This is a genomic window from Piscibacillus salipiscarius (assembly GCF_042685285.1).
GTDB lineage: Bacteria > Bacillota > Bacilli > Bacillales > Alkalibacillaceae > Piscibacillus > Piscibacillus salipiscarius.
Genome location: NZ_JBHUMZ010000023.1, coordinates 57,672 through 115,342 on the forward strand (window position 1 = coordinate 57,672; position 57,671 = coordinate 115,342).

A 57,671-nucleotide genomic window follows, 5' to 3' on the forward strand; every position below is an offset into this window, starting at 1 on the left:
TCTAATAGGCCTCTGTTAGCAGCTTGAAACTCACCATCATATCTATATGCTCTAGGGTCGGATGGTGATCCATATTTAGTTATATTCGCGTAATCAATGGATCCAATTAAATCAGAGGTATCTTGCGTATAAGGGTCTGCTGGGAAAAACGTCCCAATTCCTTTCCGCCCTGATTTAGATATGTAGAATCGTTCAACGGGTACTGCTTTCCAATCCTTCCATTCGTCATTAAGACGCATTAAGTTATAAGGAGATAGCGTTCCACAAACCGTCATTGGTAACTGTTCTCTCACGTCATCTGGTAAGGCTAATAGAGGGTCTTCTTGCATTGGACACCCGCTTATTTGATATATAGCGCCTTCTTCAGTTTGCGTATATGTTTCTAATGCTCTTTTTAAAAAACGAACGATGCTTGATTTTCCGCTTCCGGGTGGTCCGACTAAAATAAGCATACGTTTTTGAATATCATATCCTAAACTTGCCGGGCGCAAGTACTGCTCATTAATTTGATTGATCAGCTCTTCGTTAACATCATTGGGAATGTGATTGCTCTGAATGGCATACTGAACAGCATGGTATAATAACTCATGAGCTCTTTTAGGCCTAAAAGTTCCTTTTAAAATAAGATGAACATACTCTTCTAAAGACAAGTTGTATTCCATCAATGAACACCTCCTGTCTTATATGTATTCAATTAATATTCGAGTTTGAGCTAATTTTAATTTGAACAGATTTTGACAATAGTTCACAATCAGAAATTTTTTGGTTATAATAAAATTAATGATGTTGAATAGAGGTGGATCTTCATGAAACTAGCAGTTATTTTAGGAGTTTGTATTACATTTATTGTATCGATCTTCACAGCTGGTTACGATGCAAAACCAGGACAACCTAAAAAATAATATTAAAAAGGAGCTTGGCGGCGAGTCCAAGCTCCTTTTTCTTTTATAATACACATTTAAAGATAATTGCTAACTTCCTAACAACATTTTCGGTCACCTTACCAATAATTAATAAAAAAGGCTACTCCAATAGGAATAACCTTTAATCTAACTTCGGAAAACCTTGCTGTCTTAATGCCTCATATACAATAATGGCTGCTGTATTAGATAAATTTAATGATCTAACTTGATCTGTCATATGAACTCTAAGGCATCGATCTTCTAAACCTTCGAGTAATGACGTTGGAATCCCGTCTGTTTCGCGTCCAAATACAAAGAATATATCTTCTTCTGGATTACTATAGTCATAGTCTGTGTAGTATTTAGTTCCAAAGTTTTCGATATAGTAAAAGCTAGCCTTCGGGTACTTTTCATATAATTCATCTAAAGAATCGTAATATAAAATATTCACATCATGCCAGTAATCTAAGCCTGCTCGGCGCAACATTTTATCTTCTGTTGAAAAGCCTAAAGGACGAATTAGATGTAATGTTGAACCAGTTGCTAACACGGTTCTTGCAATGTTCCCTGTATTAGCTGGAATCTCTGGTTGATATAAAACGACATGTATTCCCATGATGACACCTCTTTAATTCGTTAATAACCGAGATGTATTATAGCATATTTTAACTCGTTTGGTGTAACCAATGTTCGGATGCTGTTTCGTGATGTAGTAGAAAGCGCTTATGATCAAGCCCACTTGCATAACCTGTTAACGATCCATCACTGCCTATAACTCTGTGGCATGGAATCGCAATTGAAATTGGATTCTTATTGATCGCTCCACCAACAGCACGTAATGCTTTTATATTCCCAATAGATTTTGCGATATCCTTATATGTCCACTGCTCGCCATAGGGAATCTCTTCTAACGTCTTCCATACTTGTTTTTGAAACTCAGTTCCTAATAAAGTTGTCTCAAATGAAAATTGATTTAGGTTCCCATTAAAATAACGAAGAAATTCATCTATTGCCTGACTGTATGCACCATCTACAAATTCCGGTTCTGCAATGTCGTGCTTTTGACGCCACTTCTCGATCCATTCATCTCGGGCATTTAACTCACCCATTTTCACAAAATAAATGGACTCTCCGTCGCCTCCAATAATAATATTGCCAACTGGTGAATCAAACGTCGTCATTTTTAAAGGTTTCATCAACATCGTCCCCTTATACTTTTTCCTTGAAAAAATCTAACCCTTTTTCCATCTCAAATAAAACATCATCATCAGTTTCTTTAGACATTGCTTCTTCAATCATTTCGCATGCGTCTGATCGTCCGATTTTCCCTATAGCCCAAGCCGCAGTACCCCGAATGACAGGTCTTGGGTCATTATGCATGAGGTCTTCTAATGTCTCAATTGATGTTTCATCTTTATAATGTGCTAAGGCAACGATAGCGTTACGTTGAATCGGTTTCTTGCCTCTCCAAGAACCTGACATGTTCCCGAAATTCTCCTTAAATTCCCGGTTTGAAATTTTAAGAAGTGGAATGAGTTTTGGTTTAGCTAACTCAGGGTCTGGTTCCATCTCAGGATGTAGATGATAATCCATGCCTTTATTCTTTGGACAAACTAGCTGACACGTGTCACATCCGTAAATGCGATTACCTAACTTTTCGCGAAACTCATCTGGTAGAAAGTTTTTCGTTAACGTCTGGTAAGCTACGCAGCGCTGGGCATTAAGCTGACCGCCTTCAATGAGAGCGCCTGTCGGACAAGAATCCACACAGATATTACAATCCCCGCACCCTTCTTCAATTGGTTCGTCTGGTTCAAACGGAATATTGGTGATCAATTCACCAAGATAGACCCATGAGCCATATTCTTCTGTAATGAGGTTGCAGTTTTTTCCAACAAAACCGATTCCTGCTCGCTCAGCCACAGCCCGGTCAGATAACTCACCTGTATCAACCATGGCTTTATAAGCGGCTCCATCTAGCTTTTCTTGTAAAAACTCACCTAACAGGTTAAGCTTTTCTCTTAAAACATCATGATAGTCTTTTCCCCAAGAAGCTCGTGCGAAAATCCCTCGGCGCTCACCTTTTCGACTTTTCGGAGCATTTTTCATACGAGATGGATAGGCTAAAGCAATTGAAATAATTGATTGAGCCTTTGGCATTAGCTGTGTTGGAGTCGTGCGTTCTTCAATGCTGCCCTTTTCAAAACCGGACTGGAAACTCAAAGACTGTTGTACAATTAAACGCTGCTTTAGTGTGTCAAACGTATCTGTAGTTGTAAAACCGATCTTTTGAACACCGATTTCCTCACTATATTTAATTAAATCTTTTTTTAATTGCTTAATATCCACGCACGACCCTCCTTTTTATAAAAAATTACGTCGAATTTGAAGCGAAATTAATTTAAGACTAACTTGATGTGGACAAATGATTCATTAATGCGATCTTTTTATTCGAAATGCGGACAATTAAGTCGCTGATACGAACATTTATGGACAATATACGCACAATTAAATCGCCTATGCGAACACAACTAAGCGAAATACGGACAGTGTAGCCGGAAATGTGAACACTTTAATACGATATGCGGACAAATAATCCGTAGATAAGGACTCTTCTAAGCAAAATACGGACACAAGGTCCGCCGATACGAACAATTCTACACGGAATACGGACACTTCACCCGATAATTAGTCTATTTTAATTTTCCTCAAGCGATTAATAGCAGCCGCGATTTCAAATCGTCTCGGCTCTGCTAAATCGCCTGGGTGCTGTTCTTGATTTTTTTGTGTAAAACTTAGGCCTTTCTGCTGCATTTCTTTTTCAAAGTGATCCAACCATTCAGTTAGAGTTAGATCCTCTTTAAATGGTGCATGCATCGCCATATATTTTAACATATTTGCAACCATTCTTGTTTGGGAATCATCGACAATTTGTTCAACTAATGATAGGTCAATAGCATCGCGTCCGATCATGACGGTGTGACGACTCTTTGCTTGAACTTTAGCTTTTTTACCTAATTTGTTTTTAATTGAATTAGTCACGACCGTTCGATTTGTCCAAGAACCGAATTCATTTAATGCATTCGGCCACTCAACTGGATGATTTTTGGCAATTTCACGTGCTTCATTGGTTACATTAACTGGCACATAACGGTCCATCATGATGACATTGTCAGCAATATCAAAATAATCACCTGAACCACCCATAACCAGTACCGTTGAAACATCTAATTCATCACGCAATTGTTTAACCTTTTGAACAAACGGGGTAATCGGTTCTTTATCCTTCACCACCAGTTGTTGCATGCGTTCATCACGTATCATGAAGTTTGTCGCACTTGTATCCTCATCGATTAGAAGAGTCGATGCCCCAGCTTCGAGAGCCTCCATGACGTTCGCAGCTTGCGATGTACTTCCGCTTGCGTTTTCTGTTGTAAATGTACTTGTATCAGAACTGTTTGGTAAATCATTAATAAATGGTGAAATATTGACTTTACTAATGCTCCGGCCATCCTCAGCGCGAACTTTAACTGCACTAGGATCTGTTAAAACATATTCTCTTCCATCACCGGCAATATGCTCATATACCCCTTGTTCAAGTGCTTCAAGCAATGTACTTTTACCATGAAATCCGCCACCAACAATTAATGTAATGCCTTTCTTAATGGCCATTCCCGCTAATGGTTGATCACGATACGGAATTTCAAATGACACTTCATTCTCTTTTGGACTTTGGAAAGGTACTGCATCATTTAAAGGCTTTGTACTAACGCCACTTTTTCTTGGTAAAATAGCTCCATTTGCAATAAACGCAATCCAATTCTCTTCCTTCATTTTTTCTCGAATGGCATCATGTTGGTCGGCCAACTGCATCGAGTTTGTTAGATCCTCTGGTTTTAGATCAAAAATAGAATGCTGCAGGATAGAAGGAATAGCTTTAAAGAAAAGCTTTTCCGCCTCTTTTCCATTAATTCTGCGACCATTTGCCGGCAGCCCAACTGATAAACAGATTGTCACGTCATCTTCAGTAAGCTTAACGGCAGAACGTTTTAAAATTGCCTGGTCAGGACCATCTATTGCGACCATGCCACTTTTGCCGCTTCCTTTAACGTGCGTATTCTCTTTAAAAACTGCTTGCTGCACCCTGCGTGCCATATAATCTTCAATATAAGTGTTACGTCTTTCTGTCTCTAACCAGGATTGGTCAATTTCTTGATATTTTCGTGGAATCGTTAAACGAATTTTTGAAGGAGCTGCAAACGGGTCTCCTTGAACATAATCAATGTGTAAATGGTAATTAGAAAAATAATAACTGCCTTGTAGACTTTTATAGGCTTTATAGCTCTTGCCATCGATTTGCTTCATTTTCTGCTGTAAAAATTTCATCTATGAACCCTCCGTCACTTTTTCATCCATTTTTTCAATTTTGCCCATTAAATTCTTTCTCCAGATAATTGGTGCGATAATTAAGATGACATATAAGATAATTACGGCTGTCATGGTCCAACGATTCCCCACCACTAAACTAGCACCCATGAAATTGTATATCAAGGTGCCTGGAATAATACCAATCATCGTTGCTTTAAGAAAATCTTTAAACCGTACTTTCGACAAACCGCACCCGTAACTAATAAGATCAAAGTTTACAATCGGTAAAAACCTAAGCATTAATATATAAAAGAAACCTTTCTCCTCAAAGTTGCTTTTTAACTCAAGTACTTTTTTATTTTTAAGTTTCTTGAAAGAATCTTCACCCATATAACGTGCAATCCAGAAAGCCACGACTGCCCCTAAAGTTGCACCAATAAAAGCAAGTATTGAACCCCACCATGCGCCAAATGCTAATCCGCCAACGATTGAGAACACTGAGGCTGGAAATAACGCTAAAGGTCTTAGCATAAACAATAATAAATAGAACGCTGGGGCAAACCAACCAGCCATATAAATAAATGTTCGAATATCTTCTGGAGAAACATGCCAAAGACGTTCATGAAAAGCATATAGTACGATGATAAAAGCAAATATAATGGTTCCTTTAATAACTGTTTTTAGCTGCATGATCGTTCACCTTCTAAGTCGTTTATATCACAATATATTCCCTGAGATTACTTTACTTAATCAAAACTGTAACTTTGCTTAAATTAAATCGACTGTATATCTAAACAAATTTAGGGGGTCAATTTAATGAAAAAATGGGTGGTGTTTCTTAGTCTTTGTTTAATGATGGGATTGTACGCATGTAGTAACGACTCAGCGAATGAAAGTTCAGAAGGAGAAGCTGAATATGATATGGCTGAAGAGTCAAGCCAATCAAAAGAAGGGTTCTCGCAAAATAATCAATCTGAACAATCCACCGAAGAGGTTGCTGATGAATCCGAGGAAAAATCAGCAACAGACTTTGATAGCACACAGCAGATGATTATTTATAAAGGAAATATTGAAGTTGAGGTTAAAGATTTCGGTAGTATGGCTTCACGTATTAAGCAGGAGCTTGATCAGATTGGTGGATATATCGTTGAATCCAATCAGTATTTGCAAGGTGAACACAAGAAAAAAGAAGGTTACATGGTCGTTCGAGTTCCTCAAGATCACTTTGATTCATTTATGTCTGGATTAGAAACAGACAGTTCAAAGATCTTAAGTCGCAGCCAGCAAAGCGAAGATGTATCGGAAGAATATGTAGATCTGGTATCTAGGCTAAAGGCAAAAGAAGCTGTTGAAACCCGTCTTCTTCAATTTATGGAGGGAGCTGAAAAAACAGAAGATTTGCTTAGAATCTCAGATGACCTTTCCAAAGTTCAAGAAGAAATTGAACAAATCAAAGGCCGTATGAATTACTTAGAAAACCACGTTGCTTTTTCAACCATTCACATCAATATCACTGAACGCAAAGTAAATGTGCCAAACGTTCAATCACAAGAAGATTTAAATACGCTAGCAAAAGCGAAACAATTATTTATGAATACGGTTAATTTTCTATTATCAGTCGCATCTAGCTTACTCGTTTTAATTGTTGGGTTATCACCGGTTTTAATTCCATTACTTATTATAGGGGTTATCATTTTTATAAAATTGAAGCGACAAAAGACGAATTAATCAATCAAGCTCTCCTTGAATATAATACATTATTAATTTATAAGGAGGGCTAACATGCAAAGACCTAACAATCCACCTATTACGGTTGATGAGTTAGATGAGCGTACATTACCATTTTGTGCAACTCGCGATGACCCAGCCCCATTATTCACAGCAGACGCATTATTTAATAATCAAATTCAATCCATTGATTTAGAGGACTATCGTGGGTCTTGGGTTATTCTATTTTTCTATGCAAGTGATTTCACCTTTGTCTGACCTACTGAACTCGCAGCAGTTGCTGCCATATATCCTGAACTTCAATCTATGAATACTGAAGTTCTCGGAATAAGTACAGATAGTGTGTTTGCTCACAAAGTTTTTAAGGAAACTTCACCATCTGCAATGACAGTCGAGTTCCCGTTAGTGAGCGACCGCAATCAGCGAATTAGCCGTGGGTACCGTGTATTGGATGAAGAATCCGGGACGTCTTTTCGAGCAACGATTATCGTTGATCCAGACGGAATCATTGTTTCCAAAATGATTTACCCTAGAGAAGTAGGTCGTAGTTCCGATGAGATCTTGAGACTCATGAAAGGAATACAATTTGGACGTGAAACTGGTTTAGGGGTACCTGCCAACTGGGAACCAGGAATGGACGGAATTCAAAGGAATTTCAATGATATTGGAAGGTACTAAATATTTATATTTGAATACTATGTAAGGGGCTTAGGAAATTTCTAAGTCCCTAATTTAATTCAATTACATTTTATATTTCCCTTTGTTTTGAAAAGAAAATTCATATATTTTTTTAGTCAAAAAAGCACGTGAATCCAAATATAAATTCACGTGCAAAAAAATATTTGTATTTGAAAGTTTTCTGACGCAATTTTAATTTACTCCATGTACTTTTTTAAGAATTGCTCTAATGTCTCAATATATTCATCACGATAAATCGCAAAGGCTTCACCGTGACTTGAGTTTTCAAAAACCTTAATTTGCGCTTCACTATTCGTATGTTTGTACAATTCTTTCGTCATTCTCGTTGGCACAAAATCATCGCTGTTACCATGAATATATAATATTGGGACCTCTGCCTTTTTAACTTGCTTTAATGCAGAAGCTTCTTTTAATGAATAGTCGGCTTTCGCTTTAGTTACTAGACTAGTCGAATCTAGTATAGGAAATGATGGTAAATTAAACATACGTCCCATTTGATAGTCAAACAAATCATACACACTCGTATAAGGACTGTCAGCTACAATCGCGTTCACATTTGAGGGCATGTCCTCTCCACTAGCCATTAAGACGGACGCAGCTCCCATTGATAAGCCATGAAGGATAATTTCCGTATCTTCACCTTGTTTTTCAACTAACTTGTTCACCCAGTCAACTAAGTCCAACCGACTATGCCAACCAAAGCCTATATAATCCCCTTGACTTTGGCCATGGCCTCGCAAATCTACTGAAAGCATGTTATACCCTAGTTCTTCATAATAATATTCACCGTAAAGCCCCATGTCTCTAGCTCGACCCAAATAACCATGAGCAAACACTACGGTTTTATTAGTAGGTTCTTCAGCTTCTAAATAGTAACCTTGCAGTCTTAAATCATCAAACGACTGAAGTTCCCAGTATTCGAAGTTTTGATTATCGACCCACTCACGCCAACCACCACTTACAAACACGTCCATGGCTTCACGAGACACGACTAAATCATCATTATTTTGCAGAAAGTCTTTCTTTTCACGTTTAATAGCTAAATCATAAAAATAAAAACTCGCAAATATATCTATTAACATTAGTAAAACTAATAATCCTATCCCGACCTTAACCCATTTCTTTTTTAACAAAGTCCTTCCCCTCTCGATTCTCTGGTGCTTATGTCCTATTATACAGAAAATTCGGGATAATTGTCATTGGGAATCGGTGGAATTTAATATTGGTTAAATTTAACTATAACTCTTCAACAAACTAGAAAAGCTCTAGTTATTACTAATTTTAATATGTTAACACCAACCTTTACATATATAAACAAAAAGCTACCGAAGTCGGTAGCTTTTGTTTACTTCTTATTCTTTTTACTCAGCTCATCTCGGTCGACAGATCTAGGAGGCTCTTCCATCCAACCATTCTCAATCATAAGACGAGTGCCAGCATCTGCATATTTAACCAATTCAGATACTAACCTTGAATAAGTTAATCCTATATCACGGCGTGGGCTTGCGGCCATTGCTGCGCCATAATAAGCAATACTTAACCCATTCAAAGCTGACGTATAAAACATCATCTTACGGTCTGAATAAACATAAGTCGTTGAATCCGTTACTTCAGAATCCCATGTCATTGGTTGAGGAGTATCGAACTTCTTTAAATACGAACCAAAAATCTCGCAATGTTTATTTGCAATTTCTTTACCTCTTAAGAAGTAATCTGCGACGTCACGATTTTTGGTTACTTGGCTAAATCCCATCATGGTTGCTGCACCTAATGCATTCCGTTCGTAATTGGCATAAAAATTCATAATTTCTGCACCAGTTAACGGCCTTTTTTCTTTAAAGAATCCAGCCAGAAAGTTATTGTCTTTAACAAAGTCATAGTTATCAGGTGTAGGTAAATATGGCGATCTTTCATAAAGTCCTTTATCTAAAAGAATTGACTTTGACTTTTGAATTAAACTTACAGATTCTTCTAAACAGTTATGAAAAAACTCAAAGACATCATCTCGAACAGCTGTTGTAATGGCATTACCATAATTATTGACTCCTATTTTCCCCATTTGTGAAGTGGTGGTAAGGAAATACACATCCGTAAATAACCTTGGAGCTGTTACATCCACATCTTCATCAAGTTTAAACCCATGAGGAACAGGATAATTTTCTTGATTAAAAAATCCTTCAATTTGTTTAACATGTGACTCTGAGATACTCAAAGCTAATTCTAAAATTTGCTTAATATCTGGATCATCAACATGATTTAATTGATATTTGTAGTGACAAATAGCTCCAGAGTCATTCATATAGGTGTTCCACAAATTGGTTATTTCTGAGGCTGTTAAATTGTTTAAACCGCCTGTGCTCATGTTAACCCCTCTTTACATATAGTAAATTTATGTTTAATTTGCCCTAAATGGTTTATGATATTAATAATTTTTAAATTCAATTTGAATCTAAATTTTAGTTTCTCAAGCTTATTAGGTTAGACAATCACAAAAATATAAAAAAACACCAATCAAAATTGATTGGTGCTTTGACAAACATTATGCGTTAACTTCTTGACCTTTTTTAACTAATGATGCAACTTCAATCGTACGTTTAGCTTGGTGCTTAACAGCGTCTTTAACATCTTCAACCATGTTACCTTCTTGATCAACCGTAACACTTACGCCATACGGGTTGCCGCCAGAAGCAAACTGAACTGGATCAGTATAACCAGGCGCTGCAATGATGGCACCCCAGTGCATCATAGACGTATAAAGTGCTTGTACAGTTGCTTCTTGACCACCATGAGCATTTGAAGCTGATGACATCGCACTTACGACTTTATTAATCGTTTTTCCATTAGCCCAAAGGCCACCTTGCATGTCTAAGAATTGCTTCATCTGAGATGGTAAGTTACCGAAACGAGTAGGTGTGCTGAAGATAATCGCATCTGCCCACTCAATATCATCTGAAGACGCAACAGGTACGTCTTGAGTTGCTTCATAGTGATCTTTCCAAGCAGGATTTGACTCAATTGCGGCTTTAGGTGCAAGTTCTTCCACTTTGAGAACTTTAGCGTTGGCACCCGCTTCTTGAGCTGCTTCTTCAGCCCATTTTGCCATTTGATAATTCGTTCCTGTTGAGCTGTAATATACAATTGCTAAATTAATTGCCATGTTAAAAAACTCCCTTCTAGTTGTAAACTTACTTTTTGTAAGCACATTTGCTATTGTAACGATAAAATATCTTGAAGTCAAGATAATGGGTTTTAAGCAAATTTAAGAATTTGTTCCACTACTTCAACAGGTTTTTCCTCAGTGATTAAATGACCAGCTTGATCATACGCAATGAGGTTCGCATTAGGAAGTTCTGATGCAAGCTTTTGCCCAACCTTAAATGGGACAACCTCATCTTGTTTTCCCCAAATTAATAAAGCTGGTGTATAAATTTGATTTAAATCTTGTGAAGACAAATCACCTTCACGATGTCTAAGTAAGCGAATCAATGAGTGGGGAAAGTCCTTTTCCAATAAAGGTCTTTTATATTCTTCCATCATTTCATCCGTAATTAATGAATGATTGAATAAAACTTTTTTAAGCTCTTCTTTTACATCATGTTTGTTAATATGATAATGGACATAGCGATGGAAAAATGGTAAGTATGAACTTAAGATTAATAATTGGTTCGCTCGCTTTAAGTACCCAGAACTATTTAATAAAATTAATTTTGAGACTTTTTCTGGGTAAAATTTAGCCACATTCAGACTAACTTGACCACCCATCGAATGACCGACTAATGTAACCCGCGTTATATGAAAATAATCCATAACTTCTTTAATCAATTGAGCATAGTTCTCAAACGAATAGCGAAATGACTTAGATTTTTCACTACGACCAAAGCCTGGTAAGTCAATAGCTATAACTGAATAATTCTCAGATAGCTTGGACATGATTCGATGAAATGTATATGTAGATGATAAATATCCGTGTATAAGTATAAGCGGCGGTTTCTCAGAAATGTTATATTCGCAATAAATATTGACATTCATAACTCGGATGGTTTCTTTATTTAAACTCATAATCGTATCCTTTCTCTTATTGCCTATATGTATTATTTTAACGATTTCAAAAACTGATTAAAAACAGGAGGATTTTATGGAACCAAAATTAATCCTTGGTTCATCATCACCAAGAAGACAGGAATTGCTCAAACAAGTTCATATTCCTTTTACGATTAGAAAACCAGAAGCCGATGAATCTCAAATCACCGAACAAAACCCTGAAAAGAAAGTGGCTCATTTAGCTCAGTTTAAAAGCAGACACATCAACCTTTTAGATTCTAATGAGGTGATACTGTCAGCCGATACAGTCGTCTCTTTTCAGAATAAAATATTTGAAAAACCTAAAAGTAAAGATGAAGCTTATCACATGATTTCCCTATTGAGTGGAAGTATACATGACGTGTACTCCGGGTTTACAATCCGTACGAACACAGAAGAAAAAACTTTTGTCGAACGAACTGAAGTTGAGTTTTGGCCTTTAGATAAACAAGACATCCAGTGGTATATCTCAACAGATGATCCTTACGATAAAGCTGGTGCTTATGGTATCCAAAGCATTGGCGCCATGTTCGTTAAACAGATCAAGGGCGATTATTACAATGTTGTAGGCCTCCCCATCTCTCGAGTGGTTAAAGAGCTAACGAAATTCGGAATTAAATCAGAATATAATTAAGGGCTAAACATATCATTTAGCCCTTCATTTTAATTATGACCTTTGGTTTTGGGGGAATATCATTCATTTGATATTCTGGTTCTTGATCAGGAAACTCAAACGTCACTTCATTTATGAAATACTCCAAGGTAGTTTTTAGAATTTTAATCGTAATCCATTCTCCTGCGCAACGGTGTCCAATATCAAACTCTCCTCCACCTTGAGGAATGAAATCAAATGGGGTTCCCTCCCATCCATTAAATCGTGTAGGTTTAAACTCATCTGGTTCATCCCATATTTCAGGGTCATGATTCGTTCCATAAAGGTCTAAAAATGTTACCGTATCTTTTTTAAAAATATAATTATTCCACGTAAAATCTTTTCTGACCCTCGCAACAACAAATGGGAAAAATGGATAATAACGGCGAACTTCTTGAATAAATTGCTCGGAGTTGAGCTCACCATTTTTAATAGCTTTCACCTGTTCAGGATGCTCAAACCAACCTAAAAACGTAAAATTAATATATACCGCGATGGCTACTAACGGTCTAATTAAGTTTAATAATTCAACGGCCGCTATATGTTGATCTAGCAACTCACCGTTTAAATCTTTGTGCATGGAAAATTGGTAAAATGCACGAGATCGATCCACGTTAATACGTTCTTTTCTAACCTTTTGAATTAAGTCTTCAAGCTTACTTTCAAGTTTTTGTCTCGACCATCTAGATTTAATATTTTTTGGTCCAATTTTAGATGCATATTCAAATAGTGGGCTTAAGTTAGATGCCCAATACTGGACTTCCTCTTCTTTGTAAGGAACACCTGTCCACCTTAAAGCAATACGAGTTAAGACAACCTTTGCCGCTTCATAAATTTCTACTTCATCTGTTTCTTTGTTTATATAACTCTGCCATTCCTCTTTAGTTAATTGTTGAATTTCATTAAGTGCCTCTTTTGTCATTAGGGACATGAACATAGCTTTTCGGTGCCGGTGTTCTTCCCCATCAAGTCCTTGTACTCCACCCTGTCCTAGAATTGTCTTTTGAGCGCTAGTAGGAGCCGCTTCTTCTCTATAAAATTTATCTGTATCATAGAACAGTTCCGCTTCTTTTTTTCCAACCATACAAATGGTCTTTGCCCCTAATATCCTTGTCAGAACCACTCTGGAATCAAATTTCCCAGTTCGATTAAGTATAAAATAATATCCTTCTCTTAATAATTCTATAGAATGATCCCAGCCTGTTTCCTTAGGGATTTTCCTCTGATGAGACATGATTTGACCTCCGGTAAATGACTTTTTCCTTAGTATTCCCAATGTGTAGGAGGTAAAACATCACGTTCCGTTCAAAAGATTACCTGAATGTCATCTCAACCATTTGATTAAATTGTTCCTCTTTCTCTACAAATGGATTATGATAGCTTACATATTCAAAGTCCCGCCATCGACAACAAGTGTTTCTCCAGTAATAAACGAAGCTTCATCTGATGCTAAAAATAATACGGCATTCGCAATCTCCTCGGCTTTCCCAACTCTTCTTAAAGCATTAGCCGTTGATAAAACCGGCCATTTGTCAGTTTCCTTCCAGTTCTCAACCATTTGCGTGTCAATCACACCTGGAGCGACTGCATTAATTCTAATATTCTTTCTGCCAAACTCTGTTGCAGCTGTCTTAGTTAATGTGATTACACTTCCTTTTGAAGCTGAATAGGCTGACACCAGTTTCTGACCTTTGATTCCAGCAATACTAGCTGTGTTCACAATCGAAGCACCTTCGCTCATATGAGGAATAACATATTTCATTCCATAAAAAACACCATTAATATTTATATTGAACACACGTTGCCAATCATCTATTGATACATCTGGTAGTTTCATCTCTTGACTTCCTACACCAGCATTATTAAATAAAATATCAATCTTTCCATAGGCTTTTAAACAATCATCAACCATTCTCTCTACATCAGATGAGTTAGACATATCACATTTAGAAAATACGGATTCCCCGCCGTATTCAATTACTAGCCTAGCTGTTTCCTTTACTTCTTCTTCATTAACATCTGCAACTAGCACTTTTGCTCCTTCCTGCGCAAATCGTATGGCCGTGGCCCTACCAATTCCGCCCCCACCACCTGTTATAATAGCTACTTTATTAATTAAACGCATACTGTAACCTCTCCTTAAGTTTAAAAATTGAGACCCAAGAACTTGGGCCTCACCATTATTTTTATGGAATTGCTATTAACTTCCCATACGACTTCCGTTCGCCTAACACTTCTAATGCATTTGGGACATCCTCAAGTGGGTATTCGTTATAAATCAACGGACGAAAATCTCCTTTGTGATATAAATCCATTAAGTGATCGTGAATCCTTCTTACTTCCTGAGGATTTCTTTTTGCAAACAGTCCCCAGTGAACCCCAACTATAGAATAGTTTTTAACTAAGGCATGATTAACAGCAACTTCTGGTATTCGACCCCCAGCAAAACCTATGACTAATAACCGTCCATCAAAGGCGATGCATTTTTTCGACCGATCAAAAACATCCGCACCAACTGGGTCAAAAATAACATTTGCACCCTCACCATTCGTTACGTCTTTAACGACCGAAACAAAATCATCCTTATTATAGTCAACGACCACATCTGCTCCTAGATCTTCACAAACCTTTACTTTCTCAGGGCCACCTGCTGTCGCAATGACTTTAGCACCTTTCGCTTTACCTAATTGAATGGCTGCAGAGCCAACACCACCCGCTCCTGCGTGAACTAATAGGACTTCTTCCTTTTGAAGTTGACTACGGTAAAACAAAGCATAATAGGCAGTTTGGTAAGTGATAAACATACCCGCTGCTTCACTTGCAGACATTGAATCTGGTACAACATAGACAGATTCTTCAGGCGCTACAACAAACTCTGATAAACCACCTTCTGGTAACCCAGGTGTTGCTAGTACCTTTTGCCCTACTTCTAATTTAGATCCTTCTCCCACTTCACGAACAATTCCGGATATCTCAGACCCCGGGGTAAAAGGAAGTGGCGGCTTTTCCTGATACTTCCCTTGGCATAATAAAATATCAAAAAAGTTAAGAGAGGCTGCTTCCACCTCTATTAAAACCTTTCCTTTTTTCACACTTGGTTGATCAACCTCCTGAAGTTCTAAAGCATCTTTTGGATTCCCTAGTTTTGTCACTTTCCAGCTTCGCATATACGTTCCTCCTCTATCACTCTAAAATCCTGTTGGCCAGTTTGCCAATTTTCTTTCACTAATTGAGCCCTTTTTCGAGCAAGAAAACTCAAGTGTTTGACTGATGAACTTACGAGTTTCTCTTGGGTCAATAATGTCATCTATTAAATATTTTCCAGCTGCTTTTTCAGGTGAACTATCAAAGCCCCAAAGCTTTAGAAGCTCTTGGCGTTCCTTTTTTACATCATCCGCTTTCTGTAATTCACGACCATACACAACGTTAATCCCCACCTCAGGACCTGTGAAATTAATTTCTGCTGTCGGCCATGCGACGACAAAGTCAGCTCCCATTCCTGGTCCGCACATATTTCCATAAGCAGCTCCGATGCTCTTCCTAATAACAATGGATATTTTAGGAACGGTTGATTGAGCAAGAGCTTGGTTCCACATCATAATCTTAGTAGGGATTTTATGTTTTTCTGCCTCACTAGAGACTCTAAAGCCAGGAATATCATGTAAAAATATGAGCGGAATGTGGTAAGAATCACATAAACAGATAAAGTCAGTTGCTTTATCGCATTCTTTAGGACCTGCTGAACCTGCGAATTGCATGGGTTGATTTGCAATAATTCCAACGACTCTGCCGTTTATTCTAGTTAGACAGGTTAATAACGCCTTTCCAAATGTTGGTTTTAATTCAAAATAGTCACCATCATCAGCAATTAATTCGATAACTTTTTTCATGTCATATGCACGCGTTCTCCTGGTAGGTACAATTTCTGTTACCTCATCTATGACACGCTGCGGATGATCGTTAGTAGGTTGCTTGTAAGGTTCAATACCTGAATGCTGGGGCACATAACTTAAAAATTGTTTAATCTGTTCAATTGCTTCTTCTTCTGTTTCAGCAAATTGATCAACCTGTCCAGTGTATTCGGCATGAACTTCCCAGCCGCCCAATTCTTCATTAGTCACTTTTTCTCCTGTTGCCACTTCTAACATTCTAGGACCTGCAACTGCCATAGAAGTACCCTTTACCTGAGTTACAAAATCAGATGAAACGGCAGTCCAAGTCGGTCCACCAAAGCTATCCCCCAGTATTGCCGTAATCATCGGTACTGACCGGTTATGTTGTAGTAGCTCTTGAGGGAAGAGCATTTGACTAATCCCATCAGATCCCATTCCATCTGGCATTCTTAATCCGCCGCCTTCCATTAAATTAATTAGCGGCATTCCTCTTTTTACGGCGAATTCATGAGCGGCTTTAGTTTTTCTGAAATAAACCATACCTTCTGTTCCGGCAAACACGGTTTTATCAGATGCTTGAACCACAACCTGTCGATCATTAACTTTGGCTAGACCAGTAACCACCCCATCACCTGCACTTTTCAGATCAGCACCAGGTTGATCTGAGTGAGCCAAGGATCCCAGCTCTAAAAACGATCCGGGATCCACAAGCAAATGAATACGCTCTCTTGCGGTTAGGAAACCCATTTGATGTTGTTTTTCAATTTTATTTAATCCACCGCCTAATTTAGCTTGTTCCTTCTTTTCTGTTAAAACCTCTAATTCTTTTTTCATTGAAATCTCCTTACCCACATTTACTTACTGTCTAATTATTCTTCTTTTAATAGTCGTCTTAGCACTTTTCCAGAGCTTGTTGCAGGAAGCTCTTCAATAAATTCAACAGAGCGAGGATACTTATAATCTGACATATAATTCTTTGCCCAGGAGATCACTTCTTCTTCTGTAATTCTTCCAATCCATTCAGGCTTTAAGACTATAAAAGCTTTAACACTTTCTCCTCTTGTGGCATCTGGAACCCCAATGCATGCGACTTGCAAAATAGCATCGTGTTCGCTCATCAATGCCTCAACATCTTCAGGGAAGACGCTGTAACCGGATGATTTGATCATCTCTTTTACTCTTCCATTAAAATATAAGTAACCCTCTTCATCTAACTGTCCGATATCTCCTGTGAAGACCCAACCATCACGTAAGGTCTCTTCAGTAGCCTCCGGACGGTTTAAATAACCTTTAAAGACACCTGGGCTTTTAATCACAATTTCACCTTGTTGGCCTGGCTTAAGATCTTCCCCTGATTCAAGGTCAACAATTCTTATTTCAGTATCGTATGTTGCAATACCACATGACCCAAATTTAATGTGATCGATTGGCATAAATGTGTCGCATGTATGAGTTTCACTTAGTCCGTAAGCTGCCTCTAATAATACACAGCCGTCAGTTAATTGTGACCATACAGAAGCAAGCTTTTCATCCACGTTCATTCCGAAACTTGTTGCGAAGTTTAACTTTAATGATGTTAGATTGCGCGTTTCAATGTTTGGATGATTAAGAATAGCTGCATTCATTGGAGCTACGGTGTAAAGTTTACTTATTTTATATTTCTCAATAGATTGAATAGCCGCCTCTGGTTCAAATCTTGTCAGTAATACGCATTCTAAAGATTGATAGACAGGAATATTAACACCCATTACCATACCTGCAATATGACATAGTGGGGCCGTTGCAAGTGTTTGATCTGCTTCATTAACCATGTAGGCTTGTGCAGTTGCAGCTGTTTTAAATAAGGCATTGCCAAAAGTAAGCATCGCTGCCTTAGGTCTACCAGTTGTTCCTGAAGTAAATACCATTAGACCCACGTCATTCCACAAATCTATTTCAGCTGTTTCTATTAGAGGCTCAGTTGACTTAATACTAGTTACAAAATCATAAGCAGAATTTGTATTAACATTACCTGTATTTAACTCTTTAGGTACAGGTAATGTTGGATTTCCAGGTAAATAATTCGCATAATTTGTGGTGATTACGAACTCAAGTGAAGGCGCCTTACTGCTCACATTCTTAATTTGTGTATACAATTCTTGACCTGCAATCACGACTTTGATCTCCGCTTCATTAAGAAAATAATCAAGTTCGGATTCTTTGTACATTGGATTTAAAGGAACCACAACTGCTCCAATCATCTGAATAGCATAATGACCAATGATATATTGCGGTGAGTTTTGCAAATAAAGAGCAACTCGGTCCCCTTTCCGAATTCCTTTTAGACTTAAAAACTCAGCTAAACGCAAAGCATCATCTGCTAACTCTTTCCAAGTGAGATTCTGTCCATAAAAAACATACCCAGACTGGTTAGGTTTTTCCATTGCGTTCTTTAATAAATAGTCATGCAGAGGTTTCTCTCCTAAACGATAAGTTAACGTCTCAGGCACATCTTTTGGCCAGCTTTTTCTTAATAAATCTCTCAATCCGCTCCCTCCTACTTTTTTATTTCACTAAACTACTAACCTCATTTAAATAAAACAATTGATCTATATCCTCATCTGATATTCCACGCTCTTTAAGCTGAGGTACAATATTTTCGAAAATATGCGTTGGGTGCCAGTTGGCAACTAACATAGCAACTTGTTCATCCATCTCTAGAGGACGTCCCATCCAATGTGTGATCGAATCATGTGATAACATAATTTGGCCAGCGTACCCATCCTCAAACAACTGGACAATCGTTTCCACTCGCTCATCATCCGTAGGTGCACCAACCATTTTTTGTAGGCCGAATCGATCAAAGCCAATTTTCACACCGTATTTCATTGTTTCTTTATGATAGTCAGGGTTCGTATTGCCACACATATGTCCGATGACAATTTTATCTGGATTAACACCTAACTCCGTTAAAAGCTTCGCCTGCTCTGGCCCCATAGTCCCTTCTTGTGTATGTGTGATGATTCGAATTCCGGTTTCTTTATGGACTTTTGCGGCGGCTTCAAAAAACATTCGTTCATAAGGGGTAATGGTATCTTTACTTGTCGCAAGTTTAATATAACCAGGGCGTATGCCGGTCTCACCAATTCCACCTGTAATTTCCTCATAGAACATCTCATAAATATCTTTCTCAGCTGTCCCTAACGACTGACGGAACTTAAAGTACGGGGTGGCCCCCTCACCTTCGTAGTAATAACCCGTAGAACAGATAATTTGTAAGCCAGTTTCCTCTGAAATCGCTTTCAAAACTTCCGGGTTTCGACCACACTCATTTGGTGTCGGATCAACGACTGTTTGAACTCCAAATTGCTGAACTGCTTTAGCTGCTTGAACTCCTGCATCAATGGCATCAAGTTCATTAAACCTACCTAACGTGATATCCCCTTGAAAACCTGGATATCCAAAAACAAAATGCTCATGAATAAGTGTCTTCCCCATCTTCTCAACTGGAATCTTACCTGTTACCGTTTCAATCCATTCACCCATCTACATTCATCCTTTCTAATTTTTAGCTGTTCTTTTGTAACTCGCGCCAAAGAATTTTCCCACTACTTGTTGTAGGAAACTCTTCTTTGAATTCTACGATTCTAGGATATTTGTAAGCTGCCATTTGGTCTTTAGACCAATTGATCAAATCTCCTTCGTCTACTTCCCCTTTATAATTTTCTTTTAGAATCACAAACGCTTTAACTGTTTCGCCTCGTTTTTCATCAGGCGCACTGACCACACACGCTTGCTGAACAGCTGGATGCTTATATAAAATGGATTCTACCTCAGTCGGCCACACTTTATATCCAGACGCATTAATCATTCGCTTAAGACGGTCGACTATGAAGAAGTAACCATCTTCATCCATTTTGACGATATCTCCTGTTCTGAAAAATGACTTACCATCTAACGTAATAAATGACTTTTCATTTTCTTCATCACGCTGGAAATACCCTTTGAAAACTTGCGGTCCATTAACGACTAGCTCACCTTCTTCATTTGCCCCTAACTCTTCTCCACTCTCAAGGTCTATCACTCTAGCATCAACATCAAAAGAAGGAATGCCTAAACACTGTAATTTAGGACGATCTGGGGGATTAAAGTGAGTATGAGAAATGGTTTCTGATAACCCATAACCTTCCACAAACCTTAGTCCAGTTCGGTTATATAGGTCTTCACCCACAGCTTCAGGTAAAGGTGCTCCTCCTCCACCAATTTGAGTAAGAGAAGAAATATCGTAGTTTTCTAAATTTGGATTAGAGAGAAAATCGATTAACATGGTACTAATATTAATCCAATGATTACATCCAAATTCCTCAATGGCTTTTGCTGCATTTTCACGATTCCAGCGAGTTAGGATAACTAGCGTCCCACCAGCATAAATAGGTGTTAAAGCACTATGAACTAAACCCGTCACATGGAAAAGAGGCAGTGTCGTTAACGTAACCGTATCTGCCGTCATGTTCATCCAGTGAGCGGCTCCGACTGTATTTGCTTGTACCGTTCGATTCGTGTGAATACAACCTTTTGGAAGGCCTGTCGTGCCAGAGGTGTAAGGAATGACAGCAACATCATTCTCTTTGCCGTTAAATTCAGTAGCCTTTTTCTCAGCTTGCATTGCTTCATGCCAAGAGATTACTTCTATATTCGTTTGACGTGGTTCAGTAACAAGTGAAGGTAGTTCAAGTGAAGTGTTTGACTGATTAATATAATCAGAGTAAGTAGCAACGATTAACTCGCTTAATAAGTGAGATTCTTTAAGAGGCAATACTTTATTAATTAATTCTTGTCCAACGATCCCATGATTAATACCGCAGTCTTTGACGTAAAATTCCAAATCCTCCGTTACACTCATTGGATTAATGGGAACAACAACAGCACGAAGACGTAATATAGCAAAAAAACTAATCAAAAATTGAGGTGAATTTTGTATAAACAATAAGACTTTGTCCTGCTTTTGAATTCCTAACTCATGCTCCAAGTACCCTGCCAGCTTCTGGGCTTCAGAATAAATCTCTTCGTAAGTATACGAAGCCCCATAATACTGCATAGCCACTTTGTCTGGATACTTTCTCGTTGTCATCTCCAAATCTTCAAAAAGCGTTGTCTTAGGGACTGTTAATGACTTCGGCAACCTTGCTGGCCAAAATTCAAAGTGTTTCGTATTGTTCATAAAACTAACTCCTTTCATAGAATATTAAACGACATACCAACCAGTAAGTATGAAAAGGTGAAAATGATCTTGAAAAGTTCTCTACTATATATTTTAGCATACGTACCAGTTAGTATGTTCAGAATTTTTAATATATTATAACAAACTAGCAAAGTATGAATCAATATGAAAAATCAGTTACCCAACTAGATTTGCATTTTGACGCAGCTAAAAAATGAAGACGAATTTTAGGGAGTAAATTAACCCCTAATATTCGTCTTCTTCTAGGTCAAGACATGTTTTGTCCTGGCCTCTTTAATATATTCTATTTCAGTCTATTTAATTACAAAATAACGGAAGACCTAATAATTTAAAGCACTCTTTATCTTCTTCCTCTTCCTCATTTTCTTGACCATCATCAGTTTGATTGTCTTCATCAGATTCTTCGTTATCCTCTGGTTGGTTTTTTTCTTGAGGGGATTCATCTGACTCTTTGTTTTGGTCTGAGTTTACCGGATTTGTGATTTTTTCTTTAGTATCATCTATAATATCTTTAGTGTCATCAACTATATCTTTCGCTTTATTCGTCGTTTCATCGTTTTTCGTTTCTTCATTCTTCGATTCCTCATTAGTTTGACGGTCTTTTTCCTCAACCTCAGTAATACCATTAATTTTCTTCTCTACTGTTGCAATATCTTTTGTAACGGATTCTACTTCTTTTAATAAAGTCATCGATTGATCGGATAATTTTTGATGTCTAGTTTCTGTTTTATTAAATTCTTCAATGAATGCTTCTAGTTCTTTGACCAACTCTGTTTGATTAATGATACGTGCTTGAGAATCTCCGTATTTCTCATAAATTAATTGGATAAGCGTATAATACGTTTCACCTTTCTTTTGGTCCTTTGCTTTCTGAATAAAGGATTCGTACTTATCCATCCGTTCTTTTATCGAATCAATTTCAGATGACACTTGATTCATCAACTTAACCAACGTGCTCGTGTTTTGATATAAAGAATCATATTGATTCTGCACATCATTAGAAAGTGATTTTAATTTTGTTCCTAATTTACCCTCATTAGACTTGAGTAATTGATCAATTTTATTATGTGACTGATCAATCTCATTTAAGTAATTGCGATTCTGAATTTGACTGTATAAGTTATTGGCTTTATCTAATAATGTTTGAAGATTATTTAGACGTTCTTGATCTTTCTCATAGTCGTTTTTCGTTTCATTTATTTCCTTTTGTTCCTCAATTAAACTTTTCGTGGTAGTAGCATTTTGATCAATTTCTGGTAGGTTTTTCAGTTGATCTAGTTTAGATTCTGAAGAACTTTGGCTAACTTTTATGTCACACTCTTCCTTATAACATGTTTTAATCTCCGTATCTGGAAGGCTAATATTCTCTACACTTTGTTCGACTACTTTCATGGTGACGTCTTCTAAACAAACATCGACATATAGCGGTCCCAGATTAATACCATCCAATAAGGCAAAAATAGGTTCAGGCTGAACGGCATTTAAGATTTGATTTAAACCAACATTGACTCCTAACACGTCCATTAGTTCAGCTATTTCTTGTTTGGTAAATGGATTAGACAAATCAACATTAGGTTCATACCCTTTTTCTCTTAATAGTTCTGTCAACAGCTCTAGTGATTCTGTAAGTGGTAAATCACCAGTCGTGTTAAAAAACTCTTCATAATCAATATCTGGACCATTTGCTTGACTCAATAATTTAATTAAATCATACCCCATGGTTTCAGATGCTGACTTGATTTGATTTAATGATGTATTTTTTAAAACTTGCTCTAAGTTCCCATTATTAAAGACAGATAACACATCAACCCCGCAAAAGCCACCTATTTCTGGAAAAGAATGACCAGCTGTGGTTGCCTTTAAATTTTTAACAGGAACAGGGCCTTCAGAGGTAATTTGCGTCGTCATAGGACCACTTGGTGTGCCCAGTTTGCTGACGATCGTGAGTCCTTCAATCGTACCTGAACGAATATCAATTTTCCCAAGTGCTGCCCCTAGTAAGTTCATTTCACCTTCTACTTTTTCCGAATGAATGAGAAAGCCAGAATCACCACTGTTTTCTTCACTAGCCATTGCAGGTTGCTCAGAGAAATAAGGTACAAGCACTCCAATAATTAATACAATAATTAAACTTAATTTATACAATCGATGAAATTGGTGACGGTCTTTCATAGACATGTCTCCTAAGATACAAAATTTAGCATTTAAGCTTGAGCGGTTTGAACGGACTCTAAATCGGGGTCATCATCTTTAACTGATAATTCAACCTTCTCCCATGCAACTAGGAGAGATCCACCGATGATTCCAATAATCGTACCAACGACAAATCCGCCTAACGCACCCATAATGGATAAAACAGATATAAAAATCGTCATCACACCAAATACAGTTGAGAACTGTGGAAATATATACGATAACAAGCCAAGTATTAGCGTTAATCCTCCAAATAAATAACCTACAAACACTAATGACCCTGGTATAAAAGCAATGGCATACAAATGCGTTGGAATATATAAAATCATTAATCCTGCCAATAGCGTTAAGGTAGCTCCCCAGAAAGGTCTTTGATTACGCCATTTTTTAAATTTACCTGACTCGTTTATTTTGGAATACTTCTGTTGTAATCGCTCTTCTTTTGAGATTGATTCCTTCTTTTTAAACATATAAAAGCCTCCTTCAAGATGATTTAATCCATTTCGTAAATATAAGGCTCATCAATTTTATCGATATAAATTTTAGTGCCTTCTAAACTAACCACTTGTTGAAATAGATAATCGGTTACTAAAGTAGCATCTTTAATATTGATGTTCGCCGCATCTTGAGTCCAGTTTTGTTTATAGTTATCGGTGTTCTTCTGTTTAATCGCAAGTTCATCAAATTTTAAATCAGCATCAATTAGACGAGCATCCTGAATGAGTCCACTAATGGTCGTTTTACCATCTGCAACAATATTAATTCTGATCCAATTTCCATTTGGTAGTTTAATATCTTTAAAGATATGAAGGTTCGTAATTTCTACTTCTTCAATTTTATTTCGAATCATCGGCTCAGCATCCGATTCACCTGTTTCACCAATTTGTGGCATTAATTGAAACCCTTTACCGTTTAGTTCATCAAACTTAACATAGAAGTCCCCAATTCCACCTAATGGTAAGGCAAAAGCTGTACCACTAAAGCCAAAGACACCAATTAAAGCTCCTAGCGCTATAAACCCAGATAATAGCGCCACCACTAATTTCTTTTTCAGCACACTTCCGACCGTTGCATTTTGTTCTTTACTCACACCTAATCACCTTTCCTTTTAAAAAAATTATTATGATAGATCAACAAGGTCCTATACAATAAACGCTAATAATCCACCTCCAAATATGTTTGTATTTTCAAGTACATATCGTGTTAACGCTTTCAATATTTGAATAAAAAATTGTTATAACAATTTTTTGATCCTTAAAACTTGCTATTTATCTAAATTTTCAATTATTTATTTAAATTATAAGAAAAGATGGGTCAGAATCATACCCGACAAAAATAGGAACTTTTGATATAAATTATCCTAGTTCATTATCTAACACCTAAAATAATCGGGGGTCTAAAGACTTAGGTTTAATGTTTGAATTATTATATACTTCGAAAAGTTAAGCTTGGTTATAACTGTTTTTTATTGAATAATCTGAATAATCCAATTATAATTAATGTAAAATTTAGAAAAGACTTAACGTTAAACGAAAGGAGCAAATTATGTTAACTCTTTCGTTAGACCACATCATGTACCCTGTACTTAAAGAAGGGTTAAATGTGATACAAGCTAATCAGAAACCCATCTTAGATGAATGGAATAACATCATAAATCACTTCAAATCGACAGGGAAGAAATCAGCAGATGATATTGAAGCAACCGTTAATTTTTTCTCTGACTACCTGTTTTCTAATGAATTAGAAACTGTTAAACATGAAGAAGAGGTAGACCTGCGACTTTACCAGGAACAACCACTATCTTTTCAAGGCAACCATTTCATCATTTCTTTATTAGAAAATGCTGTACATAAAGTCTTACAAACTCAAAAAGATGATCAATATGATTTACACCAGTCTATACATTACCTGTTTTCAAAAATCAGTGAGAACCTAACGTCTTTGCCTTACGAGCAATACTTCTCAATTGATTATTTCTTAAAGAATCTAATTAGTTCAAGACAACTGCCGATTGAGTGGGCAGCAGCCATTACTCAAGAAGAGGGAACCTATGTGGTTGAAAAATGGTTTAATAATATGAATCAAAATCTAATTGTCGAAGATGAACCACTTAAAGCGAGATCAATTTATGCATTATCAGAGCTGTTAATCAATCAAATGCCAGAAGATAAAAAGCGGATTATGAATACAATCTCACTTCCTTATCAAGAAGGAACTTTACTCATATGTGCTAATACCAATGAAATAGTCAATATTACTCCATTTATTACCTATGCGTTACACATTTTTGAAAATGGAAGAGAGTCGATCAAAAAGCAAAAAGATGAACACCATTGGAAAGATTCTGTGATTATGTTTAACGAATCCATTATTAATTCAAATGACTATGATGAAGCTATTGAAGCTATTTCAGAGGGATATGTTAAATATCTACCATTTGAACGGTGCGCTCTATTTTCATACTCTATGAACGAAGGGATGGGGTTTGGTTTATACGGTTATCAAATTGATACGAACGCGATACAGAACATAACCGAAGATATCGACAATTTACCCATTATCCAAAATAACTTAAATATTGTAAATCTATTTAAGAAAACGATGAGCTTTCTTCAGCCCATATATATCAAAGATGCAACCTTAGGCTTTCCAAGAAAATATGTTGAACAATTTCAATTACAATCTATTGTCGTAGCACCGATTTTCTCAACTTCTTCTAACCAATTATTAGGTGCAGCGATACTAGATCAAGGACCAAATCAACAGTTTAAGTTAACACATGAAACATTTTCAGCATTAATTAAATTTGGAAAAACAGCAGGTGAACTATTAAGTAAATACCAACAACATTCACCTCATAAACAAAAGGCTTCGTTTCATCTCTCACCTAGAGAATTAGAAGTTTTAAAACTAATGTCTGAAGGTGCATCCACTACTGAGGCAGCTAGTCAATTAATGCTTAGTGAGTATACAGTGAGGGATTATGTATCGGCGATTATTCAAAAGATGGATGCACGTAATCGAACGGAAGCAGTTGCTAAAGCAATTCGTAGCGATCTTATTTAAGGAACCATTTTAATTTATTTAATCCATTTTTTATATTGGGATAGCGAAATGGTAGGTCAAATAAAACTGTTTGTTTTAAAACACTTTTTTGATGCGAAAACGTTTCGAAACTTGCTTTTCCATGGTAAGCACCCATTCCACTAGCTCCTACACCACCAAACGGTAAATGGGAAGATGCAAAATGATAAACGGTATCATTAATACAACCACCGCCAAATGAGGTTTCATTAACCAACCACTCTTGAACGTCATGTTCATTTGAAAATAAATATAGGGCTAGTGGATGGGCTTGATTATTTAGGTTATGAATGACTTCAGAAAGCTCTCGAAATTCTAATACTGGTAAAATCGGCCCAAAAATCTCTTCTTTCATAATAGAATCTTCCCAAGTCACGGGTGTAAGGACGGTAGGCTCTATCATTAATTGATCTTTACTTCTTTTACCGCCCATACACACTGTATGATCATCTATAAATGAACTAAGGCGCTCAAAGTGTTCCTCATTAACTATTCTTGTATAATCTTCGTTCTTCAAAGGTTCCTTCCCATATAACTCTTCAATCGCTTCCTTTAGGTAAGATAAAAACTCCTCTTTTACAGACTGATGCACGTAAAGATAATCTGGTGCGATACATGTCTGGCCAGCATTTAAAAATTTCCCCCAAGCGATTCGTTTGGCAGCTAATTTCAAATTAGCATCCTCATGAACAATACACGGGCTTTTCCCGCCTAATTCCAAAGTAGTAGGCACTAAATGTTCAGATGCTTGCTTCATGACAATTTTCCCTACACGGGTGCTCCCAGTAAAAAAGATCTTATCAAATGGTAATGATAGAAGGTCTTGACTGACTTCAACACCACCATTAATGACAGTTATATAATCTTCTGGAAAGGTCCTTTGAATAATTTGACCGACGATGTTAGCAGTATGTGGCGTTAATTCTGATGGTTTGATGACAGCGCAATTTCCAGCTGCAATTGCTCCGATTAATGGTGCTAGACACAATTGAAAGGGATAATTCCATGGAGCGATAATGAGTGACACTCCATAAGGTTCAGGATAGATGTAGCTTCTGGAACCAAGATGAGTTATTGGCGTCTTAGCTTTGGTTGGTTTAGCCCAACGCCTTAATTGTTTTAAAGTAAAGCTTATTTCTTGTAAAATAACCCCAACTTCAGATGAATATGATTCGAATTCGGATTTATTGAGATCATCTTTTAATGCTTGAAAGATATCTCGTTCAAATGTTTTAATCGTTTCTTTTAATTGGCTTAAAGCCTTGATCCGGTAATTAAGATCTAGCGTTACTTTAGAATTAAAATAAGTTTTTTGCTCTTCAACGATTTCCGCATAACTCACCTCATCACCCCTAACCTTCATCGAATTTCAATATGCTTTTGCTCATCGTGTTTATGTTGTTCATAATAAGGAACAATCGCATCAATGACATTTTTAAAGTCTGGACAGGCTATGCCAGATCCTTCTAAGTCTAACTTAGAATGAGTAGCATCAAACTCAGATTTAAACGTGAAATAATCTAAGGCTTCTTTCTCAACTTTTAACCACTTTCTAATAATAGAAAAAGATAGAAACACTTTAGCAAACAACAAAGGAATAGTACCTAATGGCTTTCTATTTAATAAACGCTCTAACATCATTCGATAGATGTCTTTCATCTGATAAGGATTAGAATCTGTTAAATGATACGTTTTTCCGATGCCTTTATCTGAATGGCTTAAATAAATAGTTGCGTCTATTATGTAATTAATTGGCACAAAGTTCCCTTCAGCTTCTCCTTTACCTAGATAAGGGATGATTGGAGAAAAACGCAAACGGTCGAAAAAGTTTAATAGAAAATAGGGGCCATCGAATTTAGTCGTTTCACCAGAGTTAGAATGTCCGACAACAACCCCAGGTCGTATAATGGTGAGTGGTACGCTCTCTTTCAACTGCTCAACAAGTACTTCAGCTTCATATTTTGTATGTTCATAATGATTCTTAAACTCTTGCTTTTTATCAAGCTCAGTCTCTAAAATAGGCCCTTGCCTTTTTCCTGCAACATAGGCCGTGCTGAAATAGACATATCTCTTGAGGTTTTTTAAAGACTTCACCCACTGATTGACATTTGCCGTGCCTTTGACATTAACCTCATAGGCTAGCTTTTTAGGTACAGCAAGGTCATAAATGGCTGCCAAGTGGAAAACGTATCTAACAGAATCGATTAATTGCTTATTCGTCTCTGTTTCTATATTTAAATTTGGCTTGGTAATATCTCCTAAGATTAATTCAAACTTTGGCCCGCTTTCACCCATGTTTAATTCTTCTTTAAGTTGAGTTAATTCTTCTTGGGCTTTCGTCTTCATAGTTGGTAAGACGAGTAAGGAGATTTTGCCCACATCCGAATTTCCTTTGATTAATTGCTTAATTAAATTAATTGAGATAAAACCAGGAAAACCAGTAAAAAAATAATGATTCGCCATTAAGACACCACCTCCAATTAAGTGTTCAATCAAAATCAACCTTGATTGACGACTTCACCCTTAACTGCCTCAGAATAATCTGATCCATAAGCTTCTTTGATAAGGCTTTCGTACTTTTTTTCCACCACATTTACTTTAACAGTTAACTTAGGTGTTAATTCACCCGTTTCAACCGACCACTCGTCACCAATAATGATCCATTTTTTGGGTTTCTCGAAATCTGCTAGATTCGAAGTATGTTCTTTAATTTCTTTATTGAACAGCTCTAATGCAGCTTCTTTCTCTACTAGTTCCTGATAGCTATCATATTGAAGATTTTTCCCTTTAGCCCAAATTTCTAAGTTTTCATAGTCTGGATAGATGAGACTGATCACATACTTTTGCTTATCTCCTACCAAAACGGAGTGTTCAATATAAGCACTATCATTAAGAGCGCTTTCAGAAATCTGAGGGGCAACGTTTTTACCTGTCGATAAGACGAGTAATCGTTTTTTCCTTCCTATTATTTTTAGGTAGTCTTCATCGTCAAACTGACCAAGGTCACCTGTGTGGAACCAGCCATCAACAAAAGCCTGTGAGGTAGCTTCATCATCATTATAATAGCCTTTCATAACACTTGGGCCTTTAACTAATACTTCACCGTCCTCTGCGACTTTAACGTCAATATTAGGTAATACTTTTCCTACTGTCCCAGCCTTAGCACGGATCATTGGATTCGTTGAAATGACAGGAGTTGTTTCCGTCAAGCCGTACCCTTCAAGTAATGGTAAATCAATCGCCCAAAAGAATTTAGCTAATTCTGGGTTAAGAGTTCCACCACCAGAGACCATCCCTCTTAACCGGCCACCCAGTTTCTTTTTAATCTTTTGATAGACTAAACGATCTGCAAGTTTCCATTTACGTAAGAACGATTTAGACATGGTTTCACCTAAAATTAATTGATCAAAAGAAGATTCTATATATTTCTCGTATCGTTCTTCACCAACTTTTACAGCCCAATTAAACACATTTTTCTTAACAGGTGTTCCTTGGTTGATCTCTTCCATGACTTTGGCATATACCTTTTCAAATAATCTTGGAACACTTGTTAGAACAGTTGGTCTGACTTCTTGTATGTTTTCTTGGATGGTATCAATACTTTCTGCATAAGCAATAGTGGTCCCAACGGATAATGGCATATAATGACCTGCCATCCGTTCAAAAACATGTGATAGCGGAAGATATGATAGTGAGAGGTCTTCTGGTAGAAGTTCGATTAACCAAAATTGAACACCTTCAATATTAGCTAGAAAATTCCCGTGTGTTAACATGACTCCCTTTGGCATACCCGTCGTGCCAGAGGTGTGGATGATAGTAGATAAATGGTCTCGATTAATTTGTCGCCACTGGTTTTCCCATTTCGGAAGGGCATGTTCTTTTCCATATTTCAGTAGCTGAGCAAAACTTAACTCTCCTTCATCATAAGAAGACTGATTGTCAGGATACATAGTAATAATCCACTCAACGTTAGAGTGTGTATTTAACACTTTTTGCCTTTGCTCTTCATTCTCGACAACAATGGCTTTAACGTCTGCGTTGTTTAAAATATAATTAATTTGCTCTGAAGGTAACGTCGGATATATTGGCACACTTACGGCTCCTATACTAGCAGAAGCAAAGTCAGTCATTCCCCACATCGGGTTACTATTCGATAGGAGCGCCACTTTATCATTTGCTTTTAATCCTAAGTAGCCAAATCCTGCTGCGGCATGCATCATACGACTCCAAAAATCCTTATAAGTTATTCTTTTATACGCACCTCCTTCTTTCCACATAAAAGCATCCTTATTAGGGTGCTTTTTAACGGTACGATCAAGCATTTCTACTAAATTATTAGGTTTCATCATGCCTCCTCCTTTTTAAAACGAGAAAGAATTGAGTACAGTTTGTAACTTAAAAGCAAGCCCCATATTCCCTTTAATTTTGAGTTTACCACCCATGAATGCAGCCGTCGGATTGAGTGTACCTGCGACCATTTCCTTAAAATCGTCTCCATTCATCTCAAGGGTTACTTGAGCGGGTAGCTCTTCGCCTTCAACAGCACGCGGACCTTGTTCATCTATAATCATTTGATAGATTCCTTCTTCATCACCTTTAATATTAAACTGGTAAACTCCTTCCTTACCTTTTGTTGCATCTGGATCATACTTAATCGCTGCATCAATCATTTGAAATACTTCAGACATAGTCGGTTTTGTCATCTCTTCTTGTCGTGCCATGACACGATTCCTCCTTATATCCTCTCAATTATGGTGGCTGTCGCCATTCCGAAACCAATACACATGACTTGTAACCCATACTTGCCGCCTTCATCTTCAAGTCTATGAAGAAGCGTTGTGGCTAATCTTGCTCCACTGGCACCGAGCGGATGCCCCAAGGCAATGGCACCACCTCTTTGATTTACAATATTCATATCAGGTTGAATTTCTCTTTCCCATGCCTTCACAACAGAAGCAAACGCTTCATTTATTTCAATCGCATCAATTTGTTCCAGTGTAAGTCCGGCTTTTTTCAGAACTTTCTTTGTGGCCGGGATTACACCTGTTAACATCATTACTGGATCGACACCAACTACGGAACGGGCAATAATTCGAGATCGAGGCTGCAATCCAAGCTCTTTTACTTTGCGTTCAGACATGAGTAACAGACCTGCTGCACCATCACTAATTTGACTTGAATTTCCTGCTGTCACAACTCCTCCATCTGGCTGGAAAGATGGCGTTAATTCTTTTAATTGATCCATCGATGTCTCTCTACGAATCCCTTCATCCGCTTTAAACGTTGTCGCACCTGTATCTGTCTTAACATCAATCGGAATAATTTCTCGCTCAAAATCTCCGCGATCTGTAGCCTCTTTAGCTTTTTGATGACTTAGTAATGAAAACTCATCTAGCTCTTCACGTGATAATCCCCAGTTTTGTGCAATCATTTCAGCTGAGAAACCTTGCGGAACAATTTGATGACGGTCAACCAACTGATCACTAAATGCTCCTAAATCACTTGCCATTGGAACTCTAGACATATTTTCGACTCCGCAGGCAATGACCACATCTTCATCACCAGCTAATATGGCCTGAGAGGCATTATGAATAGCTTGCTGACTCGATCCGCACATACGATTTAAAGAGAATGATGGTACCTCTACAGGGAAACCAGCGGCCAAGACTGCCAGCCTTCCGATGTTGCCACCTTGTTCATCAGTCATCGTGACACATCCAGTTACCACATCATCAACCTCCTCAGCATTGATTCCATTACGATTAACGAGTTCTTGTAACACAGGAACCAATAAATCAACGGGGTGTGTCTTAGCTAACGTCCCGTTCTTTTTGCCAGTTGCCGTTCGAAGGGCATCTACAATGTATACATCCGGCATGATTACTACCTCCAAGTACTAATAAGTGAATAATTCAATACCACCTGACACATTCAGTCCAACACCAGTAATGTACTTCGCTTTATCTGAAACCAAAAATGTTATAGCATTCGCAATGTCTTCAGGTTCTCCAGGTTTCTTTAAAGCAGTACGGTTAATCATTCGTTCATTCATTTTCTGATTTCCCATATTAAAAGCTTCAGTACTAATAATTCCAGGAACAATTGCATTGACATTAATGCCATGTCTAGCACCTTCCAAGGCCATACTTTTGGTAAAACTGAGTAAGCCTCCTTTTGTTGCAGAATAACTCGCTTGCCCAAACCCTCCTAAAGTTCCTGCAACAGAAGACATATTAATAATTCTTCCATCACCTTGTTCCTTCATATATGGCCAAACAGCCTTTGTGCAGTTATAAGCACCCGTCAAATTAACATTTAAATCACGTTCCCAAAAATCATCGTTTTGGTTCTCAATTTGAGACACATGATCTAACGTCCCTGCATTATTTACTAAAATATCGATCTTACCAAACTCATCTATAATCTTTTCAAAGACCTCCTGAACCTGCTCTCGATCGGTCACGTCCATTTTCATAGAAAAAGATTGCCTTCCCATGGCTTGAATTTCCTTTGCTGTTTGGTCCGCATACATTACTTTTGTACTCTGCATCACTTGTGCAATAGGTCCAAAACGCTCAGCCTCTTCCTCACTGCTTTCATCTGATTCTATTAGAATGTCCGTAATAACAACGTCTGCTCCTGCCTCTGCTAACGCAAGTGCATCTGCACGGCCAAGACCTCTTGATGCTCCAGTCACAACCGCAACCTTACCTTTTAATAAATCATTCCAAGATGACATACGATCACACCTTTTTAATTAAATTCACTTAATAAATTGTGGCTTTTCTTTTTGGAAAAACGCTGCAAGACCAATACTTGGTTCATCCGTCATAAACGTTTCGCTAAACGCTTGAGCTTCAACCTCTAACCCCTCATTTAAAGAGCCTTCAGCGGCATTAATCGCCCGTTTAGCAAGACCCATAGCATGAACAGCGCCTTCAGATAATTGTTCTGCAAATGTAGTTACTTCAGCTTCAAAATGCTCTGGGTCTACTGCTTGATGAATTAAACCTATCTCCTCAGCTTCTTTTGCTGTTAATTTTTTCGCTTTGAAAATCAGCTCAGTCGCTTTGGCTCGACCCAGTAATTGAGTCATACGCTGTGTACCCCCTGCACCCGGAATAAGTCCAAGAGATAACTCGGTTAAACCAATCTTACCTTCTCCCATTAGCCTGAAATCACAAGCTAAAGCAAGTTCGCATCCACCGCCAAGCGCATATCCATTAATGGCAGCTATAACAGGCTTTGTCATATCCTGAAAACGCTGAAAACACGACTGCATTCTCGCACATTGTTGAGCTATGCCATTTTCTTCTTCTGTAAAATCATGCTCGCCTGAGATCATTCCTTTTAAATCGGCTCCTGCTAAAAAGGTTTTGGGATGATCCGAGGCCACTACGACGACTCGAACCTGATCATCAAAGCTTAATTCATCTACAGCAGCCTCCAAGTCTTGCATCAACTCTTCACCAATCGCGTTTGCAGGAGGATGGTTGATCCAAATCCATGCAACTCCTTGATCTCTTCTTTCGATATGAAGTGTTTGATAAGACACCTTATTCCTCCTCTACTTGTGCTAAACTTTTATGTTATAAGGTTCATATTGCCGTCTTGCAATCACTAAATGCTGCACCTCATTTGTGCCTTCAAAAATGTCAAATACTTTCACATCACGATATAATTTTTCAACGATGTGACCATCTAATCCAAGAGGACCAAGTAATTCTAAACACTTTGAGCAAACCTCTAAAGACATCTGACCTGAATAAGCTTTACACATAGCCGCTTCTTTGGCATTAGCCATTCCTAAATCAGCCTTCCACGCAGCTTCCCAGGTCAACAAGCGAGCAGCTGCAATATCCTGCTCTGCTTCAGCTAATAGTTCTGTAGCTAAATGATACAATTTACCGTGCTTAGGAAACTCGCGTTTGACTAAATCTAGAGTATATTCATACGCTGCACGCGCAATTCCAATAGCCATAGAAGCAACAATCGGCCTTGTGCTATCAAATGTTTTCATAGCCACTTGAAATCCCGATGGCTTAGAACCACTTACTTGATATAGCTCTTCTCCACCAAGTAAGTTTTCATCTGGAACAAAACAGTCTTCAAATAATAATTCAGCTGTCTCATTAGCACGAAGCCCCATTTTCTTAACTAGCTTTGTGCAACTAAACCCTGGCGTTCCTTTCTCAACGACAAAAGCGCGTTGTCCAGCTCTACCTAAAGAAGGGTCAACCGTTGCGAACACAACTACCCACGATGCTCTTCCGCCATTGGTGATAAATATTTTTTGACCACTCAGTATATAACCGCCTTCTACTTTTTTCGCCGTTGTTCGAATTCCTGAAGCGTCAGAACCTGCATCAGGTTCAGTTAAAGCATAAGCACCCCAACGCGGCTGGTCTTTTTTAAAAATAGTAAGGAATCTCTCTTTTTGCTCAGGAGTCCCGCTACTTTCAATAGGTGGGCCGCCTAATCCAGCACCAGGAAGGGACAAAGTTACAGCGGGGTCTCCCCACGCCATTTCCTCAGTGGCCAGCACTCCCATTCGGTTACCTTCTCGTTCCTTTTTGGGTCCTTGAGATTTTTGATCACTACTAAAGGATGAGGTATTTAAATGAATCCCCATTTTATTAACTTGTTCGAGCCAATCATCAGGAACTCTTTCTAAACGGTCTGCTTCCATCGCAATGGGCCTCATTTCATGCTCTGCAAACCAATGGGTCATCTCCTTAATTTGTTTTTGCTGCTCGGATAATTCAAACGAAATCATAAGCTTTAACCACCTTACTTTCCTTAGCGCCGACAATCTTCTTTCCCCACCTGTGGAGGTAATCTAGCTCTCTACCATATAGCGCAACTTGTGTTTGGGCATCGCGCATCCATTTTTCAACCGGGAATTCTTGTATAAATCCATGCCCACCTAACAACTGCACAGCTGAATCTGTGACATAACGTAATGACTTGTGGGCACGGTAGATCGCTCTTAATGCTAGACCTTCGGCATCCTCCGACTCTTGATCAGCTTTAACCGCAGCCTCCCACAATAGGTGATTGGCAACCCTCGTTTCAATCGCCATCTTCGCAATTCTAAAGGACACACCTTGAAACTTAGCAATTTCTTGCCCGAACGCTTTACGGTTTGCCGTATATTCTGTTGCATAATCAAGTGCTGCTTCCATTAGCCCGACTTCTTTGGCTGCTTGAAGAATTTGTATTCTCATCAACGCTTTCTTGATTAATTGATCCGCTTCAATCCCTTCAGCTAACACTTGATGATGTGAAACAAATTCTTTCTCCATTTTCACACGACCAATTCCAGCAGTTAGAAGGCCTAACCGATAATCTCCTTCTTCAACAGACCAACTATTTGTTTCATCAACTAATAAAACAACTTTATTTCCACGATCATCGCTGCCACAGACTACCATTTGATCCGCTTGTTTGGCTAAACGGACGGGCTCTGATTCCCCATTTAGCACATATCCATCATCTTTTTTTGTAATGGTTAATGGCTTATTCCAGTTCTCTTCAGGAATGTTGATAAACGCAACGACTTGATTTCGTAATTTAACTTTCAGATCACCTTGATAAACTCTAAAAACAGAAGCTGCATCGCCACAATCTGGCATACCTTGCATAACTCCAAGGTCTCCATAGGTAAGACCTTGGAGAATTTGCACTTGCGTCATAAGAGGAAGCTCTAACCCCTCCAAACTTTCAGGTAATTCAAGTGATAAAAAACCTAAATCTTTCATCTCATGAATTAAGTCAGAACTAACCTGTTTCGAATCTTCCATTTCTTTAGCTTGCGGTCTAATTTGTTCTTCAGCTAGTTTTCTAGCCACTTTAAAGAAAGCGGTTTCATCTTCTGATGGACGAAATGATATCACTAAAGTTCCCCCTCAACTATTTCTTCTATGCCGATTGACGATACGTCGCTAAAATGTCTTGTAGCTTTAAAGCTAACCCCATATTGCCTTTGATTTTAAGTCTCCCGCTCATAAAAGCTTGAGTACCGTTTAAATTACCTTCAACCATTTTGATAAAGTCTTCTTGACTCATTTTAAGCGTACAGTCTGGATCTTCATCCTCTCCAACCGTTGCATATCCCTCATTACCTTTTAACACCAATTGATATGCTTCACCATCTAAATAAAACTGATAAACCGCCTCTACACCTTTTGCACGGCTCGGATCTTCATTTAATGCTGCGTCAATTTCTTGAAAAACTGCCTTCAACTCAGACATCTAAATTCCTCCTTAAATGTTTTGTGTTAATGTTCTAATTTCATACTATTCTGAATCAATTTCAAATAAAATTCCGTAATATGTCGGGTTTCTAATGAAGTTTTCTGTAAGTCATACGAGTTTTGTATATAAGAAAAGCGCAGTCTGCGATTATTAATTAACCGCGGGCTGCGCTTGAATAACGTTTATTTTACACTCGTTCTTGATAACAAGATCTAACAAAATTAATACGAGAAAAGGAACCGAACGTAAAAATCTCTAAATTCACTCTACCAGGAAACAATTCCTTAACGATTTCTTGATCCGAATAACCTAAATCGTGTAATTGCTTCACCTTAAATTTGGTTTCCTTTAGGTAATTAAGTTTTTCCTTAAGCATTTCGCGTCCGTGATTAACCGCTCCTTGATGACCACAAAATACTTTTGTAAAATTTAATTGCAGGAGTGACTCTATAGCATCAATGTATTCTGTAATAGATTCACCTTGTAAAGACACTTTAGGGTGCGGTGTCACATATAAATCACCCGTAAAAAGCCACCCTTCATTTTGCTCATATAAGCACACATGATCGTAAGTATGACCAAGCGTTTCGATTGGCTGAAATGTAAAATTCGAGGTATTGATAACCTTTGGGTAAGCCTTAATCAAACTCTTTTGTTCTTGCTTGAAAACCTTTTTATACCAAGAATGATTAATGTCTTTTGTTATTAAAGACATCATATTAGGGTGACAATAGATGGTCGATTGTTGATAAAAAGCCAGCCAAGGTACCATTCCAACATGATCAGTGTGGTGATGAGTCAGAGCTACCTGTTTTGGCTTAATAGATTTAAAAAAAGGTATGAGAGAGTAACGATTAATCTTAGGGCCAGTATCAATTAATAACCCGTCAATATAATATAGATATACCGACATTTTCCTATAAAACGGGTTAACGGGAATTTCTTTTACCATCACATTGGTTTGACTCATGTTCATCTCACCCTTGACCATATTACTTATTATTTAATCCTATAAATGGGTTATTGGCTACCCCGACAAATGAAGGGGTGAAAATAATTTCCTTACCATAGCCCAGCTCAAATATTATTCATTTGGTTCACCTTCATCATCCACTTTTTGAAATAACACCTCTGGAATCATTTCGAAGCCTTCAATAACGGTGTTCTCCTCCACTTCAAGCATTAGGCAAACTTTCCCGTTCACTTGAACCTGTCTGACATATTTTAAATCTTGTGGGCCAACTGATATATCAGCAATTTTCGTTTTAATTTTGATCGACTTTTTATTATATTTTGGAACGATACTACTCGCCTTAAACTCATATTGTTCATCATCAATAACTGTTTTAAAAGCCGTTTGAACTTTTTCCTGGTCAACGTCTTTTACTCCGCTTCTTTTGAGCACATGTTCAACATCTTTATAGTCGAGCTTAGGAGGCTCTTCTTCTTCATGATTTTCCATGACGTGATGAATCTCTTCATATACATTTGAGAGAGTGGAAGTGTTGATTTGGTCACCCGTTACTTTTTTCACCACTTCCTCAAAGACCACTTTGTCTTCCTGAGCCGTCATGATCTCCTCAGCATTTAACACCTCTTCTATGAAATGATAATCAAGCTCGTTTGCTTTACCTGTTGAATAAAGGACATGATTCACATCCGAAGCCTGATCTGTCACCGACGGAAACATGAATCCTGAAACGGGCTTTTTCAGATTAATAATTGGATCAACAACGATATTATACTTGAACTCTTTCTCGATATAATCAAATAACAATTCTTTCTTCGGATCCTGCGTTTTATTAATGCTACATAAAATAAATGGGTGTGAGTAAACCGTGTCTCGGTCACTTTCATCCCCCTCGTCGCTTTGATTCTTCATCGGAATTCTCACATCTCCTCTTACAAAGGTGAGGACAAGATCCATTTCGTACTGCTTATCTTTAAGCATTTTTTCAACTAACTGCATCATGTGGTTCGTCCACTCATCCGTATTTTGACTTAATAAACCTTGATGAAGAATCATTTGGCTATTATGTTCTGATTCACGATTAAACTTCAGTTCGAATAGCTTCTCATCTAATTGTCCTGTTAAAACCTTTTTAAAGTTGTTTAAAAACAATTCTTTCTGTTCGTCTTCTAACATTTCAAAAGGTAGACTTTGAGCATGATAGATTTCGCTTGATTCTTTCATTATGTACACGTTAAAAATTTCACTAATATTAAGTAGGTCATTGTCTAATTTAAATTGTTTACGGATATTTGCGATATCTTTCTTATTCAATTGATTCACTCCTATGATGTAAAAGTCATACCGCTTTATTTTATCATAGAATACAGTTGAATTAGTTAGTCATAAAATATGAATTTTGGATTAGGTGATTGTTTTTCTAGTAAAGTGCAGAGATTTTCTAGAAAAATAAGACACTCTTCACGTTTATAAGTATTCACACAATAAAAAACGCCCTTAAGTCAGGCGTTTAAGTACAGTCATTTAATTCTTCGTATTTCGAGCAGTTGATTTGGCCTTTCCTCTTCTCTGTTCGTCTGGACGTTTACCTTCACCGTTTCGCTTAACTTTCGGCGCTTTTGAATCCTTTGTCATATCCATCCCTCCAATCAGTTATTATCGTAACCGTATAAGGAAGGATTATGTACGTTTACTGGTTCTTCTTTTATAGGTGATGCTTTAACTTGTTTTAACGTTGCCACGATGAGAAAACTAACAATGACTAACAACAACCATGAGCTCACCTTACCTAAATGAACAAGACTCCAGGCTTCCGTTTGATTTGGGTATTCCCAAGCACCGAAGAATGTTGCGATGTTCTCAGCAATCCATATAAAAAAGCCGATTAGAACGAACGAAAGCGAAAGTGGCATACGGTAAATTTTTTGACCCACTTTATAGTTCACCCACGACTTCCAGAAAATAATAATCACTAAAGCTGATAACCACCAGCGAACATCGACCCAATAATGGTGAGTGAAAAAATTTAAATAAATGGCAGCTGCAAGTGGTACGACTAAATATTGCGAGGGCCACTGTACTAACTTCACATCTAGCCTTCGCCAAGCTTGACATAGATAGCTCGCAACACTTGCGTACATAAAACCGCTGTATAACGGCACCCCAAAAAACTTTGAATAAGCCTCTTCAGGATACGACCAAGAGCCCATGTGGACTTTGTAAATTTCTAAAGCTAAACCAATTATGTGAAACAGGGTGATTACCTTGAGTTCATCCTTTGTCTCAAGGCCTGATTTGAGCATCCACCATTGCATGAGCAAACAAATAATTAATAGCCAATCGTAACGAGACATTTGTGGCATCGGAATAAACTTTGTGAGCGCTAAAGAAGCAAAGATGACAATAGGAAACAGACACGATAAAGCTTGAGCCCAGCCAAAACGAACGAGCTGCTCTAATGACCTCATTAAATATGCCTCCCAAAATAACATTTGTTATTTTGATTATAAATAATTATTTATCGAAATTCAATAAATAATTATTGATTGATTAATAAAAAAGACTCTCACTTATTCAGTAAGAGCCTCTGATGACATATAAATTAACCTTGATCAATTTTCATTCCGATAAATTTCATCTCGGTCATATCTTCTATTGCGTATTTAACACCTTCTCTTCCTACACCACTTTGCTTCACTCCGCCATATGGGTGGTTATCCTGTCTGTAAGTTGAAATTTCATTAATCCATACCCCGCCCATCTCGAGCCTGTCTGCTACTCGCATGGCACGATTAATATCCTTTGTAAACACTCCTGCCTGAAGTCCATAAATCGAATCATTTGAACGTTGAACCGCTTCTTCCTCTGTGTGGAAAGGAATGACTGACACAATTGGAGCAAAAACTTCTTCGGCGATGATTTTCATATTCTTTTTCACGTTCGTCATAATGGTTGGCATTAATATCGTCGATTCACGCTCACCACCTACTTTGACCTCGGCTCCATTTTGAACGGCATCATCAATCCATTGTTTGGCACGTTTTGCTTCATCTTCGTTAATCATTGGCCCAATATCGGTATCTTCTTTAATCGGATCGCCTATTTGAAGTACTTCTGTTTTTTGAACATAATTGGATAGAAACTCATCATATACATCATTTTGCACATATATTCTTTGAGCTGAGATACAAACTTGCCCAGAAAATGCGAAAGCACCTTTCACTAATTCCGTTGTTGCCTGTTCGAGATCAGCATCGTTAAACACTATATTAGGGGAATTAGACCCAAGCTCTAATGTCACCTTTTTAAATCCTGCATTTTCCATAATATTTTTTCCGACTGGTAAACTGCCTGTAAAGCTGATTTTATGAACCTTGTCATGTTCTACTAATGGGGCACCTACTTCTTCACCAGAACCAATGACTAAATTAATAAAACCTGCTGGAAGCCCCGCTTCTTCAAAGAGTTTTACTAACATATAAGCTGACACAGGCGTTTTCTCTGCTGGTTTAAACACAACCGTGTTCCCAGCAGCAATCGCAGGAGCAAGTTTATGAAGTGATAAATTTAGCGGGAAATTAAACGGGGTGATCGCACCAACAACCCCTAATGGTTCCCGCTTGACGAAACCCATGCGATGCTGACCACCAATTGCCGCATCCATCGGAATCACTTCGCCTGTAATGTGTTTAGCACCTTCCGAGGCAAAGCGCAGTACTTGCATTGCTCGTTCCACTTCGCCCCGGCTATATTTAATCGGCTTTCCTGCTTCCTTACTAATGACTTCTGCAAACTCTTCACTTCTCTCAATTAGGAGATCCGCCGTTTTCCTTAAAATATCAGCACGCTCGTGAGCAGGCATGGCCTTCATATCATGGTGGAATTTTTCATAACTATTTTCGATTGCCTCATTCAAATCGCTTTTGGTCGCAAGTTTAACTCCCGCAATCTTTTCTTGATTATAAGGATTTAAAACGTCAAGCGTCTCTCGGCCTTCGTCTAACCGCTCCCTGCCGTTAATGATTGACCCTATTTTCACTATTTAAAACCTCCTTATCTAACAAATTAGATTTCCTAACTTTTCCGTTAGCTTCATATTTTCTTTATAATCAACTGGGCAGTCGATTAATACGGGCTTATTCATGGAAATAGCTTGATCTAAGACTGACTTTAACTCTTCTGCTTTTTCAACTTTAAGTGCTTCAAAACCATATGATTTAGCTAAAAGTTTAAAATCAGGGTTTCCGAATTTAATATGGGATGAACGGTTAAACGCCTTCATTTGATGCCACTCGATTAATCCGTAACCTTCATCACGCCACAGCAATATCACAATCGGCAAATTTAAGCGTTTAGCCGTTTCTAATTCCATGCTCGTCATCTGAAAAGCTCCATCCCCGCAAACAGCCACAACCTGTTTATCTGGATAGACCATTTTCGCTGCAATGGCGCTTGGAACAGCAAATCCCATCGAGGCGAGTCCATTAGAAATTAAGCATGTATTCGGCTCATAGCAGTGATACATCCGCGCCATCCACATCTTATGAGCACCGACATCAGAGATGACGATGCTGTCTTCGTTAAGAACCGAACGGAGATCCGAAATGATTTTCTGAGGCTTAACGGGATAACCGGAATCTTCTTTAAATGAATCTAGTTCAGCTAGCGCTTTTTTTCTAACCTCATCGACCCAATCTAAATCGCGTTCTCGTTGTGATAGTGCACCTGTTAGATTTCGAATATTTTCTTTTAGGTTACCAACGACATTTAACTTTACTGGATAACAAGCATCCACTTCAGATTCTTTTGTATCAATGTGTAAAATAGGAACTTGTCCATCTGGATTCCAGTCCTTTGGGGAATATTCAGCCATATCAAACCCAATTGCTATGATTAAGTCCGACTCGGTAAAACCGCACGTAATGTAATCGTTACCGCCAATACCTGCCGTTAATAAGCTGTGCTTATCTGTCCATGGTATAGCACCTTTACCCATAAATGTATGAACAACCGGTAAGTTCGTTTTGACGACTAATTCCCTTAACTCATTCGTAGCTTTCCCTCTTGTGACACCATTACCAGCTAATATAATCGGTCGTTTTGCTTGATCAATAAGCTTAGCGGCTTCCTGAATAATCGGTTCATCTGCCTCTGACAGCTTATGCTCAGCTAAACTTAAAGGCGCCCCTGATGCCTCTTTGCTTGCCACATCTTCAGGCAGTTCAATATGCGTTGCACCAGTCTTTTCTTCTGTTGCGACTTTAAAAGCTTTTCGGACGACTTCAGGAACGACATCAGGTGATTTAATTTGTGCGTTCCACTTTGTTACTTCGCGGTAGACATCTTCCATATCATAATATTGATGAGACACTTTATGCTGACGTTCCAGCCCTGCTTGACCTGTAATTGCGACAATTGGACATAAATCCATATTGGCATTGGCAACACCAGTAAGTAAATTCGTTGCACCGGGCCCTAAAGTTGCAAGACAGACACCAGGTTTTCTAGTCAGTTTGCCATAAGTCCCTGCCATAAACGCCGCACTTGTTTCATGGCGGGTTACAATAAATTCAATTTTAGAATCGCGAAGAGCGTCCATCACATCAATGTTTTCTTCACCTGGTACACCAAAAATATACTCGACTCCTTCATGCTCTAAACATTTAACTAATAGTTCCGCTGCTTTCATGCACTCCATCCTTTCTACTTACGAAATATCATTGATATTCTTCGGTTGAACCATTGCGTGGTAAATATCATCTAGTGACCATGTACGGCCCTTCTCATCACGGTAAATGATATGGTCTCGTGTGAACTTGGTTGGCGAATCAATACCAGCTGCCGCCGCGACTCGGTACAGTCCCTTGCGCATTGAAATTAAGTAATTTGCCGTTCGCCATTTTTTCTCTTCAATGACAAGCCCCTTTTGTAAATCGGGATCTGTCGTTGCCACTCCTACTGGACAAGCATTTGACTGACATTGAAGCGCTTGAATACAACCAACTGTAATCATGAATGCTCTAGCAACGTTCACAAGGTCTGCCCCCATAGCAAGAGCAATGGCAATTCGGTCAGGTGAGAATAGCTTTCCAGATGCGATCAGCTTCAAGCGATCTCGTACCCCGTGCTTACGCAGAGCATGATCCACTAATGGTAATGCAGACTGAATGGGTAGCCCGACACTATCAGCAAGTTCCTGATATGACGCACCTGTACCACCTTCACCACCGTCAATTGTAATGAAGTCAGGTCCCTTTCCTGTTTCTTTAATGGCCATAGCTAGCTCTTCTGCTTCATGATGACTTCCAATCACAACTTTCATGCCAACGGGTTTTCCTGAGTGTTCCCGGATTTTTTCAATAAAATCAAATAGCGATGGTAAATCACTAAATTCACGAAAACGGTTTGGACTATCAATCGACTTAAACGGTTCGACCATTCTAATTCTTGCGATTTCTTCCGTTACTTTTTCCGCATCAATGTGACCACCTCTCGTTTTCGCCCCTTGTGCTAATTTAATTTCAAAGGCCTTCACTTCAGGGATTTCGCTTTTCTCTTTTAAGGCGTCCCAACTAAAATTCCCTTCACGGTCACGCACACCGAATAGGCCAGGCCCAATTTGCATGATTAAATCAACACCGCCTTTTAAGTGATAATCAGAAATCCCGCCCTCACCAGTGTTCATCCATGTCCCTTTTGCGATGCCTAATCCTTCCGAAAGTGCCGTAATGGCGCGATCACCTAAGGAGCCATAACTCATCGCCGACATTCCAATTTGGCCTTTAACAATAAACGGGTCTCTTGCATTCTCTCCGATTACGACCGCGTCATCATCTTCTAATAAATAGACTCCTGATTCATTCTCTTCAAGCTTTTCATCCCTCTGTCCAAATAACGGTTCATTGATAAGCAAGTAGCGATTCGTTGTTACTTTAGTTTGCCGGTCCATCTTTAACTCTTCCGTTAATTTCGGAAAAAGTGAATTACGAATATAAAAACCTGGCTCATTAAAATCACGCTGTGAGCCATAACCGATCACGTCACGCTTATATTTAGATTTTTTCACAATATGTTGAAAGTCCACTCGAGTAAAAGGCTTGCCTTCATTATCACTATCAAATAAGTACTGCCTTAATTCTGGACCGATATTTTCAAAGAAATAACGAGCCCTTCCGATTAGAGGGTAATTTCTAAGAATCGGATGCTGCTTCTGTTTTTTATCAATCGTAAATAAATAAAAAGCAGATATTATGAGAGCTAAAATAACAAGCGTACAAAAAATAAAACCTATTACGGTCATGACATTAGCAAGATTCATTACGGCGCCTCCCTTGAAATTGCTAAGTTTAGTTTGACCTTTTTCAAATTAATTATGAAAGATGCTAAACTAAAACAGATACTAAAATGGAATGAGGAGTTAAGATGAAGATTAAGGGGCAATCGGTATACTTAAGACCAATTCGTGATGAGGATATTGATAGTATTTATATGGGGTGCCAGGATGAAGAGATTTTGTATATGACGGGAACTCATCAAAGGTTTACACGTGATAACATTGTGAATAGCTATAAACAATTTAAACAAGATTCCTCCCGTTATGACTTTGCGATTTGTTTAATTGAAAATGATGAGGTTATTGGTGATTTAGCGATCTTAGACATTGACCAAAATAATTATAAAGCAGGATTTAGAATTTCGTTACATAGCCAAAACAAATTAGGAAAAGGTTACGGGACAGAGGCTATCAGGCTTGCACAACGATTTACGTTTGAAGAGCTTAAGCTAAATCGCTTAGAATTAGAAGTTTACTCGCATAACGTTCGGGGGATTAAAGCTTATGAGAAAGCTGGGTTTAAGGTCGAAGGAAGATTAAGACAATCTCTTTATATGAAGCAGCAATACTTCGATGAAATTTTGATGGGAATGCTGAGAGAGGAATATGACCGATTAGATAATAAATCCGAAAATTAGATAATAAACCGTTATTAAAAAAATACCCGGACGTGAAGAATCACGTCCGGAAATTCTTAGGCAGCGTTATCAAGACACTACATTAGCTATTTTATTGTTTGAAACAGGTTGTTCTTCTTCTGCCTTCACAAATTGACCCGACCCAATCCATGCTGCTAGCGCAAAGATCAGATAAATCGCCTGGGTCGCATTCGCACCTTGAAGCAGAACGTGAAGCCCCATACCAAGTCCTAAAGATGGAATGACGATTAAAAAAGTTCTAAAGATTCGCTCGAACCCTTTATGAAGTGGTAATGGCCAAATTTTTGAAAAACAAACCCCTAATGCCACTCCTAAACTCGAAACAACTAACAGCTGCATTAGTATTAGTGGCGTTGGAAACGGCCATTCCATAATATAGTGGCCAGAGAGATAGAATATCTCAAGAAATAATGTTATTCCAATCGCCCGTTGCACCGTTTTCATATTCATCCAAGGACTTAATAAATAAACAAGTATCGCTAAACAACCAAATATGAGTGTCCAATTCATCACGCTACCCCTTTCATGTTTCTAAAATTTTTTTAGCTCGCATCCTCGTCAATCTCTGGAGCCCTAACATTTTCAATAAGCTCTTGAATTTCTTGAGGTGGCTCTGTTGTCATTCGTGACACAATAAAGCTCACGATAAAGTTTAATAACATCCCGACAACACCGACACCTTGAGCATTAATGCCAAAGAAACTATCGATCAGTGGTCCTTCTGTTCCAAAAATGGATTCTGATAAAATAGTTCCAATCATAAACAGCGTAAAGATTAAACCAGTTAAGATCCCTGCAATCGCGCCTTCCTTATTCATCCGTTTATCAAAAATCCCAAGCAAAATGACTGGGAATAAACTGGCTGCCCCAAGTCCAAAGGCAAGTGCCACCACTTCACCTGCGAATCCTGGAGGGTTTATCCCAACATAGGCTGCAACGAGTAAAGCGATTAATAACGTGATCCGTCCGACACGTAATCTTTGAGACTCGCTTGCTGTTTTATTAAAAATTCGGAAGTAAATATCATGCGAAACGGCACTGGTCATCGTAATCAGTAACCCTGACGCGGTTGATAAGGCGGCTGCAAGTCCACCTGCTGCCACCAGAGCGATGATAAATGGCGCAAGGTTCGCAACTTCTGGTGTGGATAACACGATAATGTCTCCATCAATCATCACTTCATTATCGTCACCAGCCGTATAATTGATATTGCCATCTCCATTTTTATCATCAAACTGAAGTAAACCTGTTGTCTCCCATTTGTTCACCCATTCGATGTCTTGAACTTCCTCAACTGGCTTATCCGCAATCGTATCAATTAAGTTATACTTTGCGAATGCCCCAACTGCTGGTGCTGTTAAGTATAATAGTCCAATAAAGATAATCGCCCAAACAGCAGACCACCTAGCAGCACGTACACTTTTAACCGTATAAAAACGAACAATGACGTGAGGTAAACCTGCCGTACCAGCCATAAGAGCCAGCGTCATCATGAACACGTTTAACATCGACAAGTTCGTAAATGGGGCCATATATTCCGTCATACCAAGGTCAATTTGAATTTGGCTTAAGCGATCTACAATATCACTCGTAATAAAGCTTAACTGCGGTACAGGATTCCCTGTTAACTGAGCTGAAATCGCAAAGGCCGGGATTAAGAATGCGATAATGATAACGAAATATTGAACTGCCTGAGTCCAAGTAACACCTTTCATTCCGCCGAGTAATGCGAAGAAACCAACAATCGCCATCCCGATTAATACACCGACAACAATGTCGACTTGTAAGTACCGGCTAAAGACAATGCCAACACCGCGCATTTGCCCTGAAATATAGGTTAACGAAATGAAAATCGTCGCAATCGCCGCAACAGCTCGGGCACTGCTTGAGTAGAACCGATCCCCAATAAAGTCAGGAACCGTAAACTTACCAAACTTACGTAAATAAGGTGCCAGTAGTAACGCTAATAAGACGTAACCACCTGTCCATCCCATTAAGTAAATCGTTCCATCATATCCTAAGAAAGCAACAAGACCTGCCATCGAAATAAAGGATGCTGCCGACATCCAGTCAGCTGCGATCGCTGCCCCGTTTGCGACGGTCGGAACGTTCTGACCAGCCACGTAGAAGCTCGATGTATCCTTAACACGTGACCACCAGCCGATTCCTGTATAAATAATAAACGTAATAACCACTAACGTAATCGTAATCGCTTCAACACTCAACTTTATCCCTCCCTATCTGCTTTAAGTAATTTGGCATATTCACGGTCTAGCCGGTCCATCCTGATGGCGTAAGTTAAAATAAGTAAGAAAAAGACGATAATCGCACCTTGGTGTGCAATCCAAAATGCAAAGGAAACACCAAATAACTGAATATTAGATAACGGTTCTGCGAAAAGAATAGCACCGCCATAAGCAACGACTGCCCAAATGACAAGTAAACCTAAAATAAACCGAATATTTTTCTTCCAATACCACTTCTGTCTCTCATCGAGCTGCTTCTTTTGTTCCAACTTCCTCACCCTTTCATTAAGTAATTGGTAGAGTATTCGATTTAGAAAACGCTTTCATTTTATTGGAAACAAAAAATACTGAATACTCTAACTTTTGTATTCAGTATATTAAAATCTTCGAATATTCTATTGTAGACAAACCTAAAATGTAGAAATTCTTGTCTGAAATGTAGAATGATTGGTTTTAAATGTTTAAAAGGAAGTTGGGCTCTATAAAAGTTAATTAACTCATGAATCCCTATTTTAATTTAACATAATATCACAATAACTTATCAGACAAAATATAATAGCGACCAACTTATTGATTGCCTTGTTAAACTAACGCCCATTTTGTTCAGGTACAACCCTTCACAAACAATATATAATTACTCTTTCCAATCGCTTGGGATTTTTACAATAACAAAATTTACTGTCCACATTTCTGTTGTTGCAATTAGAGTATTATCACCTTTTTCAAAAAAGTAGCCACTTCCTTCTTGTTGTTTAAAATGCCACCCATTCTTGCTAATCAAATTCTTTAAATTGTCGTGTGCCTTTCCTTGTTCCATTGGTGTGATATACCACTCATAACCATTTTCTTCAGCTATTTTCACAATATCTTCTGATGTATCATTTAAAGATTCTAAAACTTCCCTTTTACTCACAGAATCAATAGGTAATGTAGGATAATAGAATTTACTATCGAAAGCGACAACACCTAAGATTACAGTTAACACTCCAATAAATATTAGCCATCTTTTCATCTAATTCCCCCACATACCTTACATCCTATTGTAGAAAACTGCCCCGTTAGTCCAAAACCTTTTAGTTCAATGTTAACATAATATTCCAATAATATATTAGACAAGATAGAAAAGCGCACAATTTGTAGATCGCCTTCTACAACTAACGCCCCCAGTTAATTGATTATTCATCGTTCCTATTCAATAACAAGTACAAAATTACCACCAATATTATAAAGTTAGCAATTTGAAACATTCCTGAGAGGTCTGCGGAATGAAAAACCATATCAACTAGTGGTACTTGATACAAAATGAACCCTAAAATTAATGAAACTATAACAACTAAAAAAGTATATAACATACAAACTCCCCCTTAAATCATAAATTATTTTTATTAAACTCTTCTGTCCCGTTAGTTGATCAACACGAGATTCACTTGTTCAACTAACGCCCCCAAATAGTTGAAGAATAACTAAAATAGCTCCTTATGGTTTAACCATTCTTTTATATCCTCATCACCCTGCACAGATAATAAACGATACAAGAACCGATAAGGTGTTCTCACCTTTGATAAATCTGGTAATTCTAAAACTTTTTCATAACCAACTTTAAAATCTAAAGCTGATTTTTCATCTAGAACATACTCAAGACCTATAAAGTCAAATTCTCTAGGAGCCACAACATAAGCTTCTGTATCAACCAGACCAGTTATAACTTCACCATCAGATAAAAACTGTGTAGGGTCTATATCAACTAGAACAAATGAAGAATATTCAGGACTTGGAATATCTTCTAATAAGTTCTTAATTTCAACTAGCTTATCCTTAATATCTTTTTCTTCTGTATAGAACCTGGAAACTAATTCAGTCATTGTATTATTTAAATGTTGATTGAAATCTTCCAATTGAATTTTAAACTTTCCAGATGGGGACCCAACGTAGTTTTTTCTATACTTATGTATTTCTGCCAATCCCTCTCCTAAACTTTGCAAAACAGAAGATGGTTGCTCAACAAATGAATTTACAACTTCACCTGGTAATTTTTCAACAACCACAAATTCCCTCGAAAGGCTCTTTTCTTTATTTAATACTCTAGGAACTGGCATAGAGGTTATGTTACTTAATGTGTTGTTAACGTTTTCAAGTTCAAAAACATGCCTTGGATCAATACCAAAGATGTTTTTGCATCCCCACCAAAAATCATTGTTAGGCTCTTCCATCATTCGGGACGTACGTACTACAACCTCTTTGTATTCTGTATTTATCAACCATACGTCACTAGCGTGGTCTTCATAACCTGGATTTAATATCTGAACTTCTATAACCTTTTCATCAAACAAAAAACTAAAATCCATAATTTAGTCTCTCTTTCATTGAAATAGTCCTATAAGCTTACTCAACTAACGCCCCATTGAGTTTAAGTACATTTGTTCACAAACTTAAAGTTTTTAAGAGTGCCAGTTTTCTTTCTCTCAGTTATTTTTTGGCGTATAAGTTTAAATGCCGATACAAATAATACCCCTATAACAAATTAGGAGGTTAATAAAATGGAAGAAGCGCCTACAAGTAATAATGCTATGAACACAAGTAATAATGGAATGAGTACACCCAATAAGATAAACATTACAGGTCTTGGTGTTGGAGCAATTGTACTAACCACTGTTTATACGGCGGTTCTGGCTTCGCAGTTAATGGCTACCAAGCATAAAGTCGACTACCTTTATTACAAAGAATTAACACAAAATAAATAGCTAAATTATAGACGGTGCTTTTTTCACCGTCTTTTATTTACTAACCTGCCCTGTTACTTTAAAGTACAAAACTTCACAAACTTTTTCTGATTATTAGCCTTTTCACTCTATCAATTATAAAATCAAATTCATTAATTCTAGTTTTGATGGATGCCCCACTTTGACTACCCATATACCGAATTCTATATACTTTGCAGCACTTCAAAAAAGGCTTTCGCTGCTGTTCGGCTAACGGGGATAGTCGATCTATTTGTATCACGAATAATGATGTTGTATGCCCCATTAAACCAAGGTGTGATTTCTTCGATCGCATCTAAATTGACTAAGTAACTTCGGTGCGGCCGGTAAAATGGATATGACTCTAATTTTTCTTCCAGTTCCTTTAACGTCATTTTTGTTTTGACGACATCATTTTTTAAGGTATAAATCTTAAGTGTTCGATCAATTCGTTCGACATACCCGATATCAAGTGGGTTTAACACGACCATTTTTTCATCTGTTGAAATAACTAACTTATCAAGCTTTTGTTTGGGCTCAGATTTCGGATTATGTAAGGCGCGTCTGACCCTCTGCATGGTTTCAGAAAACCGCTCTTGGTCAAATGGTTTAAGTAAATAATCAGTAGCCTGCAGTTCAAAGGCTTGTACCGCGTAATGGTCATATGCCGTTGTAAAGACGATCAGTGGCTGCTTTAGCGGATTTGCTTTCCGAATCGTTTCAGCGACTTCAATCCCATTCATACCAGGCATGTGTATATCTAAAAATAACACGTCAGGTGCATAATCTTGGTAATGCTGGATTAACTCATCCCCATTTTTCGAACTGGGACAAAGCACAACATCCTGTTCATTTTCTAAAAGATAACTTAACTCATCTCTCGCTAACTGTTCATCTTCTGCAATTAACACATGTATGCTCAATGAACTTCACGCTCCTTTCTAACTGCTTTAGCATATTCCTCAATTGGAATCGTAAATGACACCGAGCTACCTTCTTGTAAATTACGGAACGTTAACTGACTTTCATCACCAAGCAGCCCCTTCAGTCGTTCGTTCACGTTATATAAAGCCGTCCCATTGCCAGTTCGATCTGAATATGGTTGTTGACCGATCGTTTTAAGTAAGGATTCAGGAAACCCAATCCCATTGTCCGTTACCTCAATTGTGATTCCATCTAAAGTTCGTCCAATATGAATGTCGATCACACCTTCGTATGTCACTTCTTTTAGTCCGTGCTGAATGCAGTTTTCAACCAGTGGCTGCAAGGTTGCAGAAGGGATTAACACATCCATAATACTCTCATCTATATTCTTCATAATTTTTAACCGATCAGGAAAACGAGCTTTTACAATATCTAAATAGGCATTTACATGATCCAATTCCTCTTTTAGCGGAATAAGTGATTTACTTGCGATATTAAGGTTAGCTCGCATATATTGACTAAATCTTACGAGAATGCGGCGAGCTTCCTCATGATCCACCCTCATTAACGAGTGAATTAAATTAAACGTATTAAATAAAAAATGCGGATTGATTTGCGCCTGAAGATTTCTAATTTCAGCCTCTTTTAATAACTCTTTCATTCTCTCAGCTTCAAACCCGCTAAGCTGATTAGAAATAATTGTTCCGAGACCTCTTGCCAGCTCCACTTCAACTGCGCGGATTTGCTGGGAGTGTTTAAAATATAAATTAATTAAGCCAATCACTTCTCTCGAGCGATAGATTGGAACCATAATAGCCGTCTGAAGCGGACAGGACTCGTGTAGACACTGAAGCTCACTTTGGTTATAAGCAACCTGAATTTCACCTGTATTTAACGCAATTTGTGACAGCCGCATCTTAATCGGATCTCCAACTTGGTGATGGTCCTCCCCTTCACCGACAAAACTTAGCACCTTATGCTGGTCGGCAATCGCAATCGCTGCGGCATCTAATTCTTCATATAGTAAATCAGCCATCGCTGTCGCGTTACGGTCTAGTGTCGCATCTTTTAAATGCGGAAGAGTTTTCTCCGCAATTGATAGCGCCCGGTTTGTCTCGAGCGCCGCTTCACGCTCCGTTTCTTTTAAAGCTGAACGAATCATCATCGTAATAATCGCAAGGGCAATCGCATTCGTAATGACGAGCGGTATGCCTATATGATTGACAATCTCGATTCCCGCCTGTTGATCCGGAATAAACATGAGAATCATGCCCATGTACAAGACAGGAGGGAACATCCCAATAAACAGCGCCTTTACTGGAGCTATGACTCTTTCATCTGAGAAAAACTGACCCGTCCATCCCGTGATCAGCCCAGCAAAAGGATTGATCAAACTATTGGCAACCCACGCACCTCCGCCAATATAAGCCATGTATAAACCGACTATTAAACCAGATCCTAGGCCCACATACGGACCACCAAGAAGCCCCGCAATCATCACGATGACCATTCCAGAACCAATTAAAATTTCATGATCGCTTACCGTTAGCTTCCATGAATCTATGACTAACGTCTCTTGATCTATAATCACTCCTGTGTGCGCACCTAAGATGCCCATCACACCAAAAATAAGGGCATGATAAAAGACGGTGTCCCAAGCTATGTCACGATCCAATAACGACCGGAATCCTGGAATTTGCGTCAACATAAACGCCACTAACAATAGAAGCCCAATCCGTTCAAGTAAAATGACCATTAGCTCAATCATGCGGCGAAACCTCCCGCTGGCCAGTGTGCACACGTACCATAAAGGATTCATCTTGGTTGCTTGACTTTTGCTTCCCCCATAACGTACCGATGATTCCTCCTAAAAAGCCTAAAGGAACTGAAAAAATCGCAGGGTTACTTAACGCCAAAACACCCACACCTTCAGAACCGAGGAGAATAAATAAAATTGCTGAAGTAAATCCCGTTAATAACGTCGAATAAGCCCCAATAACATTAAAACGCTTCCAATAAAACGTTAAAATAAGTAACGGAAACATACTAGATGCCGCAATCGCAAACGTCATCGAGACTAAGAAAGCTACGTTCACACCTTCCATCCCAACCGATAGAATAATAGAAATGAGTCCGATGGCGACAGCGATACGACGAGCAACTCGTAACTGTTCCTTCTCACCTGTCTGCCCCCTTTTCCAAATATGATGATAAAGATCATAAGAAAAAGCCGATGTCGCTGCAAAAATAAGTCCCGTCACCACTGCGATAATCGTCGCAAATGCAACAGCCATCACAAACGCCACTAAAAAGTCCCCGCCTACAACTTCAGCAAGTAAAAGTGCCGCTAGATTTCCACTTGGATCAGAACTGGCTAATGTATCCCAACCTACAATCGCAATCGTTCCAACTCCTAATACAAGCGCCATTAAATAAAATAACCCAATTACCCAAGTGGCTGACATGGCAGACACACGAGCTTCCTTCGCATTTTTCACCGTTAAGAAACGCAGCAAAATATGAGGCAAGCCAGATGTGCCTAATATTAATGACAAGGTAAGGGAGACTTTTTCAATTGAATGATCAAATAAGTGACCAGGGTAAAAGAACGACTCACCATGAGGACTTTGAGTCTTGGCATCAAGAATTAACTTTGGTATATCCCAGTTCACCCATGATAGCAAAATCAACATGACGAGTAATGTTCCGCCCATCAGCAGCACCGTTTTAATGATCTGCACCCACGACGTTGCGACCATCCCGCCTGAAACGACGTATAAGGTCATTAAAATACCAATCACCCAGACAGAGGCCGCATAATCAACGCCTAACAATAACCTTACGAGAAGGCCTGATGCGACAAGCTGAGGAATCATATATAAAACGGATATAAGAATGCCGCTAATTGCGACCATTAACCGAATTCCGCGCTTCGGAAACCGCTCATACACCACATCCGCAACAGAATAGGTTCCAAGACGCTGCACAGGCTCTGCCACCCAAAGAAGCAAGACCACATACGAAATGAGAAAACCCGTTGCATATAAAAAGCCATCATACCCATAAAACGCAATTAACCCTGTAATCCCAAGAAAGGATGCCGCACTTATGTAATCCCCCGCAATGGCCAACCCATTTTGAAAACCTGTTAAACTACCAGAGACCACATAGAATTGATGAGTCGTCCGGCTACGCTCCGCCGCCCAGTGCGTAATGACTAATGTTCCGATTAAGATAATAGTAAAAAATACGAGATAGGTTACATTCATAACAAGACGCTCCTAATCCTTAGCTTGTCCACTTAAGGATTTGCGGTCAACGGATTTCATGTAATACGTATAAAACAGCCCAATGCCCCACGTTAAAACAAATATGAAAAAGACGTACCCCCAGGCTAAGGGCAAGAACATTGAATGCTCTTCAGGCAACATGCTAGATAATAGAAGCGGGAAAAATATATAGAAACTAATTAATAGAATAGAAATCGTAAGTAAGATGAGCACTTTTTGTTTGATTTGCTGTTGGATGGGGATCACTCCTAATTAAGATTAAACGTTTATTGTAACGTTATTATATAGGAGTTTTTATAATTGGGTCAATATTGCAAAAATTAGGCTAATCATCACAACCTATTTAAGACATGATGATTCCAAACTAAAACCCTTCAATATTAAAGGACAACATTGAAGGGCTATAAGAATCAAAAATTAATTATTCTTTTATTGTTATTTCTTTCTCAGCGATTCGATCTCCATCAGATTGTTCTTCTACAAGCTCCCCATTTAAATTTTCTCCGTTTTCTCCATATTTTTCTATAGCATCTGGCCAATTGGAAGAAGAGATACTAAACTTAAGAAGTAACTTATAATCTTTTAAACTTCCGTCCTTAGATTTATTTTTAAATATGACGTTAAAAGAACCATCTGGCTTTATAGTAACGAATTCAGACATACCACTTCTAGAACCACTTGGCTTATTTACTAAAACTCTTAGATCATTTCCTTCAATTAAATTACTGGTACCATTAATATACACGTAATTATCATCATAATCTAAATTTGCATCCATTCTAATATTTAGATCACCATAGTCATCAGGTTTATTGCGTGATGGGATAGGTATTTCTGCTTTAGATAAAGAACCGTCTTTGTTTCTTTCATGATACACTTCCACAAATGCTTCTTTATAATATTCATCAGAACCATACCCTTTACGTACAAATGGACCTTCTAACTTTTCTCCAAGTTCACCATAGACATCTTTAATATCACCATTACTTACACTTGGCTTAAATGTCATAGCAATTTTTAAATGATCCTTGTAATCTTCAGGAATTTCTTTTTCATATTTAAACGTCCCATCACTTTCAATTGAAGCATATCCTGATGTACCCATAAAAGTAACATCACCAATAGGTTTCTGAGCTATATGGATTCTAGCCCCTCCAGGTAGATTTGTTTTCCCAGCTATTTGTAGCTGATTGTCAAAAATCACCGTTTCCCCGACAATTTCTACATTAAGTTTGTCACCACTTGAAATTTCATACCCTGCCGCATCTGCTTTAAATTCTTCTGTCTCCTCTTCCTCATTCTCTGTTTCTTCATTCTCCTCTGCTTCTTCATTCTCCAAATTACTTTCCTCTGAAGTATTATTTTCCGCATTGTTTTCTTCTTGAGATACTTCAACTTCTTCTTCATTATCTTGACTTTCATCTACTTCATTATTAGTACAACCTACAATTACAATCATTAATAGAATAGTCAATGCTAAATAAGATTTTTTCATCATACATGTCCCCCTTTTAAAACAATTTTTGATTTTTAACCCATCAATTCAAATATATTACAAAAAAGGATTAATATATAATTATGATACAGTATAAGTTCTAGACAATGAATAGTACTTTCGACATGTCGCTGATACTATTTATTAATAAATATCGCTAATTAATACTTCAAGATAAATAGACATTAAAAAGATGACCCCGAACCATTATCGAGATCATCTATGTAATACTTAATTATGATGTATTAACTTGTTTCCCAAGCTCAGCTGCTAATCCAACGAAGAAAAGTTATTTGATCATAGAGATTGGCCCGTTGTTTGTCGTTCAATGCTTACCCTTCTTTTCTGTATTTCAATTAAAAATACAACTATGTTAGCAAAAACGAAGAAATTTAATCTGCAGAAGTCACTTATAACCTTTTATTTTAATATAAGGTCGAAGTAAATAACTGGCTATTTTTAACGGATCCATCTTGGTCGTTTGGAACACTTTTTCGGTTAAGTTACTTTGCATCGCATGAACGATTAGATCCAATTTTTTATTAGATAACTGCTCCATTGATCTTCTTAATATGAGAGAATCTTCATAACTTCTCCGTAGTGGTTTCATAAGTTCCTCATATTTTCCCAGACCACACAAATCATAAGCAGCATACACACCGCTTAAAATAGAAGCATACTGTCCAAACCCCATAAAAGGCATCATCGTCCCGAAGCAATTCCCAACGTAAAATGTATTGCCGATTCGAGCCGACCTACAAATCCCCATTGGATAACGGGTAATTTGAAATTGATCCGTAATACGTATTTTCTGATTAAACTCAGCACGCACCTTTTCGTAAAATAGGTCCCAAAGACTGTCAAGATTCACATTCGCATTTTCAGGCAAATCAGGAATAGCTAAAGAAATATTAGCTTCATGATCCGACAATGGAATAA

52 protein-coding genes (2 of these 52 cut by a window edge) are annotated in these 57,671 nt (G+C 38.1%); 6 read left to right on the plus strand and 46 right to left on the minus strand.

The window, feature by feature from the left end; all coding sequences use genetic code 11:
- The 6 genes from ACFSW4_RS10635 to ACFSW4_RS10660 all read right to left on the minus strand — a co-directional run.
- Window positions 1–662, minus strand: partial view of a hypothetical protein gene (locus ACFSW4_RS10635; RefSeq protein ID WP_377329189.1) — the beginning only. Its footprint begins 961 nt before the window's first position; only the first 662 of its 1,623 coding nucleotides appear in the window; the start codon lies at window positions 660–662; its stop codon lies off the left edge, out of view.
- Between the two features lie 382 nt (window positions 663–1,044).
- Entirely contained in the window at window positions 1,045–1,518 is a 474-nt protein-coding gene (gene trmL, locus ACFSW4_RS10640) for a tRNA (uridine(34)/cytosine(34)/5-carboxymethylaminomethyluridine(34)-2'-O)-methyltransferase TrmL (RefSeq protein ID WP_054753742.1), read from the minus strand.
- A gap of 49 nt (window positions 1,519–1,567) precedes the next feature.
- A complete protein-coding gene (locus ACFSW4_RS10645) occupies window positions 1,568–2,098 on the minus strand; it encodes a methylated-DNA--[protein]-cysteine S-methyltransferase (protein WP_377329191.1) in 531 nt (176 codons plus the stop codon).
- Between the two features lie 13 nt (window positions 2,099–2,111).
- Window positions 2,112–3,251: a tRNA epoxyqueuosine(34) reductase QueG gene (gene queG / locus ACFSW4_RS10650; protein ID WP_377329193.1), complete on the minus strand. Its 1,140-nt coding sequence runs from the start codon at window positions 3,249–3,251 to the stop codon at window positions 2,112–2,114.
- A 339-nt stretch (window positions 3,252–3,590) separates the two neighbouring features.
- A complete protein-coding gene (locus ACFSW4_RS10655) occupies window positions 3,591–5,288 on the minus strand; it encodes an ABC-ATPase domain-containing protein (protein ID WP_377329195.1) in 1,698 nt (565 codons plus the stop codon).
- Window positions 5,289–5,960: a TVP38/TMEM64 family protein gene (locus tag ACFSW4_RS10660; RefSeq protein WP_054753745.1), complete on the minus strand. Its 672-nt coding sequence runs from the start codon at window positions 5,958–5,960 to the stop codon at window positions 5,289–5,291.
- Between the two features lie 126 nt (window positions 5,961–6,086).
- Here ACFSW4_RS10660 and ACFSW4_RS10665 point away from each other — a divergent pair, with 126 nt between their 5' ends.
- Entirely contained in the window at window positions 6,087–6,998 is a 912-nt protein-coding gene (locus tag ACFSW4_RS10665; protein WP_377329197.1) for a DUF4349 domain-containing protein, read from the plus strand.
- A gap of 54 nt (window positions 6,999–7,052) precedes the next feature.
- Entirely contained in the window at window positions 7,053–7,676 is a 624-nt protein-coding gene (locus ACFSW4_RS10670) for a peroxiredoxin (protein WP_279401653.1), read from the plus strand.
- Between the two features lie 197 nt (window positions 7,677–7,873).
- Here ACFSW4_RS10670 and ACFSW4_RS10675 read toward each other — a convergent pair whose 3' ends face one another.
- From ACFSW4_RS10675 to ACFSW4_RS10690, 4 genes are all read right to left on the minus strand, one after another.
- Window positions 7,874–8,830 (minus strand): alpha/beta hydrolase, encoded by a 957-nt coding sequence (locus ACFSW4_RS10675; protein ID WP_279401654.1) that lies wholly within the window; start codon window positions 8,828–8,830, stop codon window positions 7,874–7,876.
- A gap of 212 nt (window positions 8,831–9,042) precedes the next feature.
- The gene (locus tag ACFSW4_RS10680) at window positions 9,043–10,059 is read right to left on the minus strand and encodes a DUF3231 family protein (protein ID WP_377329199.1); all 1,017 of its coding nucleotides are present in this window, start codon (window positions 10,057–10,059) and stop codon (window positions 9,043–9,045) included.
- Window positions 10,060–10,236: 177 nt separating this feature from the next.
- The gene (wrbA, locus tag ACFSW4_RS10685; RefSeq protein ID WP_377329201.1) at window positions 10,237–10,854 is read right to left on the minus strand and encodes an NAD(P)H:quinone oxidoreductase; all 618 of its coding nucleotides are present in this window, start codon (window positions 10,852–10,854) and stop codon (window positions 10,237–10,239) included.
- A 92-nt stretch (window positions 10,855–10,946) separates the two neighbouring features.
- Window positions 10,947–11,756, minus strand: a complete 810-nt coding sequence (locus ACFSW4_RS10690) for an alpha/beta fold hydrolase (protein ID WP_377329203.1) — start codon at window positions 11,754–11,756, stop codon at window positions 10,947–10,949.
- A gap of 76 nt (window positions 11,757–11,832) precedes the next feature.
- On the opposite strand from ACFSW4_RS10690, the gene ACFSW4_RS10695 reads away from it, so the two are divergent.
- The gene (locus ACFSW4_RS10695) at window positions 11,833–12,411 is read left to right on the plus strand and encodes a Maf family protein (RefSeq protein ID WP_054753750.1); all 579 of its coding nucleotides are present in this window, start codon (window positions 11,833–11,835) and stop codon (window positions 12,409–12,411) included.
- A gap of 16 nt (window positions 12,412–12,427) precedes the next feature.
- On the opposite strand, the gene ACFSW4_RS10700 is transcribed toward ACFSW4_RS10695, so the two are convergent.
- From ACFSW4_RS10700 to ACFSW4_RS10745, 10 genes are all read right to left on the minus strand, one after another.
- A complete protein-coding gene (locus ACFSW4_RS10700) occupies window positions 12,428–13,663 on the minus strand; it encodes a cytochrome P450 (protein WP_377329205.1) in 1,236 nt (411 codons plus the stop codon).
- A 147-nt stretch (window positions 13,664–13,810) separates the two neighbouring features.
- Window positions 13,811–14,554 carry an SDR family NAD(P)-dependent oxidoreductase gene (locus tag ACFSW4_RS10705; protein ID WP_054753751.1) on the minus strand — a complete coding sequence of 248 codons (744 nt, stop codon included), beginning with the start codon at window positions 14,552–14,554 and terminating at the stop codon, window positions 13,811–13,813.
- Between the two features lie 61 nt (window positions 14,555–14,615).
- The gene (locus ACFSW4_RS10710) at window positions 14,616–15,596 is read right to left on the minus strand and encodes an NADPH:quinone oxidoreductase family protein (protein WP_377329207.1); all 981 of its coding nucleotides are present in this window, start codon (window positions 15,594–15,596) and stop codon (window positions 14,616–14,618) included.
- 21 nt (window positions 15,597–15,617) lie between these two features.
- Complete coding sequence (locus tag ACFSW4_RS10715; RefSeq protein ID WP_377329209.1) at window positions 15,618–17,156, minus strand: acyl-CoA carboxylase subunit beta; 1,539 nt, start codon at window positions 17,154–17,156, stop codon at window positions 15,618–15,620.
- Between the two features lie 35 nt (window positions 17,157–17,191).
- Window positions 17,192–18,847, minus strand: coding sequence for an AMP-binding protein (locus ACFSW4_RS10720; RefSeq protein WP_054753752.1), 1,656 nt, complete (start codon window positions 18,845–18,847; stop codon window positions 17,192–17,194).
- Window positions 18,848–18,866: 19 nt separating this feature from the next.
- Window positions 18,867–19,847: a phosphotriesterase family protein gene (locus tag ACFSW4_RS10725; RefSeq protein ID WP_377329211.1), complete on the minus strand. Its 981-nt coding sequence runs from the start codon at window positions 19,845–19,847 to the stop codon at window positions 18,867–18,869.
- Window positions 19,848–19,869: 22 nt separating this feature from the next.
- On the minus strand, window positions 19,870–21,522 hold the full coding sequence (locus ACFSW4_RS10730; protein ID WP_054753753.1) for a long-chain-fatty-acid--CoA ligase: 1,653 nt from the start codon (window positions 21,520–21,522) through the stop codon (window positions 19,870–19,872).
- Window positions 21,523–21,840: 318 nt separating this feature from the next.
- Window positions 21,841–23,715 carry a hypothetical protein gene (locus ACFSW4_RS10735; RefSeq protein ID WP_377329213.1) on the minus strand — a complete coding sequence of 625 codons (1,875 nt, stop codon included), beginning with the start codon at window positions 23,713–23,715 and terminating at the stop codon, window positions 21,841–21,843.
- Window positions 23,716–23,747: 32 nt separating this feature from the next.
- Complete coding sequence (locus ACFSW4_RS10740) at window positions 23,748–24,206, minus strand: DUF6114 domain-containing protein (protein ID WP_054753759.1); 459 nt, start codon at window positions 24,204–24,206, stop codon at window positions 23,748–23,750.
- A 23-nt stretch (window positions 24,207–24,229) separates the two neighbouring features.
- On the minus strand, window positions 24,230–24,826 hold the full coding sequence (locus ACFSW4_RS10745) for a DUF6230 family protein (protein ID WP_377329215.1): 597 nt from the start codon (window positions 24,824–24,826) through the stop codon (window positions 24,230–24,232).
- A gap of 455 nt (window positions 24,827–25,281) precedes the next feature.
- Here ACFSW4_RS10745 and ACFSW4_RS10750 point away from each other — a divergent pair, with 455 nt between their 5' ends.
- Window positions 25,282–26,802 carry a response regulator transcription factor gene (locus ACFSW4_RS10750; RefSeq protein WP_377329217.1) on the plus strand — a complete coding sequence of 507 codons (1,521 nt, stop codon included), beginning with the start codon at window positions 25,282–25,284 and terminating at the stop codon, window positions 26,800–26,802.
- Here the strand turns inward: ACFSW4_RS10750 and ACFSW4_RS10755 are convergent.
- The 16 genes from ACFSW4_RS10755 to ACFSW4_RS10830 all read right to left on the minus strand — a co-directional run bounded on the left by ACFSW4_RS10755 (window position 26,795) and on the right by ACFSW4_RS10830 (window position 45,365).
- Window positions 26,795–28,162 carry an aldehyde dehydrogenase gene (locus ACFSW4_RS10755; protein WP_377329219.1) on the minus strand — a complete coding sequence of 456 codons (1,368 nt, stop codon included), beginning with the start codon at window positions 28,160–28,162 and terminating at the stop codon, window positions 26,795–26,797. The genes ACFSW4_RS10750 and ACFSW4_RS10755 overlap by 8 nt on opposite strands.
- A 17-nt stretch (window positions 28,163–28,179) precedes the next feature.
- A complete protein-coding gene (locus tag ACFSW4_RS10760) occupies window positions 28,180–29,283 on the minus strand; it encodes an SDR family oxidoreductase (protein WP_377329221.1) in 1,104 nt (367 codons plus the stop codon).
- Between the two features lie 35 nt (window positions 29,284–29,318).
- Window positions 29,319–31,166 (minus strand): AMP-dependent synthetase/ligase, encoded by a 1,848-nt coding sequence (locus ACFSW4_RS10765; RefSeq protein WP_377329223.1) that lies wholly within the window; start codon window positions 31,164–31,166, stop codon window positions 29,319–29,321.
- A gap of 15 nt (window positions 31,167–31,181) precedes the next feature.
- On the minus strand, window positions 31,182–31,541 hold the full coding sequence (locus ACFSW4_RS10770) for an SCP2 sterol-binding domain-containing protein (RefSeq protein ID WP_279401665.1): 360 nt from the start codon (window positions 31,539–31,541) through the stop codon (window positions 31,182–31,184).
- A 14-nt stretch (window positions 31,542–31,555) separates the two neighbouring features.
- Window positions 31,556–32,698, minus strand: coding sequence for a thiolase family protein (locus tag ACFSW4_RS10775; RefSeq protein ID WP_377329225.1), 1,143 nt, complete (start codon window positions 32,696–32,698; stop codon window positions 31,556–31,558).
- Window positions 32,699–32,716: 18 nt separating this feature from the next.
- Window positions 32,717–33,559, minus strand: a complete 843-nt coding sequence (locus ACFSW4_RS10780; RefSeq protein WP_054753765.1) for an SDR family NAD(P)-dependent oxidoreductase — start codon at window positions 33,557–33,559, stop codon at window positions 32,717–32,719.
- A gap of 24 nt (window positions 33,560–33,583) precedes the next feature.
- A complete protein-coding gene (locus tag ACFSW4_RS10785) occupies window positions 33,584–34,375 on the minus strand; it encodes an enoyl-CoA hydratase/isomerase family protein (protein ID WP_054753767.1) in 792 nt (263 codons plus the stop codon).
- A 21-nt stretch (window positions 34,376–34,396) separates the two neighbouring features.
- On the minus strand, window positions 34,397–35,596 hold the full coding sequence (locus ACFSW4_RS10790) for an acyl-CoA dehydrogenase family protein (RefSeq protein ID WP_054753769.1): 1,200 nt from the start codon (window positions 35,594–35,596) through the stop codon (window positions 34,397–34,399).
- Window positions 35,583–36,716: an acyl-CoA dehydrogenase family protein gene (locus ACFSW4_RS10795; RefSeq protein WP_377329227.1), complete on the minus strand. Its 1,134-nt coding sequence runs from the start codon at window positions 36,714–36,716 to the stop codon at window positions 35,583–35,585. Before ACFSW4_RS10795 ends, ACFSW4_RS10790 begins: the two co-directional genes overlap by 14 nt.
- Window positions 36,717–36,741: 25 nt before the next feature.
- Entirely contained in the window at window positions 36,742–37,074 is a 333-nt protein-coding gene (locus ACFSW4_RS10800) for an SCP2 sterol-binding domain-containing protein (RefSeq protein ID WP_054753771.1), read from the minus strand.
- A gap of 190 nt (window positions 37,075–37,264) precedes the next feature.
- A complete protein-coding gene (locus ACFSW4_RS10805; RefSeq protein ID WP_377329229.1) occupies window positions 37,265–38,047 on the minus strand; it encodes an MBL fold metallo-hydrolase in 783 nt (260 codons plus the stop codon).
- 114 nt (window positions 38,048–38,161) lie between these two features.
- Window positions 38,162–39,361 carry a DUF4317 domain-containing protein gene (locus ACFSW4_RS10810; RefSeq protein ID WP_054753774.1) on the minus strand — a complete coding sequence of 400 codons (1,200 nt, stop codon included), beginning with the start codon at window positions 39,359–39,361 and terminating at the stop codon, window positions 38,162–38,164.
- A gap of 335 nt (window positions 39,362–39,696) precedes the next feature.
- Window positions 39,697–40,515, minus strand: a complete 819-nt coding sequence (locus ACFSW4_RS10815; RefSeq protein ID WP_377329231.1) for a DUF817 domain-containing protein — start codon at window positions 40,513–40,515, stop codon at window positions 39,697–39,699.
- A gap of 134 nt (window positions 40,516–40,649) precedes the next feature.
- Window positions 40,650–42,089, minus strand: a complete 1,440-nt coding sequence (locus ACFSW4_RS10820) for an aldehyde dehydrogenase family protein (RefSeq protein ID WP_377329250.1) — start codon at window positions 42,087–42,089, stop codon at window positions 40,650–40,652.
- A 15-nt stretch (window positions 42,090–42,104) separates the two neighbouring features.
- Window positions 42,105–43,736 carry an acetolactate synthase large subunit gene (locus tag ACFSW4_RS10825; RefSeq protein WP_377329233.1) on the minus strand — a complete coding sequence of 544 codons (1,632 nt, stop codon included), beginning with the start codon at window positions 43,734–43,736 and terminating at the stop codon, window positions 42,105–42,107.
- An 18-nt stretch (window positions 43,737–43,754) separates the two neighbouring features.
- On the minus strand, window positions 43,755–45,365 hold the full coding sequence (locus tag ACFSW4_RS10830; RefSeq protein WP_377329235.1) for an FMN-binding glutamate synthase family protein: 1,611 nt from the start codon (window positions 45,363–45,365) through the stop codon (window positions 43,755–43,757).
- A 104-nt stretch (window positions 45,366–45,469) separates the two neighbouring features.
- Here ACFSW4_RS10830 and ACFSW4_RS10835 point away from each other — a divergent pair, with 104 nt between their 5' ends.
- The gene (locus ACFSW4_RS10835; protein WP_377329237.1) at window positions 45,470–46,018 is read left to right on the plus strand and encodes a GNAT family N-acetyltransferase; all 549 of its coding nucleotides are present in this window, start codon (window positions 45,470–45,472) and stop codon (window positions 46,016–46,018) included.
- A gap of 69 nt (window positions 46,019–46,087) precedes the next feature.
- On the opposite strand, the gene ACFSW4_RS10840 is transcribed toward ACFSW4_RS10835, so the two are convergent.
- The 5 genes from ACFSW4_RS10840 to ACFSW4_RS10860 all read right to left on the minus strand — a co-directional run bounded on the left by ACFSW4_RS10840 (window position 46,088) and on the right by ACFSW4_RS10860 (window position 50,630).
- Window positions 46,088–46,549 carry a hypothetical protein gene (locus ACFSW4_RS10840; RefSeq protein WP_054753776.1) on the minus strand — a complete coding sequence of 154 codons (462 nt, stop codon included), beginning with the start codon at window positions 46,547–46,549 and terminating at the stop codon, window positions 46,088–46,090.
- Between the two features lie 32 nt (window positions 46,550–46,581).
- Window positions 46,582–48,264: a sodium:solute symporter family protein gene (locus ACFSW4_RS10845; protein WP_054753778.1), complete on the minus strand. Its 1,683-nt coding sequence runs from the start codon at window positions 48,262–48,264 to the stop codon at window positions 46,582–46,584.
- A gap of 2 nt (window positions 48,265–48,266) precedes the next feature.
- Window positions 48,267–48,554 (minus strand): DUF4212 domain-containing protein, encoded by a 288-nt coding sequence (locus ACFSW4_RS10850; RefSeq protein WP_054753780.1) that lies wholly within the window; start codon window positions 48,552–48,554, stop codon window positions 48,267–48,269.
- 365 nt (window positions 48,555–48,919) lie between these two features.
- On the minus strand, window positions 48,920–49,297 hold the full coding sequence (locus ACFSW4_RS10855) for a hypothetical protein (RefSeq protein ID WP_054753782.1): 378 nt from the start codon (window positions 49,295–49,297) through the stop codon (window positions 48,920–48,922).
- Window positions 49,298–49,748: 451 nt separating this feature from the next.
- The gene (locus ACFSW4_RS10860; protein ID WP_377329240.1) at window positions 49,749–50,630 is read right to left on the minus strand and encodes a phosphotransferase; all 882 of its coding nucleotides are present in this window, start codon (window positions 50,628–50,630) and stop codon (window positions 49,749–49,751) included.
- 192 nt (window positions 50,631–50,822) lie between these two features.
- On the opposite strand from ACFSW4_RS10860, the gene ACFSW4_RS10865 reads away from it, so the two are divergent.
- The gene (locus ACFSW4_RS10865) at window positions 50,823–51,026 is read left to right on the plus strand and encodes a hypothetical protein (protein WP_377329242.1); all 204 of its coding nucleotides are present in this window, start codon (window positions 50,823–50,825) and stop codon (window positions 51,024–51,026) included.
- A 182-nt stretch (window positions 51,027–51,208) separates the two neighbouring features.
- Here ACFSW4_RS10865 and ACFSW4_RS10870 read toward each other — a convergent pair whose 3' ends face one another.
- The 5 genes from ACFSW4_RS10870 to ACFSW4_RS10890 form a co-directional block, all read right to left on the minus strand.
- Window positions 51,209–51,946: a LytR/AlgR family response regulator transcription factor gene (locus ACFSW4_RS10870; RefSeq protein WP_054753786.1), complete on the minus strand. Its 738-nt coding sequence runs from the start codon at window positions 51,944–51,946 to the stop codon at window positions 51,209–51,211.
- Entirely contained in the window at window positions 51,943–53,715 is a 1,773-nt protein-coding gene (locus ACFSW4_RS10875; protein ID WP_377329244.1) for a LytS/YhcK type 5TM receptor domain-containing protein, read from the minus strand. The genes ACFSW4_RS10870 and ACFSW4_RS10875 overlap by 4 nt, the downstream gene beginning before the upstream one ends.
- Complete coding sequence (locus tag ACFSW4_RS10880; protein ID WP_377329246.1) at window positions 53,708–55,216, minus strand: solute symporter family protein; 1,509 nt, start codon at window positions 55,214–55,216, stop codon at window positions 53,708–53,710. Before ACFSW4_RS10880 ends, ACFSW4_RS10875 begins: the two co-directional genes overlap by 8 nt.
- Before the next feature lie 442 nt (window positions 55,217–55,658).
- Entirely contained in the window at window positions 55,659–56,732 is a 1,074-nt protein-coding gene (locus tag ACFSW4_RS10885; RefSeq protein WP_279401676.1) for a hypothetical protein, read from the minus strand.
- A gap of 406 nt (window positions 56,733–57,138) precedes the next feature.
- Window positions 57,139–57,671: the 3' portion of an NAD(P)/FAD-dependent oxidoreductase gene (locus ACFSW4_RS10890; RefSeq protein ID WP_377329248.1), read on the minus strand. Its footprint extends 565 nt past the window's final position; the window shows 533 of its 1,098 coding nt (coding positions 566–1,098); the start codon falls outside the window, past its right edge; its stop codon occupies window positions 57,139–57,141.

Bases quoted from the DNA above. Each gene is read 5' to 3' on its own strand.
- trmL (WP_054753742.1), bottom strand. From the start codon at position 1,518: ATGGGAATACATGTCGTTTTATATCAACCAGAGATTCCAGCTAATACA.
- ACFSW4_RS10645 (WP_377329191.1), bottom strand. From the start codon at position 2,098: ATGAAACCTTTAAAAATGACGACGTTTGATTCACCAGTTGGCAATATT.
- ACFSW4_RS10655 (WP_377329195.1), bottom strand. From the start codon at position 5,288: ATGAAATTTTTACAGCAGAAAATGAAGCAAATCGATGGCAAGAGCTAT.
- ACFSW4_RS10660 (WP_054753745.1), bottom strand. From the start codon at position 5,960: ATGCAGCTAAAAACAGTTATTAAAGGAACCATTATATTTGCTTTTATC.
- ACFSW4_RS10665 (WP_377329197.1), top strand. From the start codon at position 6,087: ATGAAAAAATGGGTGGTGTTTCTTAGTCTTTGTTTAATGATGGGATTG.
- ACFSW4_RS10680 (WP_377329199.1), bottom strand. From the start codon at position 10,059: ATGAGCACAGGCGGTTTAAACAATTTAACAGCCTCAGAAATAACCAAT.
- wrbA (WP_377329201.1), bottom strand. From the start codon at position 10,854: ATGGCAATTAATTTAGCAATTGTATATTACAGCTCAACAGGAACGAAT.
- ACFSW4_RS10690 (WP_377329203.1), bottom strand. From the start codon at position 11,756: ATGAGTTTAAATAAAGAAACCATCCGAGTTATGAATGTCAATATTTAT.
- ACFSW4_RS10695 (WP_054753750.1), top strand. From the start codon at position 11,833: ATGGAACCAAAATTAATCCTTGGTTCATCATCACCAAGAAGACAGGAA.
- ACFSW4_RS10700 (WP_377329205.1), bottom strand. From the start codon at position 13,663: ATGTCTCATCAGAGGAAAATCCCTAAGGAAACAGGCTGGGATCATTCT.
- ACFSW4_RS10705 (WP_054753751.1), bottom strand. From the start codon at position 14,554: ATGCGTTTAATTAATAAAGTAGCTATTATAACAGGTGGTGGGGGCGGA.
- ACFSW4_RS10710 (WP_377329207.1), bottom strand. From the start codon at position 15,596: ATGCGAAGCTGGAAAGTGACAAAACTAGGGAATCCAAAAGATGCTTTA.
- ACFSW4_RS10715 (WP_377329209.1), bottom strand. From the start codon at position 17,156: ATGAAAAAAGAATTAGAGGTTTTAACAGAAAAGAAGGAACAAGCTAAA.
- ACFSW4_RS10725 (WP_377329211.1), bottom strand. From the start codon at position 19,847: ATGGGTGAATGGATTGAAACGGTAACAGGTAAGATTCCAGTTGAGAAG.
- ACFSW4_RS10730 (WP_054753753.1), bottom strand. From the start codon at position 21,522: ATGAACAATACGAAACACTTTGAATTTTGGCCAGCAAGGTTGCCGAAG.
- ACFSW4_RS10735 (WP_377329213.1), bottom strand. From the start codon at position 23,715: ATGAAAGACCGTCACCAATTTCATCGATTGTATAAATTAAGTTTAATT.
- ACFSW4_RS10740 (WP_054753759.1), bottom strand. From the start codon at position 24,206: ATGTTTAAAAAGAAGGAATCAATCTCAAAAGAAGAGCGATTACAACAG.
- ACFSW4_RS10750 (WP_377329217.1), top strand. From the start codon at position 25,282: ATGTTAACTCTTTCGTTAGACCACATCATGTACCCTGTACTTAAAGAA.
- ACFSW4_RS10760 (WP_377329221.1), bottom strand. From the start codon at position 29,283: ATGGCGAATCATTATTTTTTTACTGGTTTTCCTGGTTTTATCTCAATT.
- ACFSW4_RS10765 (WP_377329223.1), bottom strand. From the start codon at position 31,166: ATGAAACCTAATAATTTAGTAGAAATGCTTGATCGTACCGTTAAAAAG.
- ACFSW4_RS10770 (WP_279401665.1), bottom strand. From the start codon at position 31,541: ATGGCACGACAAGAAGAGATGACAAAACCGACTATGTCTGAAGTATTT.
- ACFSW4_RS10775 (WP_377329225.1), bottom strand. From the start codon at position 32,698: ATGCCGGATGTATACATTGTAGATGCCCTTCGAACGGCAACTGGCAAA.
- ACFSW4_RS10780 (WP_054753765.1), bottom strand. From the start codon at position 33,559: ATGTCATCTTGGAATGATTTATTAAAAGGTAAGGTTGCGGTTGTGACT.
- ACFSW4_RS10790 (WP_054753769.1), bottom strand. From the start codon at position 35,596: ATGATTTCGTTTGAATTATCCGAGCAGCAAAAACAAATTAAGGAGATG.
- ACFSW4_RS10800 (WP_054753771.1), bottom strand. From the start codon at position 37,074: ATGTCTGAGTTGAAGGCAGTTTTTCAAGAAATTGACGCAGCATTAAAT.
- ACFSW4_RS10805 (WP_377329229.1), bottom strand. From the start codon at position 38,047: ATGAGTCAAACCAATGTGATGGTAAAAGAAATTCCCGTTAACCCGTTT.
- ACFSW4_RS10815 (WP_377329231.1), bottom strand. From the start codon at position 40,515: ATGAGGTCATTAGAGCAGCTCGTTCGTTTTGGCTGGGCTCAAGCTTTA.
- ACFSW4_RS10825 (WP_377329233.1), bottom strand. From the start codon at position 43,736: ATGAAAGCAGCGGAACTATTAGTTAAATGTTTAGAGCATGAAGGAGTC.
- ACFSW4_RS10830 (WP_377329235.1), bottom strand. From the start codon at position 45,365: ATGAATCTTGCTAATGTCATGACCGTAATAGGTTTTATTTTTTGTACG.
- ACFSW4_RS10835 (WP_377329237.1), top strand. From the start codon at position 45,470: ATGAAGATTAAGGGGCAATCGGTATACTTAAGACCAATTCGTGATGAG.
- ACFSW4_RS10840 (WP_054753776.1), bottom strand. From the start codon at position 46,549: ATGAATTGGACACTCATATTTGGTTGTTTAGCGATACTTGTTTATTTA.
- ACFSW4_RS10855 (WP_054753782.1), bottom strand. From the start codon at position 49,297: ATGAAAAGATGGCTAATATTTATTGGAGTGTTAACTGTAATCTTAGGT.
- ACFSW4_RS10860 (WP_377329240.1), bottom strand. From the start codon at position 50,630: ATGGATTTTAGTTTTTTGTTTGATGAAAAGGTTATAGAAGTTCAGATA.
- ACFSW4_RS10865 (WP_377329242.1), top strand. From the start codon at position 50,823: ATGGAAGAAGCGCCTACAAGTAATAATGCTATGAACACAAGTAATAAT.
- ACFSW4_RS10875 (WP_377329244.1), bottom strand. From the start codon at position 53,715: ATGATTGAGCTAATGGTCATTTTACTTGAACGGATTGGGCTTCTATTG.
- ACFSW4_RS10880 (WP_377329246.1), bottom strand. From the start codon at position 55,216: ATGAATGTAACCTATCTCGTATTTTTTACTATTATCTTAATCGGAACA.
- ACFSW4_RS10885 (WP_279401676.1), bottom strand. From the start codon at position 56,732: ATGAAAAAATCTTATTTAGCATTGACTATTCTATTAATGATTGTAATT.